Origin of the sequence: Actinomyces denticolens, assembly GCF_002072185.1 — a bacterium.
GTDB lineage: Bacteria > Actinomycetota > Actinomycetes > Actinomycetales > Actinomycetaceae > Actinomyces > Actinomyces denticolens.
The window spans coordinates 1-57,671 of the sequence record NZ_MVIW01000010.1; the positions used below are offsets into that span (position 1 = coordinate 1).

Consider the following 57,671-nt stretch of genomic DNA (forward strand, 5'->3'; position numbering starts at 1 on the left):
GCGGTCACGGCCGCGGGGGACCCGGTGCTGGCCAGCGGCCCGTTCCCCGCCCCGCCGCTCGGCGGGGCGGTGGGCGCGGGCGAGGGGCTCGGGGCCGCGGGGCCCGTCGCACCGGCCGAGGGGGGCGGCGCGACGGAGGGCATGGGCGAGGCGGAGGCGCTGGGCGAGGGCGCTCCCGGCCCCTGGCTGGGCGAGGGGCTCGGCTCGGGCATCGCAGGAGCCTCCAAGCGCCAGCACGTCGCCCCATCCTTGCCACGGACGACGACGCCCTGTCCAGCCTCGTCGAGGACGAGGGGAAGGCCGCTGACCTTGTTGAGCAGCTGCGCGCAGTCGCCGGTGCCGCGCACGTGCCAGCGCGCCAGGCTCGAGGCGTCATCCGCCCCGGCGCCGGCCTCGGGGCGCGCGACGACCGGCAGGTTCCGGGCATACCAGCCATCGGGCCGCTCCTGGGCGAGGTGGGCGCCGTCGGCGGTGATCTCGTAGGTGAGGTCGTCATGCTGGGTGAGGGCCCACCAGGTGCCCTCGGCGGTCTCGGAGGCGGGAACCAGGACGAGTCGGCCTCCCCGGTTGGCCAGGAGACGGCCGTCGGGGGCCACCAGGCGCCGCTTGCCATCGGCCCGGACCACATCGGCGTCATTGACGTAGGTGCGCACGTAGTCGATGTCGAAGGACCTGGGCAGCAGTTCGGGGCGGTGCGGGGAGCGGCTGTGCCCCTCCAGGCTGAGCACCACATGGCGGGACATGCGGGCCAGGGAGCCGAAATCCGCCTCCAGCGCGCCGGTGTCGATATCCGCGTAGAGCACCCGGTCGAGGTAGAGGCGCACGTGCGCGCCTGAGCGCTCGACGCCGTAGAGGTGGAAGTCCGCCGTCAGGTCCACCCCGGCGGAGTGCTTTCCGCCCGAGGGCCGCGCGTCGCGCCGCGTGTGGCCGGAGCCCGTCCAGGGCCACAGGTGGTGCGCCCAGTTGACGTCCGGGTCGGTGGTGGACTCCTGGACATCGATCTCGGGGTTGGGGTCGGCGATGAGCCGGTCCTCGCCGGTCAGGGTGGAGGATTGCAACCAAATGGCTGACAGGATGTTGGCGGTGTCGAGGCAGCGGGCCCGCACCTCGATGTAGGAATTGAGGCCGGGGGTGTCGAAGCGCGACTCCACCGCGCCGAAGGTCATGGGAATGGTCTTACCCCCGACCTGGGAGGGCTCGCGCCTGGCCTCCAGGCGCAGCACGCCATCGGACACGAGGGCGTTGTCCGGGGAGAAGCGACCGGCGTCGGCCGACACCGGGTACCACAGGCCCTTGCGCCAACGGCTCTCATCCAGAGTCGTGAACTCATCGCTGAGGGAGGGGGCCATGACCCATCCGGGCCCAGTGGGGTCGATCCTCGCGCCCTCCGCCCGTGCGGGCGAGGTTGCGAGAACCGTGGCGGCGGGCAGGCCGGCCAGGACGGCCAGGGACATCAGGGCGTGCCGTCTGCTGATCATTTCCATGCTCCTTCGCATGCTCTCCGAGGGGAACGGGGACGGATCGCCAGGCTACAGGGCTGGGCTCCGACGGGGCAGGGGGCGGGAAGCACGAGTGAAACGACTGTTTCTGAGCCGCTGGACGCCCCGCTCGGCTCCTCCTACCGTGATCGCCATCCACAGGGCCGTGCCTCCGCCCCGGCACCGCACGGCCCACCCGTTCCGACCCCATGGCAGACAGATGAGCGACACGACGACGACGTCACTGGGACACGCGAGGCTGCACCTGAGCGGCGATATGCCGGTCCATCTCACCCTGGGCGGCGACCACGCCCCCGCCCGCGCCTGCCCGCTGGTCGAGCTGCACGCACTGGGCAGCGGGCGGGAGTTCGTCGACCACCGCCTGACTCGGGGCGCTGCCGGCGCTGCTCTGCGTCCCGATCCCGATCACGCCGTCGAGGCCCTCCATGGGCCGCCCTGGCCCACTACCCGCGTGACCCAGCGAGACAGCGCCACCGGCCTGCTCGCTCTGACCGACATCGCCCGCCCCACCGAGGCCTCCTGGCGCCTGCGCACCACGCTGCGCAACGAGGGCGCGACCACCATCGCCCTGGCCGCCGTCTCCCTGGTGTCGGCCACCGTGCTGCCCGGCGCCCGGCTGGACGACCTCGACCTGCTCACCGCGCGCTCGGGATGGATGGCCGAGCAGCGGTGGCGCCACCAGCGCCTCGGCGAGGAACTGGTCGACATCGGCACCGCCTCGCACGGCCAGTCGCCCCGCGACACGCTGCGGATCGGCTCGGAGTCCGGGTGGTCCTCGGGGCTGTGGGAGCCGGCCGGCTACATCATCGACCCCGCCACCGGCCAGGCCGTGGGGTGGCAGGTCGAGCACAACGGGGCCTGGACCGTCGAGATCTCACGCCGCGCGGACCGACTCGGTCTGGTCGCCTACGGCCCCACCGACCTCCAGCACGCCTGGCTCCACCGACTGGCGCCCGGCGAGGAGATCACCACCCCATGGGCAGCCCTGGCGTTCTCCGAGGACGGCTGGCAGGGGGCGGCCGCCGAGATGACCCGGTACCGCAGGGCGCTGCGCTCCGCCCTGGCCCCCACCACCGAGGCCGCGCCGGTCGTCTACAACGACTACATGAACACCCTCATGGCCCAGCCCACGCAGGAGCGCCTGGCCACCCTCGTGCCCGCGGCCGCCGCCGCCGGGGCGGAGGTCTACTGCATCGACGACGGATGGCACTCCGATGCCCAGGAGTGGTGGGACGCCGTCGGGCGCTGGGAGCCCTCGACCCGGCGCTTCCCCGATGGGCTCGAGGCCACTCTCGATCTCATCCACGCCCAGGGCATGACCTCGGGCCTGTGGATCGAGCCCCTCGCCGTCGGAGTCAACAGCCCCGTAGCCGAGGAGCTCCCCGACGAGGCCTTCATGCGCCGCGGCGGCGAGCGACTGGTCGAGCAGGGGCGGCTGCGCCTGGACATGCGCCACCCGGCCGCCCGAGAGGCGCTCGACGCGGTCGTGGACAGGATGGTCTCCTACGGGATCGGCTACCTCAAGGTCGACGACAACTACTCGGCGGGCCCGGGCCCCGACGCCGGCGCCGACTCACCGGGAGACGGGCTCATGGAGCACTCCCGCCAGTGGGCCGCCTGGCTCGCCCGGCTGCCCGAGCGCCATCCGGGCCTCATCGTGGAGAACTGCGCCTCGGGCGGCATGACCTCGGACTACGCCCTCCTGGCCCACGCCCGCCTCCAATCAACCTCCGACCTGCAGGATCCGGTGCGCTACCCGCCCATCGCGGCCAACGCCCCCCTGGCCCTCCTCCCCGAGCAGGCGGGCTCCTGGGCCTATCCGCAGCCCGAGATGACCGACGAGGAGATCACCTACACCCTCGTGACCTCCCTGGCCGGCTCCTTCTACCTGTCGGGCCACTTGGACCGCATGAGCCCCCGGCAGATCAGTCTCGTGCGCGCCGCCACCGACCTGGCCAAGGAACTGCGCCCGGCCCTCACCCGCGAGCTGCCCTGGTGGCCATACGACGTCGCCTCCTGGGACCAGGAATGGGTCGTCACCGCCCGCCGCGCCCCCGTCGGCCGCGAGGGCCTGCTGCTCGTGTGGCACCGGCCCCGCCCCGGCCAGGACCGGCCCGGATCGGCCCTCCGCCTGCCGGCCCTGGCCGGCATGCGCCTGACGCGGGTCATGCCGCCCCCCGATCTCGTGGCCGACGAGGGCATCAGCGTCGAGGACGGGGCGGACGGACCCGTCCTGAGGGCCACGTCCACCGCACCGACCGCCCGGGCCTACCTGGTCCGGGACACCACCCACCGCGACGAGGACGTCGCACGATCGGAGAACCGATGAGCACCACCACTTCCTTCCACCGCATCAGCCTCTCCCGGCGCGGCTACCTCGCCACGATGGCCTCCGCGGCCGCCGCCCTGGGCCTGGCCGCCTGCTCCGACCCGGGCACCGGCTCCTCCTCCGGGGCTGCGCCCGCCAGCTGGTCCGGCGCCACGGACAAGCTCGACGGCATCGCCCTGACGGTATGGGCCGCCCAGTCCTCCGCCACGATCCCCGCCGCCGTGACCGAGGCCTTCGCCAAGGCCACCGGCGCCAAGGTCGAGATCGTCACCATCCCCGACCCCTACGAGCAGACCGTCCAGACGAAGGTCGCCACCGGGGACCTGCCCGACCTGGCCATGTGGCAGCCCACGACGTCGGCGCTCACCAGCCTGGGCGCCGCCGAGCGCCTCCAGGTCCTCGACGGCGCCCCCTGGGAGTCCACGACCGCCAAGACCGTCCTGGACGCCGGCGGAACCGTCAACGGCAAGCGCTACGCGGCCTTCGTCTCGGCGCCCTCCGTGATGGGTGTGTGGTACAACAAGAAGGTCTTCGCCGCCAACGCCGTCTCCACGCCCAAGAACTGGGACGAGTTGCTGACCACCGCGCGGGCCCTCAAGGGCGCCGGCGTCACCCCCTTCTTCGAGATGGGCGGGGAGTGGTGGGCCTCCCAGTACGCCGTCCAGGTCCAGCTCGCCGACGCCGCTGAGGACGGCCTGTGGGACCGCGTCAACGAGAACAAGGACGCCTTCACCGGCACGGACATCCAGGGCGCCATCGACGCCTATGCCCAGATGATCGCCGACGGCCTCTACAACGCCGACATCAAGACGGCCACCTTCGACGAGCAGGCCAAGGCCCTGCTGGCCGGCGAGGCCGCCATGGCGATCCACGTCAACAGCCTGCTCGCCAACATGGCCGCGCAGACGGACACGGCCACCCTCAACGAGACGATCGGCTTCTTCCCGATCTCCAAGAAGGGCGCGGTGGCCACCTCCATCCCGGAGCAGACCAACGCCGTCGTCGCCTTCAAGACCGGCGACGATAAGCGCGAGGCCGCCGCTCGCCAGCTCCTGTCCTTCTGGCTGTCGGACGGCTACGCCGATTTCGTGAAGGACCAGAGCGCCGTGTCGATCATCTCCGGCGTCGAGACCCCCTCCACGGTCCCCACCGCGGCCGTCGAGGCCAACGACGCCCTGTCGGCCTCCGTCGGCTCCATGCAGTCCCTGGCCATCGCCAACCCCGACCTCGCCAAGAACCTGGGTGACATGATCGCGGGAACCAAGACCCCCGCGCAGGTCGGTGAGGAGACCCAGGCCCAGTTCGCCCAGCTCGCCAAGGCCATCGGCGCCACGGGCTTCTGATCGGGACGGCAGTCATGGCAGTCATGGAACGAGCACCGCGCCGCGGCCATGCGGGCTCCACGCACCCCTGGGTCTTCGTCTTCCCCGCACTGGCCGTGATCGCGGTGTTCTTCCTGACGCCGACCGTCTACAACTTCGTCTACGCCTTCACCGACTGGTCGAGTTTCAAGAGCGCCATCAACGGCGTGGGCCTGGACAACTTCGCCGACCTCGCCCGCTCCGGCGCGCTGCGCCACGCCCTGATCACCACGCTCATCTACGCGGTCGGGGTCGCTGTCGTCCAGAACCTGTTCGGCCTGGGTCTGGCGCTCCTGCTGGAGCGCGACACCGTCCTGAACAAGATCCTGCGAGTCGTGTTCTTCGTGCCGGTGGTGCTCTCCGCGCTCGCGGCCGGGTACATCTTCAGGGCGCTGCTCAAACCCGACGGCGGCGTCAACCAGGCGCTGTCGGCCCTGGTGGGCCACCCGGTGGAGATCGGCTGGCTCAACTCCACCACCTGGACCCTGGGCGTCGTGATCGTCATCCACGCCTGGAAGTGGATGGGCATGTCGATGCTCATCTACCTCGCCGGCCTCAAGACCATCGACGGCCAGGTCCTCGAGGCGGCCGTCATCGACGGGGCCACCCCCTGGCAGATCCTGACCAGGATCCGGCTGCCGCTCATCGCCCCGGCCATCACCTTCAACGTGACGACGGCGCTGCTGGGGTCGATGAACTCCTTCGACGTCGTCCAGGCCACGACCAACGGCGGCCCGGGCGGGTCCACCGAGCTGCTCAACCTGTTCATCTACCGCACCTTCGGCCAGGGCCTGTACGCGCAGGCCACGACGATGAGCCTCGTGCTCTTCCTGACCGTCGTCGTCCTGGCGATCCCGGTCATCGGGATGCTGCGCCGCCGTGAGAGGAGCATCGCATGAGGCTCTACCGCAGGATCCTCCAGCCCGCCCTGGGCATCGTCCTGGCGCTCGTCGTCGTCGGCGTCCCGCTGTGGACGGTCCTCGTGACCGCGGGCAAGTCGCAGGCCGAGGCGCTGTCCCCGGGCCTGGGCCTGCCCAGCCACTGGGAGCTCGGCGAGAACCTCGGCAGGATCGTCGAGCAGGCGCGAGTGGACACGGCCCTGCTGGGCAGCCTCGTGCTGCTCATCCCCTCGGTGCTCGTCGTCCTGCTCCTGGGATCGATGGCCGCTTGGGTTCTGGCCCGGCGCTCCGGCCGAGGGGCGGCCGTGCTGTACGCGGTGATGATCTCGGGGATCATCCTGCCCCCAGCGATCGTCACGCTCGTCCTGCTCCTGCGCCAGCTGGGACTGGCCGGCACGGCCGTGGGCATGATCGCGACCTACTCGGGCATGTACCTGTCCCTGGTCATCTTCTTCATCACCGGTTTCGTGCGCACAGTGCCGGAGTCCCTGGAGGAGGCGGCCAGGATCGACGGCGCCGGCCCGGTGGGCGTGTTCACGCGCATCATCCTGCCCCTGCTGCGCCCGGTGCTGGCCACTGCCGCGATCCAGGTGAGCCTGTACGTGTGGAACGACGTCTTCTACGCCCTGTTCATCGTGGGTGGGCGCATGGACACCCTGCCACTCAATCTGTTCATGGTGGCCAGCTCGGGAGTTCAGCTCAACAACTGGAACCTCATCTTCGCCTACGTCCTCGTCATGAGCGCGCCCCTGGTGGCCCTCTTCGCGGTCTTCCAGCGGCAGATCATCTCCGGGATCACCTCAGGGGCGGTGAAGTAGGGGTGCGGGTCTCCGTGCGGGGCGGGCACAGGGCCCCGCACGGGCAGCCACGGGGCGCGGGCGGGGGATCGCCCGCGCCCCCTGCGCTCGGAACCAGTCTCGATCGCCACTTCGACCGGTCTCGGCGAGGAGAGTTCTGGGGACGAGTGCGAAGTGGCGAGGTTTGAGGATTGCTCGGGCTCCGGGAAGGGGTGAGTGCGGCGCGAGCTCCACGAGCTGGCCTCTGGCCTGGGCAAACGCAAGTCATGACGGCGTGCCAAAAAAGGAATCCTCAAACCTCGCCATTGAGGACTGCTCCGCGATTCCCGCGCCTGTGCTTGACGTCATCGTGGGAGATGGGGCTGAGCCGGGTCGACGGCCTAACCGAACCACGGCTGTGCAGGCGGTATGGATGCTGGGGATGCTGATTTCATCCGCTCTTCAGTCCAGTAGTTGGGGGCTTCGTCGTGCGGCGCATGTGTTGACACGGGACGATCGGGGCCGGGTCCCTTCTGACGGGAATTTGTATAGATGAAAAATAGACCAATCATGAGCAGGATGATCAAAATCGCAGCCCAAGCGCGCCCCCCGGCTGTTCCCGGAACCGGTCTCGATCGCAACTTCGACCGGTTTCGATGGCGTTTTCGACCGGTCTCGGTGAAAAGGGTGGGGTTCAGGAGGCGGAGGGGGCCTCGACCTGGTTGAAGTCGGAGGACGTGAGCCTGCCCTCGCGCAGCTTGGAGAAGAAGTCCGGCGCGGTCTCGTCCTCGAGCAGCACGGCCGCCCCGATCCCGCCGGGCTCATAGTCGAGGGAGTCGATCGGCGGGGCCCCGGTGAGGCCGTCCGAGGAGGCCGAGCGGAAGCCGAGCACCATCTGCCCGATATCCGTCAGGCCGGTGTCGTCATCGGCGGTGAGCACCTTCGTGCCCGCATCCACCAGCTTGTCCTGGCGCGGCCAGCTGATGAGCGTCTTGGCGGACACGGCCCTGTCGACGACGGCGCTGATCACCGCGCGCTGACGCAGGCCCCGGCCGATGTCCCCCGTGGGATCCGACTTGCGCATGCGCGAGTAGGCCAGGGCCTTCTCTCCGTCGACGTGCTGGCAGGCGCCCTTCGAGGTGTCCCAGACGAGCCCGGAGTCGGGGTCGTCCACGTCGTAGTCGAGGCATACGTCGATGCCGTCGACGGCGTCGACCGTCTCCTTGACCCCGGCCATCCCGACCTCCATGTAATGGTCGATCGTCAGGCCGCTGAGGCCCTCCACGGTCTGGACCAGGAGCTCGGGCCCGCCGTAGGAGTAGGCGGCGTTGATCTTGTCCCCGCCGTAGCCGGGGATCTCCACATACGTGTCGCGCGGCAGAGTGGTCAGCGAGGACTGGCCGTTGTTCTTGTGCAGCAGCATGATCGAGTCCGCGCGGGAGCCCTCCGTGCCATCCTCCGCGATACCGCCGTCGCCGCGGGCGTCCGAGCCCACGATGAGCCAGGTCTCCCCGGCGGTGTCCTTCGCGCCGGACAGGGCGTTCACTCGTCCGAGCTTGTCATCGACCTCGTGGGCCAGCCAGGCCACCCGGCCCACGACGATCCCGAGCACCAGCACGATCACCAGGGCCGTCCAGCCGAGGACCCGGCGCCGACGGCGGCGCCGGGGGGCGCGGCGCCCCGGGTCGATCGGCCCGGGCCCCGAGGGGAAGCCCGGTCGCATCGGGCCGCTCGGGCCCGCGGGGACCGCGCCCGGCGCGGGCTGATCCGGCCAGCCTCCCGTAGAGGGGCCGTAGGACGTGGGGAGGGGATCCGGGTAGCCGGGGACGCCGGCGCCATGGTCCTCATAGCCCTGCCCGGCGGGCGGGTAGCCCGAGGGGAGAGCCTGCGTGGCGTCGGGGGCGGGGCGCTGCGGCGCGGCCCCGAGGGCGCGAGCCGATGATCCGGGCCTGGCATGGCTGCCGCCCGCTCCGCCGGCGGTGCCCGCCCGCGGCGCCGGCGCGGGGCTCTGGCGCGGGACCGCCGTCGGCTCGGGGGATGGGGGCTTCGGACCCGCCTGGTGCCCGCCGAGCACGCTGCGGCGCGCAGGGGCCTCCGGCGCGGGCCGGGGATCCGGCTGCCGGCCCTGCCTCATCGCCCGCGGCGGCAGGGGAGGCCTGGGGGCCCGTCCTCCAGAGCCCGGGGCGACACTGGGAGGAAGATCGTCATTCGACGTCATAGGGCGTGCGCCTCACTTGCACTGGGCGGCGGGGTCGGCGGAGGGGGTCGCGGGAGCGGGCGCCTGGGGGGCGGGGGCGCCACTGGGCTTGTCGGCAACGGCGGGAGCATCGGTCTGCTCGGCGGCATCGGCCGAGGAAGAGCCCGCAGCGGCGTCGGAGGAGCCGGGCGCCGGGGACGCGGTGGAGCCATCCGCCTTGCCGCTCACCGAACCGGTGGGCACGGGGCTGTCCTCCTTGAGCGCCTTCCAGATCGGCTTCGCGTCATCGGTGGCCACCACGCGGTTGGCATCCCACTCGGCGGGCTCGTTGGGCACGGTGAGGAAGGTGATGCGGTCCATGCCGATGGACTGGATCGAACTGGCCAGGCCCTGGAGGTTGGTGAGATCGCCGATCTTCTCGGAGGTGGTCAGCGACCCCAGCGCCGTGCGGGCGAAGGAGTAGAGCTGGTTGGCGTCCGAGAGGATGTTCTTGTTCTGGGCGGTGCGGATCATGGCGGCCATGAGGTTCTGCTGGTGCTGGATGCGGCCGATGTCCGAGCCGTTGCCGTAGCCGTGGCGGGCGCGCGCGTACTTCAGGCCGTCCGGGCCATTGAGGTGCTGGCAGCCCACGGGCAGGTGGAGCTGGGTGTAATCGGGGTCGTCGATCTCCTCGGAGACGTAGAGGTTGACGCCGCCCAGGGCATCGACCATCGTCTCCAGGCCGTGGAAGTCGACGATCATGAACTCGTCGATGTTGACGCCGGTCGCCTTCTCGACGGTGTTGATCGAGCAGGCGGCGCCGATGCCCAGGGCCTTCGAGTCGGTGCCGGTGCCGGCGCCGGTGGCGAAGGCGTTGTTGAACATCGTGTCCGGCTGGGGGTCCGACTCGGTGCCGTCGTAGGTCTTGCACGAGGGGATGTCCACGAGGAGGTCGCGGGGGATGGAGACCACCTCCACCCGGGAGCGGTCCGCCGACACGTGCATGATCATCGCCGTGTCCGAGCGGGCGACGGAGGTGTCCTCGCTGCCGTCGGAGCCGTCGACGTTGTTCGCCCCGCTGCGGGTGTCCGTGCCCAGGACGAGGATGTTGAGGGCGTGGCCGTCGTAGGAGTCGCCGATGGCGTCCGTGCGGGTGGCGGAGCCGTCCAGATAGTCGGAGATGTCGAAGCGCTTGATCTGGCCCTGGAGGTCCATGTAGACGAATCCGGCCGCAGAGGTGACGAACAGGGCGAGTGACAGGAACACCAAGCCGACCCGGCGGGCGGTTCGCCTCCCCAGGTCCTTGATCGAATGCCGTGCGTGTGGCTTCTTGGTGTTGGGCACGTGTCGAGTCTAGAGAATCAGCCAGGCGAGGCCTAGCGTCGTGACGGCGTCGAGACATGATCTTCCTCAGATCTGGATGACTGGCGTCACACCGCCTCGGCAGGACCCCGTCTCGTCTAGGCTCTTCCCGTGACCGATCTCGTCCCCGCGCCCTCCGATCGGCCGGATCCGGCCGATCAGCACCGCCGGCCCGGTGTGTCGCCCGACGCCGCGGCTGATGCCCCGCCCGATCCGGGGGCCGGCCCGCGGGACGCCCGGGTCGGGCGCGCGCGCGTGGTGACCGTCGCCTACAACCCCGGGGATGAGCTCGAGCGCTTCCTCTCCTCCCTCAAGGCCGCCACCTCCCGCGAGATCACCGTCGTCATCGCCGACAACGGCGAGGAGCACGGCGTCGTCGAGGCCCTCGCCGCCGCTCACGGCGCCCGCGTCGTCGGCGACGGCGTCAACCGCGGCTACGGCGGGGGGGCGAACCTCGCCGCCCAGGGGCTGGACGAGGACTGGATCGTCGTGGCCAACCCCGATCTCGTGTGGCGCCCCGGCAGTCTCGATGTCCTCATCGACGCCGCGATCGCCCACCCCGAGGCGGGCGCGCTCGGCCCCCGGCTCCTCAACTCCGATGGGACCGTCTACCCCTCCGGGCGCGCCCTGCCCTCGCTGGCGGCGGGCACCGGGCACGCCCTGCTGGGGAGGGTCTGGCCCTCCAATCCCTTCTCCGCCCGCTACCACGGCGGCAATGAGGATGTCACCCACGCCGTGGGCTGGCTCTCGGGCGCCTGCCTCCTGCTGCCCGCCGGCGTGTGGCGCGAGCTCGGGGGCTTCGACGACGGCTACTTCATGTTCTTCGAGGACGTCGACCTCGGGGCGAGGGTCGGGGCCTCCGGGCGCGTCAACCTCCAGGTGCCCGAGGCGGTCGTCGTCCACGAGCAGGGCGCGAGCTGGAAGGCGCGCCCCGAGCGGATGATCCGCGCCCACCACGCCTCGGCGCGCCGCTACATGCGGGCCTCCCACCCCGCGCCCTGGCAGGCGCCGCTGCGCTGGGCGCTGTCCGCCGGCCTGCGCGCGCGCGAGGAGATCGCCGTGCGCGCCGCTCGGCGCGGCTGAGCCCGGGACCGCTCCCCGGGCCGGGGCGCTCCACCTGCGCCGAGGCCCCGGAGGCGCCCCTCAGAGGCGCTCCCGGCGGGCCTCGGCGGGGGGCTCCGGCGCGGCGTCGATCGCGACCCGGCGCGCCAGCCGGGTGATCTGCCGCTCCAGGGAGGCCTTGCGGCGGAAGGAGGAGTGGACGTTGAGGAGGAAGGCGACGACGAGGGCGTAGAGGAGGAGGTCGGCGCCCCGGCCCACCCCGACGGCGTTGGCGATCTGGGTGGTCAGTCGGGGCAGGCTGATCGCGATCACCGCGAAGAGTACGAAGGTCAGGGTCAGGAGGCGCCGACTGGCCTCGTGCCGCGCGCCTGCCGGGCTGCGCAGCATGGTCCAGCCGATCGCGACGACGGCGATGACGAGGATGGCCTGGATGATGATCTGGTGACTCACTGACTGCTCCTATGGTCTGGCGGCGGGTGCGGTGCGCCGATGCTCGCTCAGCTGAAGAGCAGGTCGACGAGGATGTTGATGGAGTTCCACAGGGACTGGCCCTTGGCCTTGGAGTAGTCGGTGTAGGTGATCGTCACCGGGTGCTCGCGCCAGGGCAGGCCGGTGGCGGCGAGTTGGCGGATGATCTCCGAGGCGTGGGCCATGCGGTCCTGCTGCAGGTTGATCTTCTCGGCGGCGTCGCGCCGCAGCACCCGCAGCCCGTTGTGCGCGTCCGTCATCCGCATCCCCGAGGATCGGGAGGAGGCCTTGGCCGCGAGTCCGAGGATGAGGCGCTTGGCCGGGCCCACGGGGGAGGGGCCCTCGAGGAAGCGGGAGCCGAGGACGAAGCCGAGCCCCTCCTCGCGCGCGGCGGACACCATGGCCCTCGCGTCGTCGGGGGAGTGCTGGCCGTCGGCGTCGAAGGTGACGACGTAGTCCGCGTTCGTCCTCTCCAGGACGTACTCGATGCCGGTCTGGAGTGCGGCGCCCTGGCCCCGGTTGATCGGGTGGCGCACGACGATCGCACCGGCGCGCTCGGCCTGCCGCGCGGAGTCGTCCCTCGATCCGTCGTCGACGGCGACGACGTGGGGGAAGACGGCGCGGGCCGCCTCGATGACGCCGCCAACGACCTGGGCCTCGTTGTACAGCGGGATGACGAGCCAGGCGTCGGTCACCGGGGAGGGGTCCTGCCTGGAGGATGCGGGGGTGCTCACCACGGCATTGTCGCACGCGAGGGCCGATCCGCCCCGAGACGGGACCCCGCGCGCCGATCGCCGCAGGCCCCGGGCACGGGGCGGTAGTATGGGGCAATGGTCGCGGCGCGACCTGGTCCGGCGCCGCGATCCCCAGCGGCCCCTGACCCCCGCACGAACGACGGCGCCTGGCCGGGATCCTCCCGCCGGGCAGCAAGGAGCCGCAATGGCAGTCCGGATCGCCGAGTCAGCCGATGTCTCGGACGAGGCCGTGATCGGCGAGGGGAGCAGCGTCTGGCACCTCGCCCAGATCCGGGAGCGCGCCGTCCTCGGCACCGGCTGCGTCATCGGGCGCGGCGCCTACGTCGGCGAGGGCGTGCGCATGGGGGCCAACTGCAAGGTCCAGAACTACGCGCTCGTCTACGAGCCCGCCAGCCTCGCCGACGGCGTCTTCATCGGGCCCGCCGTCACCCTGACCAACGACCACTTCCCCCGCGCCGTCAACCCCGATGGCAGTCTCAAGTCCGCCTCCGACTGGGAGCCCGTGGGGGTGACCATCGGGGAGGGCGCCTCCATCGGCGCGCGCGCCGTCTGCGTGGCGCCGGTGACGATCGGCGCGTGGGCCACGGTCGCGGCGGGCGCCGTCGTCACCAAGGACGTCCCCCCGCACGCGCTCGTCGCCGGGGTGCCCGCGCGCCGCATCGGCTGGGTCGGCCGCGCCGGCGAGCCCCTCGGGCCCATCGCGCCGGCCGGATCCGGCGCGCCACGGTGGCGCTGCCCCGCCACCGGCACCGTCTACGAAGAGTCCGACACCACGATCCGAGAGGTCTCCCACTGATGGAACGCAGCTTCATCCCCGCCGCCAAGCCGATCATCGGGCCCGAGGAGCGCGAGGCGGCCGGCGCTGTCATCGACTCCGGGATGGTCGTCCAGGGCCCCCAGGTGGCCGCCTTCGAGGAGGAGTTCTCCTCCGCGATGGTCGCCGGCGCCCACTGCGTGGCCGTCAACTCCGGCACCTCCGCCCAGCACGTGGCCACGCTCGCGGCCGGCCTGCCCCAGGGCGCCGAGGTCATCGTCCCCTCCTTCACCTTCGCCGCCACCGCGAACTCCGTGGCCGCCGCCGGCGCCACCCCCGTGTTCGCGGACATCGACCCGGTCACCTTCACCCTGGACCCCGTCGGCGTCGAGGCCGCCATCACCGAGCGCACCGCGGCCATCGAGGTCGTCCACCTCTACGGCCTGCCCGCCGACATGCCCGCCATCCTGGGGATCGCCGAACGGCACGGCCTGGCCGTCTACGAGGACTGCGCCCAGGCGCACGGGGCCGCCATCGACGGCGCGCCCGTGGGCGCCTTCGGCGCCTGGGGCTCCTTCTCCTTCTACCCCACGAAGAACATGACCACCCTGGAGGGGGGCCTCATCTCCACCCGCGACGCCGACCTGGCGCGCACCTGCCGCCTCATCCGCAACCAGGGCATGGAGAAGCAGTACGCCAACGAGGTCATCGGCCTCAACAACCGCATGACCGATGTCAGCGCCGCCGTCGGGCGCGTCCAGCTGGGCAAGGTGGACGCTTGGACCGAGCGGCGCCGCGCCAACGCCGCCGTGCTCGACGCCGGGCTGGCCGGCGTGGGCGGCGTCCTCACCCCGCATGTGCCCGACGGCTACCGCCACGTCTACCACCAGTACACGATCCGCTTCGAGGGCATCGAGGGCGCCGCGCGCGACGAGATCGCCCGCGTCCTGCGCGAGGAGTGGCGGATCGGGACCGGCATCTACTACCCGATCCCCAACCACCGACTGCCCTCCCTGGAGCGCTTCGCCCCCGGCCTGGAGCTTCCCGGCACGGAGAAGGCCGCTCGCGAGTGCCTCTCCCTGCCCGTCCACCCCTCGCTCTCCCCCGAGGACCTCGACCGGATCATCGAGGCCATCGGCGCCGTGGCGAAGGCGGGTGCCTGAGATGGGAGCGCTGCGCGTCGGCCTCATCGGCCTGGGCTCCATGGGCCGCCACCACGCCCGCGTCATCCGCGCCACGCCCGGCATGGAGCTCGTGGCCGTGGCCGATCCGGGCGGCGACCGCTTCGGAGTGGCCGACGGCCTGCCGGTCCTTCCCGATGTCCGCGCCCTCATCGACGCCGGCCTCGACGCCGCCGTGGTCGCCGTGCCCACCGTCCACCACGAGGAGGTGGCTCTCGCCCTGGCGGAGGCCGGCGTGGCCACGATGGTGGAGAAGCCCATCGCCCGCAGCGCCGAGGCGGGCCGCCGCGTGGCCGAGGTCTTCTCCTCGCGCGGGATCGTGGGCGCGGTCGGCTACGTGGAGCGCTGCAACCCGGCGCTGCGGGCTCTGCGCGCCCGCCTCGACGCCGGGGACCTCGGGGAGGTCTACCAGGTCCTCACCCGTCGCCAGGGGCCCTTCCCCGCGCGCATCAGCGACGTCGGCGTCGTCAAGGACCTCGCCACCCATGACATCGACCTGACCGCCTGGGTGGCCGATTCCCGCTACACCTCCATCAGCGCGCACGTGGCCCACCGCTCCGGTCGGGACAACGAGGACATGGTCGTGGGGGTCGGGCGGCTCGCCAATGGCGTCATCGTCAGCCACGTCGTCAACTGGCTCACCCCCTTCAAGGAGCGGGTCACGATCGTCACCGGGGAGAAGGGCGCGTACGTGGCGGACACCCTCACCGGGGATCTCACCTTCTACGCCAACGGCACCGTGACCTCCGCATGGGACCAGGTGGCCGCCTTCCGCGGGGTCAGCGAGGGCGACGTCGTGCGCTACGCCATTGAGAAGCGCGAGCCCCTGGCCCTGGAGCAGGAGCGCTTCCGCGACGCCGTCCTGGCGGGCGCGGGCGCCGCGGGCAACGAGATCGTCACCATGGACGAGGGGGTGGCCACCCTCGAGGTCGTCGAGGCCGTGCTCGCCTCCGCCACCGAGAACCGGACGGTCGACTTGTGACCGCGAGGCGGCTGCGCGGGGGCCTCGCGCTCGGCCTCGCCGGCGCCCTCGCCCTGGCGGTCTGGGACCGCTCCCGTCCCGCCCGGGGGGTCATCATCGCGACCCGCCTGTACGCCCCCGAGGCCGCCGCCGCCGCCCAGCGCCTGCGCGGTCTGGCCCTGGCGCTGGCCGAGCGCGGTGAGCGCGTCACGGTGCTCACCTCCACCCCGCCGGGAATGACGCCCCCCGGGGATGCCGGCATCGAGGTGCGATCCGTCCCGGCGCTCCGGGACGAGTCCGGATACGTGCGCGGCTACGCCCACTACATGAGCGTGGACGCGCCCATGGCCGTTCGGCTCCTGGTCCAGCGGCGTCCCCGGGTCGTCATCGCCGAGCCGCCGCCGACCACGGGCGCGGTCGTGCGGGCCATCTGCGCCCTGCGCGGCATCCCCTACGCCTACTACGCGGCGGATGTGTGGTCCGACGCCTCGGAGTCCATCGGCGCGCCCGCCTGGGTGGTCGAGGCCCTGCGCCTCGTCGAGCGCTTCGCCCTGGCCGGCGCGCGGAGCGTCGTAGCGGTGAGCGACGGCGTGGCGGACCGCGCGCGCGAGCTGGGGGCGCGGCGCGTGGCCCTCGTTCCCAATGGCATTGACACCGAGGTCTTCACCGACGAGGGTCCTCGCCATCCGGACGCGCCCGCGGCACCGTACTTCCTCTACGCGGGAACCGCCTCGGAGTGGCAGGGCGCCGGAGTGTTCATCGACGCCCTGCGCCTGGTCCATCGCAGCCACCCCGAGGCGCGACTGGTCTTCCTCGGCCAGGGGAGCGACTGGGAGAGTCTCATCGCCCGGGCCCAGGGCGACGAGCGGATCGGGTTCAGCGGGCTCGTGCCCCCTGATCAGGCCGCCGCCTGGCTGCGCGGCGCTGCGGCGGCGGTCGTGTCCATCCGGCCCGGCCTGGGCTACGACTTCGCCTACCCCACGAAGATCCTCGCGGCCCTGGCCTGCGGGGCCCCCGTCGTCTACGCGGGCCCCGGCCCGGCGCGCGAGGACCTCGGCGCCCACGGCCTCGGCCACGCCTGCGACCACGAGGTCGGCGCCGTCGCCGAGGCGATGCGCCGGGCCCTCGCGGATGCCGAGGCTCCCGGGCGGGAGCGCGAGGCCGCCTGGCGCCGGGCGTGGGTGGTCGGCAACCGCTCGATGCGCGCGGCGATGGGCCGTGCCGCGGATGAGATCCTTGAGATCTCCTCCTGACAGTGGGGATGCGCCGGTCCGGAACGTGACGGGCTACTACTCGATCCCGGCTCCCGGGTCGTACACCGACGATGTGCGCGAGGACGCCGATTCCGAGGACATCTACGTCCTCCTGGGATCGTCACGCCCCGACTCCGGATGGCGCCGAGACGGCGACCCCGTGGTCTGCTCAACCCGTGCTCGACCCGACGGATACGGGCCGCGCGGAGATCGTCGTCGCCGGGATCGTCGACTATCCGCTGGCCCTCGTCCTCGTGCCGCAGTCCGGGCGCCATGGGACACTTCCCGCCGTGAAGGTTCTCCACATCAACGACGTCGCCCGCATCGGCTCCGCCCTCGTGCGCCAGGCCCGGAGCGAGGGCATGGACTGGGACCTCTACGACACCGCCCGGGCGGACCCCGCCTGGCACCCGGCCACCCGCGCCGCCCGCCGCGCCCTGCGGGGCGGGCTCTGGGCCGTGGGCCTGGCCCGTCGGGCCCGGCGCGCCGACCTGCTCGACGTCCACGGCGGCACCGTGCCCGCGCACACCCGCTGGACCCGCCGCCCCTACGTCCTGCACCTGCACGGCACGGACATCCGCGTCCGGCGCTACGAGCAGGCGTCCGCCGCGCTGGTCGAGCGCTCCGTGAGGGAGGCCCTCGACGTCTACTACACCACCCCCGATCTGGCCGAGCACACCCTCGACCTGAGCCCCGGCGCCACCCTCCAGCCGGTCGTCATCGACCCCGCCGAGCTCCCCGCCATCCCCTCCGACGCCCCCTCCGATACCGCTGGCCCCGGCGGGCCCCGGCCCTTCACCGTGGTCTTCCCCTCCCGGTGGGACGCCGCCAAGGGAGGGGAGGAGCAGGAGCGGGCCGTCGCCGCCCTGCGCCGCGCCTACGGGGATCGGATCATCCTGGAGGGCCTGGATTGGGGGGAGAACGCCCCCCGGATCGCGCGCGAGCACGGCCTCATCCTGCGTCCGAGGATGCCCCATGCGGACTACGTCCGCTGGCTGGCGGGGGCCTCGGCCGCCGTCGGGCAGATGACCGGCTGCATGGGCGTCTCCGAGATCGAGGCCATCGGGGTCGGCGTCACCACCATCATGGCCCTCGACGAGCGCTGGTACGACGGCTCCCACGAGACCACCCGGGACGTGCCGGTCCTCGGCGGCCCGGTGGCGCGGGCCGACTTCGTGGACGCGATCGTCGACGGCGTGGGCCGGGCGATGGACGGCGCGCGGATTACCGGCGGGCGCACCTGGGTCGACGCCAACCACTCGCCCCGGCGAGCCGTGGCCCGCCTCACCGAGCGCTTCGCCCGCCTCGGGGACGCCCCCGCCTGACCCCGCCACCGCGCAGTGGGCCCCATCGCCCCGCCCGAGCCCGCCGGGCGGGAGCGCGGCGTAGGGTGCCGGGAGCACCTCGGGATCAATTCGCGGGAACGAGGCCCGGAGCCCAGCCCCCGTCGAGGAACAGGCGGGTCCACAGCCCGAGCGTGGAGGTCCCCAGGACCATGCGCGCCACCTGCTCACGGCGGGGGATCGGCTCGCTGAACGCCTCGAAGGCCATGGGATGGTCGAGCATGGTCCGCACCGAGCGGTAGCGCGAGAGCGCCCGATCCCCCCGGGTGGCCCGCAGGCCCGCCAGGAGCGCGCGCTTGGGCAGCGCCGGCAGCCGCGTGGCCGCAGGGGCGAAGAGGGCGGTCTCCTGCCCCGTGACCTCGGCGTAGGTCCTCATCGTGAACCCGGCGTACCACTGGCGGGTGGCGGTCAGCCCCTCCGAGCCGCGCAGCCAGACATCCCAGAGCTCGCGGTCGAGCATGGGCAGCGCCCAGTCGTAGCCGAATGCCTCGTAGCCCTTCATCGAGTTGTTGATGTACTTGGCCTGCCGCTCGCGCAGGTTGAACCACTCGATCAGCCGCTGGGCGTCCCTGGGGGCGAGATCAGCGCCCACCCCCAGTTCGCGGGCGGCGCCGAGCACGGCGGCGCGCAGCCCCTCCAGGCGTCGGTAGGCGCGCGGGCGGCCCTGGAGGACGGCGTGGTGCGAGGCGATCGTCGAGAGCACCCGCGCCCGGGCGGGGGAGCCGTCGAGCAGGCTCTCATCATGCATGTTCCCGACGATCGTGTGGCCGGGGAGGAAGACGGCGTCGTCGTCCACGAGCCCCTCGCGGCGCATCCGCTCCAGCGCGTACCAGTCCTGCGGATGGGGCAGGGACGTCGCCCCCCAGGTGCTCGCCCGGAACCGCGCCCCGCCCCACCCCGCCCAATCGCCGGCGATCTCGGCGGGGTCGAGCTCAACGCTGAACCAGGGAAGTCCCAGGGCCTCGGCGACCCGCCGGGATACGGCCGTCTCCCGGGCGCCCGCCTTGCCGTAGGTGAAGGCGGTGATCCTGCCGGCCCCCAGGCGCGTGAGCCAGGCCGCCAGGAGGCGCGAGTCCAGCCCCCCGGACAGCGGCAGCACCAGCTGGCGCTCCCCGACGGCGTCGAGGAGCCTCGACACGGCGGCGTCCATGGCCCCGGCGAAGGCCTCGGCGTACTCCTCGCCGTCGGAGATCGGCGAGGAGGCGAAGCGGTAGTCCTCCCACGCGCGGGACTCCCAGGAGCCATCGGCGCGCAGGAGGGTGGTGGAGGCCGCCGGCGTGGCGTGAACGCCGCTGATGAGAGTGCTCGTCCCCGGGGTGAATCCCAGGTGGAGGAAGGCCTCGGCGGCGCCCCGATCGCGGCGCCAGGCCCCCGCGGGCAGGCGCTCGCGCAGGAGGCGCGGGTCGTCACTGACGATCCAGCGCCCATCCAGGCGGGTGAAGAGCAGGTGGTGGGAGCGGGGGCGATCCGTGGTCAGGCGCAGATCCTCGCCATCGGGCTCGATGAGGGTCCACTGCCCGGTGCGCGAGGCCGGGGCGGTGGCGGGCAGGCCCGATGGGATCGGCCCCTGGCCCCGGAGCGGGCGCCACAGGCGGATGCCGCCCTGGGAGGCCCAGCCGGGGGAGGCGAGGAGGATCTCGGGTGTCGCGCTGCCCGCGCCGGTGCTGTCAGTGCCGCTCACGCGGACATTATCCGCGCGCCCGCGATGAGGCGCCGCCAGGCCGCTGCAACCGGCGATTCATCGTGGGGCGCGCCGTGATTCAATACTCGTCATGAGAGCGGCGATGGCGAGGCGATGGGAGGCCCTCGTCGCGCGCAGCCCGGTCCTCGGCGCCATCCTCACCCTCATGACGGGCACCGCCGCCGCCCAGCTCATCACCCTCGTCCTCCAGATATTCATCGCGCGCGTCTACTCCGACGTCGACAAGGGCCTGCTGGGCATGTACGGGTCGGTCACGGGATTCGTCATCACCTTCGCCGCACTGCGATTCGACCTCGCCATCGTCCTGCCCACCTCCGAGCGCGCCGCGCGGGTCCTCACCAGGCTCGCCACCCGGTGCATCGTCCTGTCCTCCCTGCTGACCTCCCTGACCTGCATCGCCCTGGCGCGAGTCCTGCGCGATCACTACCACCACTCCGGGCCCCTCATGTGGTGGCTCATGGGATCGGGCGTCACCGTGTTCCTCGTCGCCCAGGTCACCAACCTCCAGTACTGGCTCACCCGCCAGGGGAGGTTCGGCGCCATCGCCCGCAACCGCGTGCTCCAGTCCACGGCCGTGGCCGGGTTGCAGCTCGTGTTCGGCCTCGCCCTGCACGGCGGCATCTCCGCCCTCCTGCTGGGCACGATCGTCGGCCAGCTCCTCACCTACGTCGGCCTGCGGCGGCGCGCCCCGGAACTGAGCGAGCCCATCGGCGCGGGCGCGCCGAGCCTGGCCGAGATGGCCTCGCGCTACCGGCGGATGCCGTTGCTCAACGGGCCCAACGCCGTGGTGGACTCCCTGCGCAACAACGGCATCAACCTGCTCATCGGAGCGGTCTCCGTGGCGGCATTGGGCCAGTTCCAGCTCGCCTGGAACATCCTCCAGGTCCCCGTGGCGCTGATCGCGGGCTCGGTCTCCCAGGTCTTCCTCAAGAAGCTCTCCGACGTCGAGCCCGGCGAGATGACCCCGCTCGTCCGCTACGTGCTGCTGCGGGCGCTGCTGGCGGCGACCGTCCCCTTCGCTCTCCTGTACCTCCTCGCGCCCTGGCTCTTCCCACTGGTCTTCGGTGCGACCTGGGTGGATGCGGGCCATTGCGCGCGGGCGCTGACGCCGTGGCTCCTCCTGACCGTGCTGAGCTCACCGGTCTCCAATATCTTCGTCGTCACCGAGACCCAGTCCCGGCTGCTCGCCTTCGCCATCGTCTACTGCGCGGCGCCCCTGGCCTGGCTGTGGCTGAGCCCGTGGCCGTTCATGACGACCCTGACCGTCCTCGGGGCGCTCATGGCCCTCCTCCTGGTGGGCATGATCGCCATGGCGCTGGCGGTCGCGCGCCGCTTCGACCGCGGCCTGACCCCCAGGGCGGAGGAGAGGCCCGTCGCCACGGGCGAGGAGGCGGGCGCCAGCGCCGCGGGGCCCGCCGATGAGGCCGCGGGGAGGGGTCCGGCCCCCGCGTGATCGGACTGCCATCTCCCGCGGGGACCTCGGCGAGCCGTCACATGCGAGAATGCATCGACGGCCCTACTGGCCTGCCCTCTCCCAAGGAGTCGCGTCGTGAGCCAATCCCAGGTTCCTCTCGTCGTCCTGACCGATCAGTACCCATTCGATACCGGTGAGGAGTTCTTCGAGCAGGAGGTCCACTATCTCGCCGAGCAATTCGAGCGGATATGGATCGTCCCCATGCGCGCCACGATCGGCGCGGCCAAGACCCGCAGCCTCCCCCCGGGCGCGACCGCCATCCTCCTGCCCCTGCCATCCTCAGGCGCCTGGAAGCGCCGCGCCCCGCGCCACGCCGCCCGCCTGATCCTCGGCCCGGGCCGGGTGGAATGGGCCGGCGCCCGCGGCAGCGCCACCCGCGCCATCCGCGAGCTCCACTACGCCGTCGACGTCCTGGACCGCTTCGACGCCCTGAGGCGCACGCGCGCCTACCGCGAGGAGCTGGCCGGCCGGCCCCTCATCGCCTACGGCTACTGGCTCCACCACGCCGGCGGCGTCGCGCAGATGCTGCGCGCTCGCCACGACGCCCCGGTCGCAGCGGTCAGCCGCGCCCACGCCTACGACGTCGACGAGGCCGACGCCCCCCAGCGGCACGTGCCCGGGCGGCGCCGTCTCGTGGGCGGGCTCGACGAGATCTACCCGATCTCGCGCTACGCCGAGTCCTTCCTCACGCCCTACGCGCGCGAGGGGAGCGCCGCCCGTATCGAGATCCGCCACCTCGGGGTGCCGCCCATCGAGGGCGACGGCGGGCGGCAGGACCCGCTCCACATCGTCAGCCTGTCCCACCTGGCCCCCTACAAGCGCGTCGATCGCCTCGCCGACGCCGTCGGCGCCATCGCGCTCTCCGGCCGCCCCGTGCGATGGACTCACTTGGGGGAGAGCGATGCCGTCCGCCGCGACGCGCTGCGCGCCCACGCCGCCGAGCGCGCCCCCGGGGCCCGCATCGACCTGCCCGGATACGTCCCCAACGAGCGGGCCCGCGAGATGCTCGCCGTCGAGGGCTATACGGTTCTCGTCAACACATCCAGCGGGGAGGGCGTGCCGGTGTCGATCATGGAGGCGATGGCCGCCGGACTGCCCGTGGTGGCCACGGATGTGGGCGGTACGGCGGAGATCGTGCGCGACGGCGTCAACGGGCGCCTCGTGGGCGCCGATGCCACGGGGGAGGAGATCGCCTCCGCGATCCTCAGCGTCGCCGATGCCGCGCCCCGCGATTACGCGGCTCTGGGCGCAGGCGCCCGGCGGACCTGGGAGGAGGGCTTCGGCGCGCCCGTGCAGTACGCCGGCATGGCCGAGCGCCTGCGCTCCCTGGCCGACGGGCTCCGGGGAGGCGGGGCATGAGCGAGCGCCCGCGGATGATCTTCCACGCCCCCTACCCGATGGAGCCCAACCCGACCGCCGCCTCCCGGCTGCGCCCGCTGCGGATGCGCCAGGCCTTCGAGGAGATCGGCTACGAGGTCATCGACGTCTCCGGGACGGTGACCCAGCGCCGCGCCGCGCTGCGCTCCCTGCGGCGCTCCCTGGCCGGGGGCGAGCGCCCCGACTTCCTCTACTCCGAGAACTCCACTCAGCCGAACCTCCTGGCCACGAGCATCCGCACGGGTGCGGCGCCCCTGCTCGACTACTCGATCATGAGGCTCGCCCGCCGGCACCGCATCCCCGTGGGCGTCTTCTACAGGGACGCCTACTGGCGGGTGCCGGCTCTGCGCGGGCGCGGGGCCTACCGGCGCTGCTCCGACGCCCTCCAGCGCGTCGACCTGGTCGGCTACAGGCGCAACGGGGTCCACTTCTTCCTCCCCTCCGAGCCCATGTCCGCCCTGGTGGGTCTCGGCGCCCGCGACTCCTTCTCCGCCCTGCCCCCCGCCGGGGAGCCCGGGCGCCTCCTGCCCCTGCCGCCGGCCGATGAGGAGCTGCGGCTCATCTACGTCGGCGGCCTCGGGGGCCACTACGACCTCGACTCCTTCCTCACCGCCCTGAGCGCGACGCCGTCGGTCCGACTCGACCTCGTCACCCGGCCCCAGCAGTGGGAGCGGGCCCTGGCGGGTGACGAGCGCCTGCGCTCCCCGGCCATCACCGCCCATCACCTCTCGGCGGGCGAGCTCGAGCCGCTCTACGCCTCCGCCCAGGCCGCCGTCCTGCTCGTCACCCCCACCGACTACTGGGATATCGCCGTGCCGGTCAAGCTCTTCGAATACCTGTCCTACGGGCGCCCGGTCATGGCCACCCGGGGCACCGAGGCCGGGCGCATCATCGAGGCCAACGGCGCCGGATGGGTGGTCGACGACGACCCGCGCGCCATCGGGGACCTCCTCGCCCGCCTGCGCGACCACCCCGAGGAGATCGCCGAGCGGGCCGAGGCCGCCAGGCGCGCGGCCTCCCGGAACACCTGGGCCGACCGCGCCCGCGCCGTCGCCGGGGTCCTCACCGGGAGGAGCCGATGAGCGCGCTCCTCGCCTGGCTGCCATACACCGGGAGGGCGGCGCTGCTGCTCCTCATCCTCTTCGCCCCCGGCATGGCGATCCTGCGCGGCGCCGGCCACCGGCGCCTGTTCGCCCTGGGCGCCGCACCGCCGCTCAGCCTCGGCGTCGTGACCCTCACCGGGATTGTCTGCAGGCACTTCTCCATCCGCTGCCACGGCTGGGCCCTGGGGATCGGCGCGCTCGTCATCGTGGGCCTGGTCATCCTGCTGACCCGCAGGGCCCTGGGCCCGCTGCCCTCCCGCTCGCCCTACGGGCTGGCCCCGCCCCGCCTGTCATCCGGGCGGGCGGTCCTGGCGGCCGCCCTGGGCTCGGCCCTCATCATCGCCGCGCCCATCGCCCTGCAGTGGGACCCCGCCCTGCCCGCCCAGCAGATCGACTCCGTCTTCCACTACAACCTGGCCTGGACCATCGAGCAGACGGGCAACGCCTCGCTCCTGGCCGGAGCCTCCTGGTCCTTCAGCCTGCGGGCGATCCCCGCCTACTACCCGCTCGTCTGGCACGCCGTCGTCGCCGGGGCCGGGCGCGGGGACATCGTGGGCACCACCAACACGCTCGTCCTCCTCGTGCCGCTCATCTGGACGCTGGGCGTCGCGGTCCTGGCCCGTGAGGCCTTCCCCGCCTCGCGGTGGGCCCCGGTGACGGCGCCGCTGGTGGCGACCCTCCTGCCCGCCTACCCCGTCTACATGATCGCGTTCCGGCAGCTGTGGCCCAACGCCCTGGGATGCGCCGTCCTCCCAGCGATCCTCGCGATGCTGCTCAGGGTGGTCAGGCTCCTCGAGCATCAGGAGGAGGTGGGGCGGCGCCGCGTGGTCATCACCCTGGCGATCTTCGCCGTCGCGCTCCTGGGCGCCGTCGCCGCCTATCCCTCGACGCTGTTCGCCTTCTGCCTGACGGGCCTGCCCCTGCTGGGCCGCATCCTCATCGCGCTCGGCCGGGGGATCCGACGCCGGATCGGCCCGCGCGCGATGAGGTACCTGGTGGGGGGCGCCGTCCTCGTGGCCCTGGGCGTGGTGGCGGCGCTCGTCCTCGATCCGGCGGTGCTCGGGCGCCTGGGCCGCTCCTCCTACGCGGGCTTCTCCGGGCTCCTGCTCAGGATGGCCGCGATGACCACCCTGTGGCCCATGGGCGGCGGGAGGGCCCCCTTCCTCCTCACCCTCGCCATCCAGTCGCTCCTCATCCTCACCGGGCTCGTCGTCACGGCGCGCCGACGGGACTGGCGATGGATCGTCCTGGCCTGGGCGGCCCCGATGCTCGTCCTGGCGGCCGCCTACTTCCCCCTGTGGCCCCTCACCGCCCTCACCGGCCTGTGGTACAACGACCCCTACCGGATCATCCCCCTCGTGATCCCCGCGATCGCACTGCTCGGCGCGGCGGCCCTCGACGCGCTGATGGACAGGCTCGCCGCCGCCCGGCACCGCATCGGTGGAAGGCGGACGGCGATCGCTGTGATCTGCACGCTCGTCATCGCCGGGCTCGGCGCCACGCCCGCGCGCCTGCTCGCCGGCAGCTCGGCGTACAGCGCCGCCACGCCGACCCTCGTCGAGGTCCTGAGCACCGACGAGGCGGAGATGATCCGCTCCCTGCCCGGGCGCCTCGACCCCGATCTCATGGTGCTCGGTGATCCGGCGGCGGGTGCCGCGTATGTCCAGGCCCTGGGCGGGCAGCGCTCCGTATTCCCCCACATGACGTTCCGAGGCCTGGACACCGACGCGCTCTACCTCGCGAAGCACTTCTCGCAGATCCGCACGGACCCCCGCGTCTGCGAGATCGTGCGCCACTACGGGATCGGCTACTACTACGCCGACGCCCCCGGCCGCGTCGTCGGCATCGACCCGGTCGAGCGGGCGCCCGGCCTCTACGGCGTCGACGTCTCCGAGGGCTTCGAGGAGGTCGCCGCCGGCGGTGGGGCGACCATCTACCGGATCACCGCATGCGGCCCGGTGAGAACGGACCGCTACCCATGGACCCTGGACTCGGCCGAGGAGCCACTCCTGGACGTCAATCCTCCCCCCACCCCCGAGGCCGAGGAGCCCTGAGCCGGGGTCGTGGGGCGCCGCGCCCTGGGTCCGGTGCCCGCGTCCTCACCCTGCGGGATACCGTCTCATCCCGCGCGTGCGGTCTGGGCCTGCAAATACCGTCTCACCCCGCGCGTGCGGTCTGGGCCTACAAATACCGTCTCGGCCCGGTGCTGCGCCCTCAAACTGCGAGGATGAGGGCGCAGCACCGGGCCGAGACGGTATCTTCGGGGTGAAGCGGTATCTGCGGGCCGAGACGGTATCTTCGGGGTCGGGGATGGTGCGAGCTCAGGGGACTGCGCCCGAGCCGGGATGCGATGAGCGGAGCGCCACTGCGCGGCTCAGGCTCGGGCGGCGAGCTCCGCGGCCACGCGCTCGGCGGCCCGCCCATCCCCGTAGGGGTGCGCCTCCTGGGGCGCGGGCTCGTCGGGCATGGGGCGGCATGCCGCGCGCACGAGACCCGGTCCCGGCTCGACCAGGGCGTTCCAACCCAGCTCCACCGTCTCCACCCACTCGGTGACCGGGCGGACCGTCGTGCAGGGCACTCGCAGGAGGAACGCCTCCTTCTGCAGGCCTCCGGAATCGGTGATGACGCCACGGGCGGCCAGCGCCGAGGCGATGAGCCCGGGGTAGGGCAGGGGCGGATGGACCCTCAGGCTCCCGCGATCCGCCAGGGCGATCCCGTGCTCGGAGCATTTGGCCACGAGCCTCGGGTGGGCCAGTAGGACCACGGGATGGCCCAGGTTCGCGAGCGAGTCGAGGATGGCGCCGAGTCGCTCGGCGTCGTCGGTGTTCTCCGCGCGGTGAATGGTCGCCAGGGAGTACGAGCCCGGCTCCAGGCACATGCCGGCCACGATGGGCGAGGGCGATCCCGCGACCCTGTCGCGCACATCCATGAGCACGTCGGTCATGACATCGCCGACCACCACGGTCCGGGCCGCCAGCCCCTCGTCGGCCAGGTGCCGCGCCCCCACGGCCGTCGGGGTCAGCAGGAGGTCCGCCGCGTGGTCGGTGAGGATGCGGTTGATCTCCTCGGGCATGCGGCGGTCGAAGGAGCGCAGGCCCGCCTCCAGGTGCGCGACCGGCACGCGGAGCTTGACGGCGGACAGGGCGCCGGCCAGCGTGGAGTTCGTATCCCCGTAGACCAGCACCCACTGCGGCGCGCGCGCGGTGATGACCCCGTCCATCGCTGCGAGCATCGCCCCGGTCTGCGCCCCATGGGTTCCCGAGCCGATGCCCAGGTGCTCATCGGGGGCCGAGATCCCCAGGTCGGAGAAGAAGACATCGGAGAGGAGCGGGTCGTAGTGCTGGCCGGTGTGGACGATGATGTGGTCGATGCCCGCGGCTCGGAGGGCCCGATCGATCGGGGCGAGCTTGACGAACTGGGGCCGCGCCCCGACGACCGACATGACCCTGAGCGGGGGCCGTGATGGAGCCGAGGCCCCGGGAGCGGGGGAGGGGCGGGAGGGTTGGGGGGTGTCCGGTCGGCTCATCGCTGGGAGTCCTCCTCGGGAGCCGGCGCCTCGGGGCCCGGCGCCGCTGCTGGTGATCCTGTCAGTTCCGAGACGATCGCGCGGATCGTCCCCTTGTCACGCTCGAAGCTGAGCGCGCGCGCCGCCGCGTGCGAAGCGCGCTTGTAGCCGACCACGTCCTGAACCGTGAGGGCCATCAGCGTGGCCGTGATATCGGCGGCCTCATTGGTCCGGGAGTGGACGCCCAGTCCGTACTCGTCCACGAGCCGCACCATCTCCGCAGTGGGGCCCACCGCGATCGCCAGCCTCGCTTGGACGTAGTCGAAGATCTTGTTGGGCAGGGTCAGGCGCGCGTTCGTGTTGAAGGGCGGGATCCAGAAGACGCCGACGTCGTAGGCGTTGAGCACGCGGGGCAGATCGCCCGGGGCCACCGGGGCGGGGAAGGCGATCCGCTCGCAGCCGGCGGCGCGGTCCTTGAGCCGGTCGAGGTAGGCGCCCCGGTCACCGCCGGGCACGAGGAACAGGTCGAGGGTGAAGCGGTCATCGCAGGCCTTGACGGCGTCGATCATCGCCTCGATGGCGCGCCCGGGCACGGCCCCGCCGGAGTGGACGAGCCGGATGCGGCCGTCGGGGGCCGGCTCGCTGGGGCTCAGGTCCGCGAAGGCCGCGGCGTTGCGCACCAGGCGCGGCGCGACGCCGTAGCGCCGCTCGTACAAGCCGGCGATCTCGCCGCCCACAGTGGTCACCGCCGCGCAGCGCGGGAGGTAGGCGCGGCAGATGTGGTCCATGAGAGGCGCGACCAGGAGTCGCCAGCTCGTCACGTGCGTGCGCTCCTCCGGGGCCCACTCGTGCATGTCGGCCCACACCGGCGCGCCATCGGCGATGGCGAAGGCCGTGGGGATCGAGCGGGCGTCATTGGCCACCACCATGTCGAAGCGCCCGAGCCCGGCCTCGCGCACCAGCCGCAGGGCGGCCCTCGCGGCCGGCGCCGCCGTCTCACTCGCCCGCAGGCGGCGCAGCGCCAGGCGCACCACGCCCAGGGGCGTCTGGGGGAGGGAGGGGGCGGAGTCGGGGATGCGCAGGTGCCCTGCCACCTGGGGCGATGTGGGGCCGTACCCCACGGAGGTTACTTCGCCGACCTCGCAGAGCGCCTGGATCTCCCGGAGCACGCGGGCGTCGCGATGGATCGGGGAGAACGACAGGACGAGGATGCGCGGGGGGCGCGATGGGCGCTGTGGCACCTCGCCATCCTACGTGAGAGGGGGTTCCCGCGCTCAGGAGTGGCTCTCGGCCCGTCGCCCGACGTCCCGGGACCGCCTGCCGGCAGTGGCGCGGGGAGGCCGTACCATACGGTGAGAGCCGCCGCCCGGCATGGAAGGATCATCATGCGCATCGCCGTCGTCGCCCTGGGGAAGATCGGGCTGCCCCTGGCCGCCCAGTACGCCGAGAAGGGCCACGAGGTCATCGGCGTCGACGTCAACCCCGCCACCGTCGAGGCCGTCAACGCCGGGCGCGAGCCCTTCCCCGGCGAGGCCCACCTGGCGGACAGGCTCGCCGCACTGAGCCCCGCCACCGGCAACGGCGCCCTGCGGGCCACCACCGACTACGCCGAGGCCATCCCCGGCGCCGAGGCGGTCGTGCTGGTCGTGCCGCTCTTCGTCGACGACGTCACCTGGGAGCCCGATTTCACGCTCATGGACGCGGCCACCGCCTCGCTCGCCGAGCACCTGAGCCCCGGCACCCTCGTCTCGTACGAGACCACCCTGCCCGTGGGCACCCTGCGCGGGCGCTGGAAGCCCATGATCGAGAGGATCTCCGGCCTGGTGGAGGGCGACGGCGAGCGCGGCTTCCACCTCGTCTTCAGCCCCGAGCGGGTCCTCACCGGCCGGGTCTTCGCCGACCTGCGCCGCTACCCCAAGCTCGTGGGCGGGCTCACCGAGGCCGGCACCCGCGCCGGCATCGCCTTCTACGAGCAGGTCCTCGACTTCGACGAGCGCGCCGATCTGCCGCGCCCCAACGGCGTGTGGGACATGGGCGGCGCCGAGGCCGCCGAGATGGCCAAGCTCGCCGAGACCACCTACCGGGACGTCAACATCGGCCTGGCCAACCAGTTCGCCGTCTACGCCGACAAGTGCGGCTTCGACGTCCAGCGCGTCATCGAGGCCTGCAACTCCCAGCCCTACTCCCACATCCACCGCCCCGGCATCGCGGTGGGCGGGCACTGCATCCCCGTCTACCCGCGGCTCTACCTGTCCACCGACCCCGACGCCTCCGTCGTGCGCACCGCGCGGGCCTTCAACGCCACCATGCCCGAGTACGTCGTCACCCGCGCCGAGGAGGTCCTCGGGGACCTGGCGGGCCTGCGCGTCGCGGTGCTCGGCGCCTCCTACCGGGGCGGCGTCAAGGAGACCGCCTTCTCCGGGGTCTTCCCCACCGTGGAGGCACTGCGGGCCCGCGGTGCCGACGTGAGCGTCCACGACCCCATGTACTCCGACGATGAGCTCGCCGCCTTCGGCTGGACCCCCTACCACCTCGGCGAGGAGGTCGACGCCGCCATCGTCCAGGCCGACCACGCCGAGTACGCCGGGCTCACCCCCGCCGACCTGCCCGGCATCCGCCTCCTGCTCGACGGGCGGCGCGCCACCGACGCCGAGAAGTGGACGGGCACGCCCCGTCTGACCATCGGCGGGGGCCAGCGCCTGGGCTGAGCCCGGTGCCGCTCGTACGAGCCCGGGCCGGGGCCGGGCACCAGGGTTGGCCGGGGCGGGGGAAGCGCGCGTGCTGACACTCGTCCTCGGCGCGCTCTTCGGGGCGACCGTCCTCCTGGCACCCGGCTGGGCAGTCGCCCGGTCGGCCGGGGTCGGCAGGCTGCCCGCCTTCGCCCTCGCCCCGGCGGTCAGCGCCGCGATCATCTCCGTGGCGCAGATGCTCACCAGCGCCCTGTCACTGCACTGGATGGCCTGGGGGCCGCCCGTCGTCATCGGCCTCATGGCGCTCCTCGGCCTCCCCGCGCGCGTGCTGCGGCGCAAGGGATGGATCCGTATCGGCCCCACCCTTGCGGGCTCCACGAGGCTGCGGGCCGATGAGCTCGCCTGGCTGCTCGGCGGTGCCGCCTGCGCCGGGGCGGTGGCGATGGCCGCGGCGATGGCCGCGCCCAAGGCCTCCTGGCCCGCCCAGGCCTACGACGTCACCTTCCACGTCAACGCCATCACCGTCATGAGGGAGATCGGCGATGCCTCCCCCTTCGGCGGACTATGGCCGATATACCAGGGCTACCGCGCCTTCTACCCCACGCTCTGGCACGCGATCTCCGTCTTCATCCCCGGCAGCGCCATCCAGGCCACCAACGCCCTGCTCCTGGGATGCGCCGTCCTGGTCTGGCCGGCGGCTCTGACGGGCATGCTCACGGCGCTGCGCCGGACCCTCGGCGAGGGCTGGGCCAGGGCCACCGGCCTGACCGTCGCGCTGGCCTCGACCACCGTCGCGTTGCCGGTGCTCATGACCTCTCTGACGGTATGGCCCTACGTCCTGTCCGTCATCGCCCTGCCCGGGGTCCTCGCCGTCCTGGGCACCGCGCTGCGCGACATCCTCGACCGGACCTGCACCCCCGGGATCAGCCTGGGCGTGCTCGTCGTCATCGGGGGCGGCACGGTGCTCGCCCATGGCGCGGGCGCCTTCAACGTGCTGGTGGTCAGCCTGCCCTTCGTCATCGCGGTGATGAGCCACGTCATCCGCCTGGGAGGTCGGGGACGGCGCATCGTGCTGCGCGTCCTCCCCCTGCTCACCGCAGCGGCCCTGCTCGGCGGGTGGGTGATGGGCGAGCAGGTGTTCTCGGTGCTCTCCTACGAGCGGCCCGCGGGAGGCTGGGACGGGATCCTCGATGCGCTCAGGAGGATCATCCTCGACGCCCCGCAGTACGGCATCGTGCCCCCCATCGCCTGGATCCCCGCGGGGGCGCTGTTTACCGCCCTCGCGGTCGTGGGCGCGTGGCAGGCCCGCCATGACGCCTCCCTGCGCCCCTGGGTCGCGCTGTGGCTCATGGCCGCGGTGATCGTCCTGCTCACTTCGGGACCCGCCTGGCCGGGGCGCCAGATCGGCTCGCCCTGGTACCTCCAGGAGGCGCGGATCATGCCATTGGTGACCATCCCCGCGATGCTCCTCGCCGCGCGTGGTATCAGCGGCCTGCTCGCCGTCGAGCCGGCGCGCCCGCCACGACGGCGCGGCGGGGACCGGCCGCGGAGCGCCGCGCTCGCCGCCGTCGTCCTGATGGCCGTGGCCTGCCGGGTTCCGCTGCTGCACACCCTGGTCGCCTCGGTCTGGGACCCGCACCGGATTCAGCACGGCACGCTGGCCACTGTCGATGAACTTGTCCTGTTGGAGAGGTCCAGGAGCGTCCTCCCCGACGACGCGGTGGTCCTGGGCGCCCCCGCCCGGGGCGCGGGCTACGTGTGGCCCATGACCGGCATCCACGGGGTCTACATGTCCCGCAGCGAGCCCTACCACCCCTCCGACATGGGCAGCGTTGCCCGCCTATGGCCCGGCTTCGGCGTCGATGAGACGACGACGGCCCTGGTCTGCTCGCGCTTGGACAGCCTGGGCGTCGAGTACTTCCTCGCCCAGGAGGACCCGACGGCCGCCGGCGCCGAGTACGGCGCCGCCAGGGCATGGTGGGACGCGCCGCTCATCCGTCCGCCCGCGCGGGGGGTCGAGCTCGTCGACTCCGAGGGGGACGCCACCCTGTGGCGCATCACCGGTTGCGGCTGAGTTGCGATGGGCTCCTAGACGCGCGATCCGCGCCCCACGCCCCGCCCCCGGCGCCCCGGCCGTCTATGATCGGCGGGTCAGTCCCCGGAACACGGCGAGGGAGGCCCAGTGGACTGGAACGCCTTGGTCCTCCTCGCGGTCGCGCTCACCGCGCTCATCGTCGCGCCTGGAGCCATCCTTCTGCGCGCCCTGGGAGCACCGCCGATCGTGGCCCTGGCCGCCGGCCCCGCGATCACTCTCATGATCGTCGTACTGGCGGGGATCGGACTGGAGTCCGTCGGGATCGGGTGGGGGACCGGATCATACGGCGCTCTGGGCGCGGCGGTGCTCGCCTCCTCCCTGGCCGCCCGGGTCCTACGCCGCCGGCTGGCCGTCCGTCGGGAAGCGCCCTCGCACGATGAACCCGCCCCCACGATTCTCCGGGCCATCCGGGCCATCCGGGTCATCCGGGCCGTCGCCGGCTCCCGCCTCCCCCTGTCCCCCGGCGCGCCCAAGACCTTGCTCCTCGCCGTCGCCGCGATCCTGGCCGCCCTGCCCGCCGGCCTCATCCACGCGCTCGCTCTGACCCGCCAGATGGGGGATCCGGACACCGTTCACCAGAACATGGACTCCGTGCTCCACATGAACCTCATCGAGGAGATCCACCGCACGGGCAACGCCTCCATCCTCACGGCCTCCCGAGCCATCAACGGGGCCATCTACCCCGACGGCTTCCACTCCATCGCCGTCGTCCTGCGCCCCTGGGCGAATTCCTCGCAGATCCTCAACGCATCCCTCCTCGCCGTCGGCGCGATCCTCCTGCCCATGACCACAGTGCTGCTCGCGCGCGCCATGGGCCTGCGCTGGTGGGCGGCCAGCCTTGCGGCCCTCCTGGGCACCGCCACGATGTGGGTCCCGGCGTACATGGTGTTCTTCAACGCGCTCATGGCCGCCGCCCTGGCGACGGTCGCGCTCCTGGGGGCCATCGCCGCCCTCCTGGCCCTGCCGGGGCGCGGCCGCCGCCACCTGGTCGCGCTCGCGGCGCTGGCGGCCGCCTGCCTCGTGGGGGTCGGCGCAGCTCACCCCGGAGGAGCGCAGGCGCTGCTCATCATCCTGTGCGCGCTCGGCGCGGCCCGTCTCTCTCGCGCGGCTCTGACGGCGGCCAGGGACGGCCGGAGGCGGGATGGCCTCCTGCGCCTCGCCTCGGCACTGGCCTGTCTGATGCCCGTCGGGATCATGCCATTCATCCCCGCGCTGCGGACGATGTCGGGGTTCCCCGGAGAGGGCCGCACCATCGGAACGACGGCCTCCATGAGCCTCCTCCTGGCGCCCCTGGAGGGGCAGGCCATGTCCGGCTGGCTGGGGGCGCTCGGCGGCCTGGCCGTGGCCGGGGCGATCCTCCTGGCACTCAGTGGACGGTGGGCGCCGGTGACGGTGTGGGGAACGCTCGTGGCGCTCGCGCTGACGACGGCCTCGGCCAGCCCCGCCCTGGGCGCCCTCACAGGCGCCTGGTGGCGCGACCTCCTGCGCATCCTGGCGATCCTCGTGCTCATCGACGGCATCCTCGCCGCGGGCTGCCTCCAGGAGCTGGCCCTGCTAGCCCGTCGGGCGTGGGCTGCCCGGATGGGCCCCTCGCTCTCCTACCGGGGCAGGGTCCTGCGCGCGCCGCACGCGGCCACCGCCCTCGCCGTCTGCGCGGCCCTGGGCATGAGCATCCCCGCCAGCCGCGTGGGCACCGAGGCCTCGGAGAACTGGTCCTACTACGCCTACCAGTGGTTCACGCACCACGTCTGGCTCAACGCCGGTGAGGCCGAGGAGCTCCAGGGCGAGGACCGGGATGCCTTCGCCGGGACGGTGGTCTACGGGTGCCCGGAGACAGGTGCGACCTACGTCGCCGCCCTCACCGACGGCACCTCCTTCTACCGGCACTACGGGGCCCCCATCAACTGGCAGCAGCAGTACCTGGCGCAGAACTTCTCGAAGATCCGCACCGATGCCCGGGTATGCGGCATCATCAGGGCCCAGGGCGGCATCCCCATGTACTACGAGCAGCCGGATCTGCCCCCGGAGGCCTTCGCCCTCTACCCCGGCTTCCGCCATGTCGACACATCGAAGGGTTTCGTGAAGGTGGCCGACATCGACGGCGCCCGACTGTGGCGCATCACCGCCTGCGACCAGAAGGGAACGACTCCATGAGCGGCTCTCGGCGCCCCCGTCCCGCAGTCGGGATCGGGCCCACCGCGATCCGCGTCGTCGTCCTGCCGCTGGCCGGGATCGCGGCACTCGCGCTGATGATCCAGCTCGGCGGCGGAGTCGGCCCCTCGTGGGCGGCCGCCCCGCCGATCGCGGTGGCGGCCCTCGGCGGACTCATCATCCCGGGCTGGTCGATCGCCCAGGCCTGGGGGTTGCGCGGCGTGACGGCACTGGGCGCCGCGCCCGCGATCACCGCGGGGATCCTCACCGTGGGCAGCACGCTGGCCCAGCCCCTCGGGATCCCATGGGACCGCGCCCACCTGCTCATCGGCCCCGTCGGCTGGCTATGGGCCGCGTGCGCGGCGGCCGGCCTGCTCGCGCGACGCGCGCCCCTGGCCCCCGGTACCGCCGGCCGGCCGTCCGGCTCGGCCCACCTCGACACCCGGGGCCGGGCCGCGCTGTGCGCGGGACTGGGGCTGGCCGCGCTCATGACCGCAGTGCCGGTGATCCGCTCGACCGGGGCCCTCGACTCCCCGATGCAGGCCTCGGACTCCATCTACCACCTGTCCGCCACCGCCTTCGTACGCCTGACGGGGGACGCGAGCTCGCTCGGCGGCACCTGGCCGCTCTACGACGGTCAGCGCATCTACTACCCCATGGTCTGGCATGCCATCGCCGCGCTCCTGCCCGGCGGGGTCATCGAGGGCTCCAACACTCTCGTGGTGGTGCTCTCGTCGGCCATCTGGCCACTGAGCATGGCGGCCCTCCTGCGCGAGACCCTCAGGCGCGCGGGCCCCGAGGACGACCGCGGCGCAGGTGTGCTCCTGGGACTGGGGACCGCGCTGTCCGGCTCAGTGGTCTCCGTCCTCCTCCTCCTCACCAGCGTGTGGCCCTACGCGCTGTCCGTATGCCTCCTGCCCGGATGCCTCGCTCTGGTGACACGCGTCTGCGGGAGCGGTGCCCTGGACGATCGACCGCGTGCACATGCCCTCGCGCCGGCGGTCCTGGGCGCTCTCGGCGTCATCGGCGCGCACGGCGCGGCCGCCTTCAACCTCATCGTGCTCGCCGGGCCGCTCGTGGCGCACGGCCTGTGGGGCCCGGTGTCCGCCGCCTGGCGCCGCGGCGGGCGGGGGAGAGGGGCCCTGATCGCCGCCGCCACCGCAGGCGGGCTCCTGGTGGCCGGGGCCGGCTGGCGGGTGCGCGGCTCGCTGGTGGACGTGTTCTCCTACCGGCGTCCTCCCAGCAACCTCGCGGAGACCGTCTACGCGCTCGCCACCGATCACCCCCTGCTCGCCCGCTTCTCCCCGTACATCCCGGGCAACGCCCTGGTGCTCGCTCTGGCGCTCACCGCCGTCATCGGAGCGTGGAGGGGCGCCCGGGGAAGCGATGCCCAGCAGGTGCGGCTGTGGTCCATCGGCACTGGGGCGGCGGCGCTCATCCTGCTCCTCGCCGCAGGGCCCCAGTGGCCCCTGCGCGTTCTGGCCGGGCCGTGGTACACCCAGCGGGCCCGCATCATCGTCCTCGTGACGATCGGGCTTCTCGTGCTCGCCACGCTCGGCACCCGCAACCTCATCTGCGCCTGGCGCCCGCTCACCGGATGGCGCGGGCGGCTGGCATCGACCCCGCAGCGCATGGCGCTGACCGTGCTCGCGATCTCACTCGTCCTCGCCCCCGCCTGGAGGTGGGGCCTGAAAGCGGAGATCATGGAGGCGGTCCACGATCCAGAGCGCATCTCCTACGGCACGATGCTCTCCGACGCCGAGCTGACCATGATCCGCCGCGCTCCCCAGGAGCTCGGCGGGGACGCGCTCGTCATAGGCAACCCGTCCAACGGCAGCGCCTACTTGTGGAGCGCGGCCGGTGTGCGCACGGTTTACCCCACGCGGCTCCTGCCGATCAGCCCGGAGCTGGAGTGGCTGGGGGAGCACCTCGACCAGCTCGGCTCCGATCCCGAGGTGTGCCGGATCCTCAACGAGCGCGGGGTGACGCACTACTACTCCGACGACGCCCGCCCCGACGGCGCCACCGGGGGCGGCCGCCAGCCGCTGTGGGGCCGGCGGATGGACCAGGTGCCCCACGAGCACTTGGAGCGGGTCGACTCCGCGCCGTCGGGCGCCGGGTCCACGGCGACGCTCTGGCGCATCACCGCCTGCGGCTGACGCCCGTCGCCGCCGTCACTGACCCTGGGCGGCGTACTTGGCCTCGACCTCCGCCTTGAGCGGCGGAAGGCTGTGTGCGAAAATCGCACACATGGAGACTGTTAAGGACTTCACTCAGCTCGGGGAGCAGATCCGGCGGATCCGCCAGGGCCGAGGCCTCGATCAGGGGCAGCTCGCCGCCAAGTGCCGTCTGGAGCGCACCGCCCTGTCCCGTGCGGAGTCCGGTGAGCGCAAGGTCTCGGCGCTCGAGCTGACGAGGATCGCCGAGGCGCTCGACGTGGACCTCATCGACCTCATGTCACGTCCCGCTCCGGACGTCCGGGCGGCGCGTCGGCCAGTAGAGGAGGCTACAACGCGCGGTGAACGTGAGGAGGTCCAGGCGGAGATCGACCTCGACCGTGCGTGGAGGGACCTGCGCCAGCTGCGGGAGGCGGGGCTCATCGAGCCGGTGCCGCTGGCCTTCGGCGGCTCCGGCCTCGGTTCCCGCGAGGAGGCCCAGGACCTCGCCCGTCGCGCGCGCGAGCACCTTGAGGCGGGGGATGGGTTCCTGGGCGACATGACCGATGTTGCCTCCCGACTGGGCCTGTGGGCCCGGACGACGAGGGCGCAGATCGACGGCAGGTCCCTGACCCCGGAGTCGGGTCTCGGCGTCGCGGTCGTCGGGGAGGGGCTTGAGCCCGGACGCCGGCGGGCGACGCTCGCACACGAGATCGGCCACCACCTTGCGGGTGATACCTACGAGGCCTCGGGCCACTACGCGGCACCGCGAGAGGCGGAGGCCCGGATCGACGCCTTCGCCGCCGAGTTCCTCCTTCCCGAGGCCGTGGTGCGCCGAGCCTGGGACGAGAACCCCTCGCGGGACGCGCTGGTGCGCATGGCCGGTGAGTACCGGGTCTCGTGGTCCCTGCTGGTGAGGGTCGCGCAGGGAGCCGGCCTCGACCTGGCGTCGATCGACACCGCGACAACCCCCGTCGATGCGGACTTCTACCGCGTCCTCGGGGCCCGACCCCAGGAGGACATCGTGCCGCCGGGTCTGCCACGGGCATGGATCCGGGCCTGCGCCCGGGCCGTTGAACGTCAACTCATCACACCCCGGCGCGCGGCGGAGATGACGCTCGGTGTGCTGTCATCGTGAGTACTGAGAAGGACGCGTCGCCGAGTAGGGAGGTCTTCGTCTGGGACACGACGGGGCCGCTGCACGCGGCGAGGTGCGGGCATATCGACTGGCTGCTCGACGCCGCGGGTCGTGGACGTCGGCGCGTGCTGAGGTGGCCTTTTGATGTAGGCGGGAATACCAGGTGGTTCGCGCAGAACGAGGCCGAGTTGCGAGGCTGACCGTTGTGCCTCTGCGAGTGCGGCCGGGGCGGTGCTCAGGGCGCCTGCGGCTGATCAGGGGGGAGTGGCCCGGGACTGACGTGGGCTTGTGCCACCGGACTGGCCCGACTGGGCGCCTGACGCTGTGAGGGTGGGCTCCCCGAGAAGGGGAGCCCACCCTCACGGGTTGGGGCGGTTGCGCGTCCTACCGGGGTCTCACTGACCCTGGGCGGCGTACTTGGCCTCGACCTCCGCCTTGAGCGGGCGCCACCAGGCCTCGTTGTCGCGGTACCAGTCGATGGTGGCCGCCAGGCCGGAGCGGAAGTCCGTGAACTTGGGCGCCCAGCCGAGCTCGGTCACCAGCTTGGTGTTGTCGATGGCGTAGCGCATGTCGTGGCCGGGGCGGTCGTTGACGTGCTCGTAGTCGTCGGTCTCGAAGCCCATCAGCTCCAGGATCAACTCGACGACCTCCTTGTTGTTCTTCTCGCCGTCGGCGCCGATGAGGTAGGTCTCGCCGATGACGCCCTTCTCGATGATGTCCCAGACGGCGTCGTTGTGGTCCAGGACGTGGATCCAATCGCGCACGTTCTCGCCGGCGCCGTAGAGCCTGGGGCGCACGCCGTCGATGAGGTTGGTGATCTGGCGGGGGATGAACTTCTCGATGTGCTGGTACGGCCCGTAGTTGTTCGAGCAGTTGGAGATCGTGGCCTCGATGCCGAAGGAGCGCACCCAGGCGCGCACGAGCAGGTCCGATCCCGCCTTCGACGACGAGTACGGGGAGGAGGGGTTGTAGGGCGTCTCCGGGGTGAACTTGGCCGGGTCGTCGAGCTCCAGGTCGCCGTAGACCTCGTCGGTGGAGACGTGGTGGAAGCGCGTCCCGTGGCGGCGAACGGCCTCCAGGAGGGTGAAGGTGCCCACCAGGTTGGTGCGGATGAAGGGGGAGGGGTCGTTGAGGGAGTTGTCGTTGTGCGACTCCGCGGCGAAGTGGACGACGACGTCCGCGTCCGCCACCAGTGGGTCCACCGTGTCCATGTCGGCGATATCGCCGACGACGAGCTCGACGCGGTCCGCCACATCCGCCAGGGAGCCCTTGTTCCCCGCGTAGGTGAGCTTGTCGAGGACGACGACGCGCGCGTCGGGGTAGCGGGAGAGGGTCTGGTGGACGAAATTGGCGCCGATGAAGCCGGCGCCACCGGTGATGAGGACGTTCATGAGGGACTCCGTGGTCGACACTGCTCGGCCAGCAGGCAAGAGGATGCGATGCCGTGAGAACGCCGAGTTCTTCCGCCCGCCATCATGCCACAGGCCCCGGGCGCGGCGCTTGGCGGGGCGGGGCCCGCGGCCCGTGGGGCGGGCGAGCGGTGCGCAGGCCGTCGGAGACGCGGAGGCGTCGTGGAACATTGCATTTCGATGAGCATCGCCAGGCTCACAGTGAAGAGGGGCACTGGGGGCGGGTAGGGTGTCGAGCTGATCCCAATAGTCTCATCCGCCCCAATCGTCACATCGGCACTATTGCGCCGGTGGCGCGACACGAGAGGACCCCATGCTCAGCCGCCGCTCCTTCGGGATGATGTCCACCCTGCCCCTGATCGCCCTCGGCCTCGCCAGTGAGTCCGCGGCGTCCACTGCGCCCGCGGCGGCCCGGACCCGCCCCCTCTCCCTTCCCACCGACGGCGCCCCCGCGAAGGTGCTGGAGCTGACCTCCGGCGATGGAGCCCTCAGTCCTCTCGCCCGGGCGGGCCTCAAGGCCTCGCCCGCCGCCACCTCCGCCGCCACCAGTGCGCCCGCCGCCTCCGGAGCCGGCATCGGAACGACCGGCCTCCCCCTGGCCGCTGCGGACCCGTCCTCCGGCGTCGACCCCGAGCGCGACGCCGCCATCCTGACCGAGCCGCTCGTCGTCGACGGCTTCGTGGTGGCCGGCTTCACCTGGAACGGCGGGGGCCTGCCCGACGGCGCGAGCGCCTACCTGCGCGTGCGCGAGGGCGGCGAGTGGTCCACCTGGCACCTCCTGGAGGTCGAGGGGGCCGAGGGCCGGGACTCGGGCCCCTCCCGACCCGTCGGCACCGAGCCCTTCGTCACCGGTGGCGCGGATGCGGTCCAGGCCGCCCTCGTCGTCGATGGCTCCCAGTCCATCCCCGCGGGCCTGCGCCTCCACCTCGTCCCCGACGCCCCCAGCGGCACCGAGGAGACCGTCGGGGCCTCCGGGCTCGAGTCCGTCACCGCGCCCGCCACCGCCGTGGACCGGGCCGCCACGGCCCGCCAGGCCGCCGACGCCGGCACCGTCGAGGCCCCCGTGCCCGTCGGGACGGGCACCGGGGGCGCCGGGGCGGGGGCCGCGCTGGCCGGCCTCGCCGGCGCGATCGCCGTGGACGGCCTTCCCTTCGCCGTCACCCCGCGCTCGGCCTGGGGGGCCTCCTCCAGCTCCGACTGGGAGGTGGAGTACGCCACGGCCAGGCACGTCGTCGTCCACCACACGGCGGGGACCAACAACTACACAGCCGCCCAGTCCATGGGCATCATCCAGGGCATCTACCACTACCACTCGGTCACGCTGGGCTGGGGGGACATCGGCTACAACTTCCTGGTCGACAAGTACGGCACCGTCTACGAGGGCCGCCTGGGCACCCTCGACTCCGCTCCCGGGACGATGTCCGTGGGCGGTCACGCCTACGGCGCCAACACCGGGACCATGGGCATCTCCATGATGGGCGACTACTCCGCCGTGGCCCCCACGCAGGCCCAGCTCGACCGCGTCGGGCGGATCGCCGGGTGGTTCCTCTCGCGCGGCGGGGTGACGGATGCGAGCGGCTGGGCGGACTTCACCATCCGCTCCTCCGAGAAGTACGTCGCCGGGCAGGTCGTCTCCCTGCCCCGCATCCTCGCCCACCGCGACGTCGGCCGCACCAGCTGCCCCGGCAACGTCGGCTACTCCCGCATGGACCAGATCCGCTCCATCGCCGCCTCCCAGATGGGCGCCCCGGCCCCCAGTCCCGGATGGGTGCGGGCCGGAAGCGCCTGGTACTACTACTCAGACGATTTGGAGCTCGTCACCGGCTGGCTCGAGCTGGGCTCCACCTGGTACTACCTCTCGCCCGGCTCCGGCCGCATGGCCACCGGTTGGATGTGGGACGGCAAGGCCTGGTACTACCTCGACCCCTCCAGCGGCGCCATGGCCACCGGCTGGAAGAAGGACGGCGGCCGCTGGTACTACCTGCACCCCACCGGCGCCATGCTCATGGGCTGGCAGAAGGTCGGCCCCGACTGGTACTACCTCGACCCCTCCAACGGCGCCATGGCCACCGGCTGGCGATTCATCAACGGGGGCTGGTACTACCTGGCGGAGGACTGGGGAGGCATGGCCACCGGCTGGCACCGCATCGGCGGCAGTTGGTACTACCTGCGCCCCGATGCCGGGTTCATGGTCACCGGCACGCAGAGCATCGACGGCACGACCTACCGCTTCGCGCCCTCCGGCGCCTGGATCGCCTGACCGCGCCCGCCGTAGCCGGATGCACAGGCCGGATTGCCCGCGCGGCAATCGCCCTGGTCTAAACTGAGGCACCGAGTCGCCTTCTCCCAGGGCGGCGGATTGTCACCCGGACCCGGATGAGTGAGGCCATGGCGGAGCATATCGACGTGAGGGCGCCCCTGACCCTCGGCCAGCAGGCGAGCCTCATCAACGCCTTCGGGCAGAGGGACCTCAAGGCCAAGTTCAACGGCACGCTGCTGGGATGGGTGTGGTCCCTCGTGGTCCCCCTGGCCACGCTGGGCATCTACGCCGTCATCTTCGGCGGCCTGTTCAGGATGCAGGCCCCCACCGTCGAGAACCGCACTGGCGGGATCGCGCTGTTCGCCCTGTGGCTCTTCGCCGGCCTGACCGTCTGGGGCTACTTCCAGAACTCGATCAACGCCGGCATCAACGGGCTCCTGTCCTCCGGCGGTCTGCTCCAGAAGGTCTACTTCCCCGCCTACGCGCCCGTGCTCGGCGCGGGTCTGGCCGTCGGCATCCAGAGCGCCATCGAGGTGGGCCTCCTCCTCGTGGTCCTGGCCCTCCTGGGCTTCCTGAACTGGTCGTGGCTGCTGATCCCGGCGCTCTTCGCGCTCGTCGTCGTCTTCGTCCAGGCGATCTCCGTCATCCTGTCCATCGGCAACGTCTACATGCGGGACCTGGCCCAGCTGGTCGGCGTCATCCTCCAGCTCATGTTCTACGCCACGCCGATCATCTACAACGTGGACATCGTCCCGCTGGAGCAGTGGGGCATCCCCCTGCGCTTCCTCGTCAGCCACATGCCGATCGCCGAGTACATCGAGCTCTTCCGCTCCCTGGCCTACTCCAGCCAGGTGGGCGCCTGGACGCACTGGGCCGCCTGCCTGGGGTGGGCCCTGCTGGCCTACGCCGGAGCACGCCTGGTGGTCCGCAAGTGGGGCGCCGATCTGGGGGAGATGATCTGAGATGAGGGCTGACATGATCGGGGCGGCCTCCGCGCCCACCGCTCCCGGGGACTCCGGGCCGGAGGAATACGCCATCGTCGTCGACCACGTCTCGAAGAGCTTCGAGATGCAAGCCGATCGCCGCTCCACCTTCAAGGAGCGCTTCGTGCGCGGGCGCGCCACCTCCGAGCAGCGCGTCTTCCACGCCCTGGACGACGTCTCCTTCAAGATCCGCAGGGGCACCACCTTCGGGCTCGTCGGCCACAACGGCTCGGGCAAGTCCACGATGCTCAAGCTCCTGGCCGGCGTCTACCGCCCCACGAGCGGCACCGTCACCGTCTCGGACAGCGTCGACGCCCTCCTCGAGCTCGGCGCCGGCTTCCACGGCGAGCTCACCGGCCGCGAGAACATCTTCCTCAACGGCGCCATCCTGGGGCGCAGCCGCAAGCAGATCGAGTCCACCATCGACTGGATCATCGACTTCGCCGACATCGGCGCCTTCATCGATCAGCCCGTCAAGGTCTACTCCTCGGGAATGACCGTGCGCCTGGGCTTCGCCGTCGCCGTGGCGATCCGGCCCAAGATCCTCATCGTCGACGAGATCATCGCCGTCGGCGACGAGGAGTTCCAGCGCAAGTGCTTCGAGTACATGCGCGACCTGCGCGACCACGGCACCACCATCGCGCTGGTCACCCACTCGCTGTCCCTGGCCAAGGAGATGTGCGACGAGGTCGTCTGGCTCGACCACGGCCGCGTCAAGATGATCGGCCCCGCCGACGAGGGCGTCTCGGCCTACATCGCCGCCGTCAACGCCAAGGAGGCGGAGAAGCGCGCCGCCGAGCAGACCGATGCCGAGCGGGAGGCGGACAAGGACTTCCGGCTCAACCAGGGCTCGGGGGAGTGCCGCATGACCGGCGTCGAGATCCTCGACGGCGAGGGCAACAAGGTCCCCTTCCTCACCACCGGCAAACCCGCCACCCTGCGCGTCCACGTCCACGCCCGCAAGGACCTGCACGACGTCGAACTCGGCCTGGCCTTCATCACCGACGGCGGGGTCATGATCTCCGGTCCCAACTCCCGCCATGCCGGGCACCTCTACAACTTGAGTGCGGGCGAGGACGGCTTCGTCGACTACGCGATGGACCCCGTGGTCCTCCACCCCGGCCGCCTGTGGCTGACCACCTGCTTCCTGCGCGATGGCGCCACCTACGATTACTCCGACCGCCAGACCGAGCTCCTCATCCACGAGGGCAGGGTCATTGACGAGCCGGGCCTGATCACCATGCCCGAGGGGCGCTGGAGCCCCGCCCTGAGCGTCGATGCGACGGGGGCGCCCCGGGCCGAGCACTCCGAGCCCTTGAACGAGGAGGACCGATGACCGCCAGTCAGGATGACGAGATCCGCCGCCTGCGGGCCGCCCTGCGCCACGCGCACGCCGAGGCCGGGGAGCTTCACGCTGAGATCCAGCGCCTGGAGAAGGAGCAGCGCATCATGCAGCGCAAGCTCGACGGCGCCTGGGAGCAGCTCAGCGACATCCGCCACTCCACGTCCTGGCACCTCACCGCCCCGGTCAGGCTCGTCAAGTCGGCCGTCCGCATGAGGCTGCCCCGGTGAGCCGCCTCCTGGGGCGGCTCCAGCGCGCCCAGCGCAGCCGGGCCCTCCACGAGGGCCCGCGCGTCGTCGACGTCACCCGGGGCCGGATCCGCGTCGAGCGCGGGGAGAGGAGCACCGTCGACGCCGCCGAGCGCGTCGCCGTCGTCGCCCAGTACTCCGCCACCCCGGACCAGCCGCTCTCCCTGAGCCGCTACCTGGCCGCGCTGGACGCCTCCGACTACGCCACCGTCGTCGTGTCGACCTGCGAGAGCCCCGAGCCCCTCGAGTTCCCGCACGGCATCCCCGAGCGGACCATCATCATCCGCCGTCCCAACCTCGGCTACGACTTCGGCTCCTGGACCACCGGGCTGGGCTGGATCCCGGGCGTGCGCTCCAAGCCCGTCGTCCTGCTGACCAACGACTCCATGCTCGGGCCCTTCGCCCCCATCGACGGCCTCCTGGAGTGGGCGGCCGAGCCCCCGGGCCCCGACATCCGCTGCCTGACGACCTCCCACCAGTTCGGCAGGCACATGCAGAGTTACTTCCTGTCCTTCCGGGGAGGGATCCTCGCCGAGCCGGCCTGGGTGCGCTTCTTCGACGGCATCCGCGTCCAGCCGACGAAGGAGGACGTCGTCATGGCCTATGAGCTGGGCCTGTCCAGGCTCGCCTTCTCCGAGGCCTACTCCATCGACGAGTGGGTGACCGGTCCCGATATCGGGGCCGGCTATGAGAACCCCACGATCCGCGCCTGGCAGGGGATCATCACCTCGGGCGCCCCCTTCCTCAAGCGCACGATCCTGACCCATCCGGATCTGACCGCTGAGGCGGCCGCCAGCGCCGAGTACCTGCAGCGCCTGTACAACATCGATATCCACCAGTGGTGAGCAAGAGGCACGAGACATGACCCGCATCTCCAAGCACGGCGCCGCCCGCCGCGCCACCTACTTCGCGGCCCGCGGACGCAACGCCGCCGCCAACCTCATCGCCACCGGCTCGGTGCGCGGCTACCGGCCCAAGCACCCCGCGGACTTCGCCGCTTTCGTCGACCGCCTCGGCGGGCGCCAGGACTCCGGCTTCCCGGACAAGTGGCGCGTGGATCCCGCCTTCCGCGTCGAGTCGCCGGCCCGCATCGCCGTCGTCATCCACTGCTTCTACCCCGAGCTCATGGACGAGCTCTTCACGCACCTGCGCCTCATGCCGGTCGACTTCGACCTGTTCATCACCAACGCCTCCGGCAGGGGGATCCGGGTCCCGGACGACCTGCCCCACCTGGGGACCAGCGTCGTCGTCGAGGTGGACAATCACGGCCGCGACATCCTGCCGACCGTCAACCTGGTCAACTCCGGGATCCTCGACCCCTACGACCTCATCCTCAAGATGCACACCAAGCGCAGCCCCTGGCGCGAGGAGCACGCCGAGCTCGCCGGCAGCGGCGAGACCTGGAAGCAGCAGTTCCTGGACGACCTCGCGGGCTCGCGGGAGACGATCGAGGGCATCCTCGCCGCCTTCGCCGCCGATCCCGCCCTGGGCGTGCTCACCGCCACCGACTCCATCGTCGGCAAGCAGTTCTGGGGAGGGGACCAGCGCATCGTGGAGCAGCTCCTGCGGCGCCTCGAGCTGAGGATCGATCCCGACGAGCTCGAGTTCGCCTCCGGTTCCATGTACTGGTGCCGCGGCCTGGTGCTCCAGGGCCTGCGCGCCCTCAACCTCCAGGCGGCCGACTTCGACCCCGAGGCCGGCCAGGTGGACGGCACCACCGCGCACGCCGTCGAGAGGATCGTCGGCATCGTCACCAAGGAGGCCGGGCTGCGCACCGTGGAGCCCGAGTCGATCCAGGAGCTCCTCGCCGCCCCGGGCACCGACCGGCAGGGCTGGCGCCGCTTCGACCGCGACGCCGAGCGCGTCCCGGCCGCCACCGTCATCCCCTTCTACCTGCCCCAGTTCCACGACTCCCCGCAGAACAACGTGTGGTGGGGCAAGGGCTTCACCGAGTGGTCCAACGTCGTGGGCGCCGTGCCCGCGTGGCGCGGCCACTACCAGCCCAAGCAGCCCACGGAGCTGGGCTACTACGACCTGGAGATGGACTCCGTGCGCGCCGCCCAGGCCGAACTGGCCGGTGCCCACGGTCTGGCCGGCTTCATGTACTACTACTACTGGTTCTCCGGTGAGCGGATCCTCAACCGCCCCATCGAGAAGCTGCGGGCCTCGGACCTCGATTTCCCGTACTGCATCATGTGGGCCAACGAGAACTGGACGCGCCGCTGGGACGGCCGCAGCCAGGACATCCTCATCGGCCAGGACTACGACAAGGTCCCCGCCGAGGACTTCATCGACGACGTCATGGAGTTCCTCCTCGACCCCCGCTACATGCGCGTGGACGGCAAGGCGCTCATCGCCGTCTACCGACCCGCCCAGATGGAGAACTTCTCGCAGGTCGTGGCCGCCTGGCGCGAGCGCGCCCGGGCCGCGGGCGTCGGCGAGCTCCACGTCATCGCCGTGTCCGTGGCCAAGGAGTTCGACGGCGTCGGCGAGGACTACCGCGCCAATGGGCTCGACGGCACCCTGGAGTTCGCCCCCCACAACCTGCCGTGGATCGCCGGCCCGGCTCTCGACGTCGGCCTGGACAAGCGCTGGCGCGGCAACTTCATGAGCTACCAGGCCACCCTCAAGGCCTCCCTGCGCAACGCGGTGCGCCTGACGGAGCACGAGTACCCCGGCGCCATGGTCACCTTCGACAACACCGCCCGCCGGCAGTGGAAGGCGGACGCCTGGTACGGCTCCAACCCCTACAGCTTCCACCGCTGGGTGGCGGGCCTCATCCGGGCCGTCGCCGGGCGGGAGGAGGCCGACCGCCTGGTGTTCATCAACGCCTGGAACGAGTGGGCCGAGTCCGCCGTCCTGGAGCCCACCACGCGCTACGGGCGCACCTACCTCCTGGCCCTGCGTCAGGCCATCTGGAGCTGAGGCGCTGAGCCCCGCGGACCGGTCTCGGTGGCGTTTTCGACCGGTTTCGATGGCGTTTTCGACCGGTCTCGCGGGGATCAGCGGTCGGGGTGGCGGGAGGCGTAGGGGCCCAGGCGGCGGCGCAGACCATCGGCCAGGCCCCGTCGCAGCATCCGGTGGCGCTCGGCGCGCCGATCCGGCAGGGCGGCATTGAACAGCGCGTACTTCGCCGCCCAGTAGGAGTAGCGGACGCGCCAGCGCGCCGGCAGCGGCGAGCCGCGGCCCACCAGCGCGAGCGTGTTGCGCAGGATGTAGTAGTTGCGGATCGGGGCGTGCATGTGGATCGGCTGCTCACGCCCCGGCAGGCGCACCACCTCGTCGCCCAGCGAGTGGGCGAGCCGGGCCGCCGGCACCGCGACCAGCCGCCATCCCGCGCGCCGGGCCCGCACCCCCCACTCCAGGTCCACATGATCGATGAACAGGTCCTCGCGCATCGGCCCGATCTCCTCCAGGGCGCTCATGCGCACGAGGCAGCCCGAGGCGATGAGGAAGGCGACATCCAGCCTCGGCCGGGACAACTCGGCCCTGGTGGCGCGCTTGGGGCTCCAGCCCCGGTCCACGTAGACGAGCTCATCGGCGCCCTCGCGCTCCTCGGTCGGCAGCGGCCCGACGGCGGCGATCCGCGCATCCTCCCCGATCGCCTCGAGCAGCTGGGCCACCATGGTCGGCGAGGGGATCGAGTCCTGGTCCGACAGCAGCACGTACCGGGCGCCCTGATCCCGGGCAGCGGCGATGCCCCGGTTCTGCGCGGCGGCGATCCCGAGGTTCTCGCCCAACTCGATGAGCCTGGCGCCATGGGCCGCGCAGGCCTCGCGCGCCCGCTCCAGCCCAGGAGCGGCTGATCCGTTATCAACCACGACAACGGCTTCGCACTGGGGGGTGAGCGCCTCCAGGAGGCCGCCCAGGGGGCCGGGCTCATAGGTGACGACGACGGCGATGGTCGTCGTGGCGCTGTTCACGGGACTGATCCCGGGCTCGTTCATGGGCTCTCCCAAGGCGGTCCGCGTGGCGCGGGGGTGGACCTGGCGGTGCCACTCTAATGCGCTGCTGCCGCGCCCCGGGCCCGGGCTGGTAGCGGCGATCACGGTGCCCGCCGCCCCGTGCGGAGGATAGACTCGGTCCGATCCCAATCAGTGCCCGGTACGTGCTGGGCGCAACGAGGAACGAGGACTACCAGCCCATGACCACCACTGCGAAGCCCCTCGGTGTCGAGACCACCCCCATCCCCGGCTTCCTTCGGATCGATCTGACCGTGCATGGGGACAACCGGGGCTGGTTCAAGGAGAACTGGCAGCGCGAGAAGATGGTGGCGCTCGGCCTGCCCGACTTCGGCCCGGTGCAGAACAACATCTCCTTCAACGACGAGGCCGGGGTGACCCGCGGCATCCACGCGGAGCCCTGGGACAAGTACGTCTCCGTGGCCACCGGGCGCGTCTTCGGCGCCTGGGTGGACCTGCGCGAGGGCCCCAGCTTCGGGACCGTCTACACCTGTGAGATCGACCCCTCTGTCGCCGTCTTCGTGCCCCGCGGGGTGGGCAACGCCTATCAGACCCTCGAGCCGAACACGGCCTACACCTATCTCGTCAACGATCACTGGTCGCCCGACGCCCAGTACACCTTCCTCAACCTCGCCGACGAGACCGTCGCCGTGCCCTGGCCCATCCCCCTCGACGACGCCGTCCTGTCCGACAAGGACAGGGCCCACCCGCGCCTGGCCGACGTCACCCCCTTCCCCGCCGTCGACCAGTCCGCCGCCCCGGGGCGCCGGGTGCTCGTCACCGGCGCCAACGGCCAGCTCGGCCGCGAGCTCATGAGCCGGCTCGCCGACGCCGGCTATGCGGCCACCGGCGTGGACCTGCCCGAGTTCGACATCTCCGACGCCGCCGCCATGGACGCGCTCGACTGGTCCGCCTACGACATCATCATCAACGCCGCCGCGTGGACGAACGTCGACGGCGCCGAGACCCCCGAGGGCCGGCCCGCCGCCTGGCGCGCCAACGCCACCGGACCGGCCAACCTCGCCCGCGCCGCCACCGGGCACGGCCTCGTCCTCGTCCACATCTCGAGCGAGTACACCTTCGACGGCGCCACCGAGCCCCACACCGAGGATGAGCCCCCCAGCCCGTTGGGCGTGTACGGGCAGTCCAAGGCCGGCGGGGACGCCGCCGTCGTCGCCGTCCCGAGTCACTACCTCGTGCGCACCAGCTGGGTGGTGGGTGATGGGAAGAACTTCGTGCGCACCATGGCCTCGCTGGCCGAGCGCGGCATCGCCCCCAAGGTGGTCGACGATCAGACCGGCCGCCTCACCTTCACCACGGACCTGGCCGCCGGCATCATCCACCTGCTGTCCTCCTCCGCCCCCTACGGCACCTACAACCTCTCCGGCGAGGGGCCCGTGGTCTCCTGGGCGGACGTGGCCAAGCGCGTCTACGAGCGCCTCGGCCATGACCCCGCGGAGGTCACTCCCATCACCACCGAGGAGTACTTCGCGGGCCAGGACGTCGCCCCCCGGCCCCTGAAGTCAGCTCTGGACCTCACCCGGATCAAGGCCACCGGCTTCACCCCCGGCGACTCGATGGAGCGCCTCGACGCCTACATCGCGGGCCTATGAGGCACGGCACCATGAGGGACCGCGAGGACTCCCCTCCCTCAGCCGCTGCGGCCGCCCAGCCCAGTGAAGCCCTCGACCTCCCCGATTCCCCCGAGCGGAGCGGCTCCCCGGCGGCCGCGCCCGCCCGCGGGCGCCTCGCCTGGATGGACCGGCCCCTCACCCGCTGGATCCTCGGCGCCCTCATGGCCCTCAGCGTGCTCGGCACCGGCCTCGGCTGGGCGCTGGCCTCACCGGTCGGCGGCTCCCCGGACGACGACTACCACCTGGGCTCCATCTGGTGCCCCCCGCCCGTGGAATCCTCGGGCTGCGGGACCAAGGTCATTAACAATGAGGTCCAGGTCTACGTCCCCGAGACCGTCTCGCAGCGGACCTCCTGCTTCGCCTACCCCGACGGCGACGGGACGATGCGCTGCAAGGGCGCCCTGTCCGACGACGAGTACACGTACTCGCGCCGCTACGACGCGGGCAACTACCCGGGCGGCTACTACTGGTTCCACCACCTGTTCGTCAGCGACGACGTCACCGGCTCCGTGCTCATCATGCGCGGGGTCAACATCCTCATCGCGATGGTGCTGCTCGGCTCCATCGGCTGCCTCCTGCCGTCGCGCTACAGGGAGAGCCTCGTCCTGGCCGTCCTCGTGGGGTGGATGCCCATGGGGCTCTACTTCGTGGCCTCGAACAACCCCACCTCCTGGGCCGTATCGGGCACCCTGGCGTACGCCGCGGCCCTCTTCGGCGCGCTGCGCGTGGAGGGGAGGCGCCGCTGGGCGCTCCTCGGGCTCGCGGCGATCGGAGTGCTCCTCTCGTGCTCCGCGCGCGGGGATTCGGCCTTCTTCGTGCTCGTCATCTCTCTCGCCGTGCTCGTCGGCGCCCCATGGACGAGGAGGATCCTCCCGGAGGCCTGCCTCGCCCTGGTCGCCAGCGCCATCGGCGTGTGGATCATGCGATCCACCGGCCAGGCCAGCGCGCTCGGCTCCGTCTCCTCCCCGGAGGAGACCGCCCCCTTGATGAAGCGCCTGAACTCCCTGGTCACCTCCCTTCCCGAGTACTTCGCGGGGTTCTACGGGCAGCGCTGGGGCGCGGGCTGGTTCGACGTCCCCCTCGACGGCGCCCCGTCGAGCATCGCCATCGGCCTGGCCGCCGTCTGCCTTTTCGTCGGCTCCCGGAGAGTGGGGTGGCGCAAGGCGCTGAGCACCCTCATCGTCTTCGGCGCCATCGCCGGGATCCCCCTGGTCATCTCCCTGCAGGCCGGCTACTCGAGGGTCTACCAGTACCAGCCCCGCTACATGCTGCCGCTCCTGGCGATCCTGCTCTTCCTCTGGCTCGCGATGTCGGTCAAGGGCAGGCACGTGGCCGGCATGCAGGTCTGGTTCATCGGGATCAGCTCGGTGATCGTCAACGCCTACGCGCTGCGGCGGGTCATGGAGCGCTACACGCATGGGCGCCTCGACCTCGACCACCCCGTCTACAGCCTCGATCTCTTCCTGCGATGGTGGTGGTCCGACTTCCCGCTCACCCCGGAGTACACCTGGCGGACGCTCGTCCTCGTCTACGCCGTCGCCATCGCCTCGATGTCCCTCCTGGTGTGGCGCCGCCCCGCGCGGGCCATCGCCGAGCCGCCCGCCCCCGCGATCGCCCCGCCCGCCGCCGGCCGGGCCGAGCCGGAGCGCCAGGAGCCGGCCGAGGCGTTCGTGAGCCGGAGGTCGCCGGGGCGGCACGCGCGCGTCCAGGCTGACCAGCAGGAGACCACGGCCCCGGGGGGCCCCGCCGCCCCCGCCGCCGACGCCGAGGGCTCCCATGAGCGCTGAGCGCCGACACGACCTCCTCGTCATCATCCCTGCCTGGAATGAGGAGATCGCCCTGCCGGGAGTGATCGCCGAGGTCCAGTCGAAACTCGGCGGCATCGCCGATATCGTCGTCGTCTCGGACGGCTCGACGGATCGCACGGCCGCGCTCGCCCGCAGCGCCGGGGTGACGGTCCTCGATCTGCCCATCAACCTGGGGGTCGGCGGCGCCATGCGGGCCGGCTTCGTCTACGCCGCGCGCTACGGCTACTCCCATGCGGTTCAGCTCGACGCCGATGGCCAGCACGATCCCTCGGAGATCCCCGTGATGCTCGAATGCGCGAGCGCCACGGGGGCGGACCTCGTCATCGGCGCGCGCTTCGCGGGCAAGGGCGACTACTCGGTGCGCGGTCCCCGCCATTGGGCGATGAAGACGCTCTCCGCGATCCTCTCCCGCGTCAGCGGGACCCGCCTGACGGACACCACCAGCGGCTTCAAGCTCTACAACAGCCGGGCCCTGGCGGTCTTCTCCCACGACTATCCCGCAGAGTACCTGGGCGACACCATCGAGGCGCTCGTCGTCGCCAAGCGATCCGGTCTGAGGGTCCGCCAGGTCGCCGTGCGGATGCGCCCCCGCGCGGGCGGCGAGCCCTCCCACAACCCGCTCAAGGCCGCGCGCTTCCTCCTGCGGGCCTTCCTCGCCCTGGGGATCGCGCTCAGCCGTCCCAACCGGGCCGCCCCCAACGCCGTCCCCCCATCGGAGGACCAGGAGGGACAACGATGAGCTCCACCTACATCCTCGGCATCATCTTCGCGATGATCGTGCTGGTCTCCATCTTCCTGCGCATGCGCAACTCCGGGATGAAGGAGGCGTACTCGACGTGGTGGATCATCATCTCCATCGGGTGCGTCGTCTTCGCCCTCATCCCCGGCGGCCTGCGCGCGGTGTCCAGCCGGCTGGGCGTCGAGGTGCCGCTCAACCTGGGCTTCTTCGTCGCGGGGATCATCCTCCTGCTGCTCTCCCTGCGCTTCAGCGTGGACCTGTCCCATAACGCCGAGGATCGGCGGCGCCTCGCCGAGGAGATCGCCATCCTGCGCGCCGAGGTCGACAGGCTCACCGCCCGGATCGATGAGGCGGGGATCGCCGCGCCGGCCCCGGGCGCCGGGAGCACTGCGCCCACGAGCCCCGCGGACGGCGAGGGGCCGGACTCTCAGGCCCGGTGATCGCGCAGGACCTCGGCGAGGATATCCGCGTACTGGCGTGAGCGCACGGGCCAGGTCCACTGCTCGATGAGACCGGCGGGGGCCGGGGCCGGTGGGGCGGCGAGCATCGTCGCCAGGGCATCGGTGAGGCTCTCGGCGCTGCGCTCCCCCGTGATCACGACGGGAGCCCCCTCATCGGCCAGGATCCGGGCGCCGGGAACCTCATAGGTCACCACGCGGCCGCTCTCGGCGATCGCCTCCAGCAGCGTGGTCTGGAAGCCCTCGGAGAGCACTGTCGGGTTGACGAGGGTTGCCCCGGCCAGCGCCCGGCGCACCTGGCTGGGCGGCACGCGGCCCGGGATCGACACGGTGTCATCGATGCCCAGCTCGCGGGCCATCGCCCGGGCCGCCTCCAGCTCGGCGCCCGCGCCCAGCAGCTCGCCGTCGACGTCGATGCCGCGCCCGCGCAGGGCGGCGACGGAGGACAGGAAGGCGTCCCAGCCCTTGCCGGCCACGACCCTCCCGACGAACACGAGGTGGCCCGGCCTGTCCGCGGGCGCGGGACGGGGCTCGGGCGCGGGGATGGCGTTGTGGAAGACCTCGGCGCCGACCCCGCCCAGGCGCTCGACGAAGGCGGCCGACTGCGCGGAGATCGCCAGTACTCGATCGGCGTGGCGCAGCACGTAGCGGCCCATCGTCAGGTCGACCGCCCGCGAGCCCGCGAAGATGATGGGGGAGGGGGTGGCCACGAATCCCGAGCCGTGCTCGGTGTGGATCACCGGGAGCCCGGCCATGCGCGCCGCTCGCAATCCGACGAGGCTCATGGGGAAGAAGCGCGTGTGCGTGCCCACGATGTCGATCCGGTTCTCGCGCAGGAACCGGGCGATGCGCCTCGTCGTGCCCACGCGCGGGAAGCTGATGACCTCCGCGATGGGGAGGTAGCCGCGCCCCGTGAGGACCCGCACGCCGTCGTCATCGCGGAGCCCGGGGCTCTCCGAGAGGGTGAGCACCCACACCTCGTGCCCCAGATCGCGCAGGCCCTGGGCCAAGGAGGAGACGTGGTTCTCGAGGCCGCCCAGGTGGGGCGGGTAGGTGTTGATGACCAGGGCGAGTCTCATGCGGGCTTCCATCGGTGGGACACGGGCGGCGAAGGTATGCCTTAGAAGGAATGCTCTCACACGCGGGGCCATCGATGGTGCAGCTCCGGGGCGGGTGCGCCCGGGCGGCCCCGGGGGCGGGGAGGGAGCGGGTAGCATCGGCGGCGCGCCCACCTCCGCGACCGGGGCGCCCGCCCCGCTCGATCCCCGCATGATCCGGCGTCCGCGATGAGAAAGGCCAGCGATGGAATCGCTCTCACAAGAGGAGATCAAGAAGATCGAGCTCGACGTCCTGCGCGAGCTGGATCGCGTGTGCGCGGAGCACGGCCTCACCTACTTCCTGGCCTACGGCACCCTCATCGGCGCGCTGCGCCATGAGGGCTTCATCCCCTGGGACGACGACATCGACGTCGTCATGCCCCGCGACGACTACGAGGCCCTCTTCCGCCTGTGCCGCGCGGGCGCCCTCGCGGATCGCTACAAGCTGGTCTCCTACCGCGACCGCACATCGATCTACCCCTTCTTCAAGCTCGTGGACACCCGCACGCGCGCCGAGGAGACCTTCATCGACGAGGAGCGGGCCCTGGGCCTGTGGGTCGACATCTTCCCCCTGGAGCGCGTGAGGCTGTCCGACCCGCGCATGCGCCGAGTGCGCGCCAAGGCCGCCCGGCTCGTCCGGTGGCGCTCGCTCGCCGCCACCGATCCCCGGTACGCCACCTCCGGCGCCGCCAAGCTCGTCAAGCGCGTCATCCACCCGGCCACCCGCCGCCTCGACCCCTATCGGATCGCCGCCAAGGCCGATGCCCTGGCCCGGGGGGCGAATGTCAAGGATGCCTCCGCCCAGGACGATGACATCCGCTACGTCCTGCTCGTGGACGACCACATGGATAGGAACACCCTGGAGCCCCGGTCGCTCTTCCCCGCGGCCCGCGCGGTCTTCGAGGACGAGACGTACCCCGTGCCCGCCGAGGCGGCGCAGGTGCTCACCGACTACTACGGCGACTGGGAGCGCATCCCGCCCGCCGAGGAGCGCCCGCCCGCGCACCTGCGCGCCGTCACCTGGGCGGAGGAGGCCGGCAGTGACGCCTGAGATCCCGAGGAGCCCTGAGAGCGCCGAGACCCGCGCGCGCACCGCCCCCCGGGCCGCGCCCAGGACCGTCTGCGTCTTCACCCCCACCTATGAGCGCGCCTACATCCTGCCCGTCCTCTACGACAGCCTCGTGGCGCAGACCTCCCACGACTTCGTGTGGATGATCGTCGACGACGGCTCCACCGACGGCACCGAGGAGCTCGTCGCCTCCTGGATCGAGCGCGGCGAGATCGAGATCGACTACGTCAAGACCGCCAACGGCGGCAAGCCCCGGGCCATCAACCTCGGTGTGGAGCGAACCACCAGCCCGCTGTTCTTCGTCGTCGACTCCGACGACTGGCTGCTGCCCGGCGCCATCGAGCACGTGCTGACCACCTGGGCGACCATCGAGGGCCAGGACCGCTACGCCGGGATCGTCGCGCTGCGCGGCACCGATGAACGCACCCCCATGGACACGTGGATGCCCGAGGGCGCGCGAGACGTGAAGTACTGGGACCTCTTCGAGACGATGGGATTCCGGGGGGACACCTCCCTCATCCATCGCACCGAGGTCCTGCGGGACTACCCCTACGACGTCGCCCCCGGGGAGATCTTCATCGCCGAGACCTCGGTCTACTACCGGCTCGACGAGCGCTACGTCATGCTGGCCGATAACACGATTCTCACGATCTGCCACTACCTGCCCGACGGACTCACCCACAATTTCGCGGCCAACGCCAAGCGGAACCCCATCGGCTACTGGAAGCACAAGCGCTACTGCGCCGAGCGCTCCACCACGCTCAAGGGCGTCGTCCGCGAGACGCTCCTGTACCTTGTGGGCTGCCGCCTGGCCGGGCAGTCCGGCGCCCTGCGCATGGCGCCCAACAAGCCAGTGGCCCTGGCCTGCTACCTGCCCGCACTGGTGGCCAGGTACACGCTGTTCAAGTAGGAGAACGATGGCACAGCCCGAGGCCCTGTCCCTCCGGACGAACATGTTGTGGAGCTCGGTGGGCTCGATCACCCGACTCGTCTGCAACTACCTCGTGGGGGTCGCCGTCGTGCGCCTCTCGCACGGCTTCGACGCCGCGGGCGCGCTCGCGCTCGTCATGGCGATCGCGAACCTCATCAACCCCTTCGCCGACTACCGCCTGCGCACGATCCAGGTCACCGATACCAAGGGCGAGCGGAGCGCCGGGGAGTACGTGGGCCTGCGAGTGCTGACCACCGCCCTGGCCTTCCTCATCGGCATCGTCTACTCCCTGGTCACGGCCTCGTTCGATGCCCTGCCGCTCATCGCCATGTACCTGGTCTACTCCCTGGCGACGAACTTCATCGAAGTCCTCCACGCCATCGATCAGCGGCATCGCCGGATGGACTACATCGGCAAGTCCTACATCCTCCAGGGCGTGACCACCCTGGCGGGCTTCTGCGTGGTCCTGTGGCTGGCGAACTCCCTCATGGCGGCCGTCGTCGCCATGGCGGTGGTGACCATCCTCGTGGGCGTCGTCTACGACGTGCCGCGCTCGGCCCAATTCGAGCGCCTGCGCCCCGTCATCGACCTCCGCCCCGCCATGTCCCTGCTGGTCACCCTCTTCCCCCTCGTCATCGCCCAGGTCTGCAGCTCCTCCGTCCTGACGCTGCCCCGCCAGTACCTGGAGTCCTCCGTCGGGAGCGAGGCGCTGGGGATCTACAACTCCGTGGCCTCGCCCGTCGTCATCGTGCAGATGGGCGCCGTCTACGTCTACAGCCCCCTCATGGGGGAGTTCGCGGACCGCTTCCATTCCGACAAGCGCTCGGCCCTGACCCTCCTGTGGCGGACCATCGGCGGGATCCTCGTGGTCACCGCCGTCGCGGCGGCCCTGCTGCTGCTGCTGGGCGATCCGGTGCTGCGGCTCATCTTCGGGGACAAGATCATCGGGCACACGGACCTGCTGCTGCCCGCGATCGTGTGCACGGTCATGACGGCCTTCGCCTGGTTCATGAACGACCTGCTCATCGCCGTGCGCGACCTCAAGGCGAGCTTCCTGGGCAATGCCATCGCGGCGCTGGCCTCCCTGGTCTCGATGAAGGTGCTCGTGGACGCCTTCGGGATGAACGGGGTCAGCTGGGTAGGCGTGCTGTCATACTCCCTCGCCGTCGCCCTGCTGGCCCTGTTCCTGGCCCGCGACTACCGCCGGCTCGGCTCGGAGCGGGGCGGGTCGCCGGCTCAGTCCTCGGCGTCGTCGGCGAAGTCGTGATCCCCGAAGTCCACCAGTGAGGGCTTGTGGTTGACCCGCTCGGAGACCGGCGGGATCGCCATGTAGTCGCCGTAGCCCCGGGTCAGCACCGCGTCGTAGGCGCGGGGCATCCGGATCGTCATCCCCTCGAAGGGCAGGGAGATGGTGGGAAGCAGCTCGTCGCGGCGGATGGACCAGCGCCTGGGGTCCTGGGTCGAGAAGTCGCCCAGCCACACCGAGTCCTCGCCCTCGTGGGAGCGCGCGGAGCGGTCCCAGCGCTTGTACAGGGCGCGCGGTGAGACCCGGGCGGCCCGCAGCCCCCAGTGGACGGCGCGCAGGACGAGCCCGGCCGCCTGCCTCGCGGGCGCGGGCAGTGGGACCTCGGCGGTGGGCGTCCCGCGCAGGTACATGAGCCGCCCCCACACCCAGGTCCGCCGCGCCATCCGCTTGAAGGCGCGCTCGTCGTCGGGAAGGACGTCCAGGGGGAAGATATCGACCCCGATGGGCACCCGGTAGGCGCGGTTGCGCGCGATCTCGGGGATGAAGGCGGTCCCGGCCAGGCCCAGCACGCCGAAGGTCTTGGGGTAGTCCGGGGAGTTGCGGGAGCTGAGCAGCACGAAACCGGGGTCGATGACGCGATCGGCCTCGGCCAGGAGACGCTCGTAGTCCGGGCGCGGCATGACGACGTCGACGTCGTCGTCCCAGGGGATGAAGCCCTGGTGGCGGGCGGCGCCGATCGCAGTGCCCCCGTAGGCCGCGTACTCCAGTCCCAGCTCGGTGCAGACGCGGTCGAGCTCGGCCAGCGCGCGCGCGGTGGCCCTTTGGACGCGCTTGAGGAGGGCGGGGTCGTCGTAGCCGGTGGCGCTCATGGGCACATCCTCTCCCGTGGGGGCGCCGACCGGGAAGCCGCGGCGC

At 71.9% G+C, this 57,671-nt stretch carries 44 protein-coding genes; 32 read left to right on the plus strand and 12 right to left on the minus strand.

Annotated elements, in window-relative coordinates:
• Nucleotides 1-1,478, minus strand: a 1,478-nt coding sequence (locus tag B1H55_RS04075; protein ID WP_080461597.1) for a glycoside hydrolase family 16 protein, incomplete at its 3' end; no start/stop codon positions are given.
• A 220-nt stretch (nucleotides 1,479-1,698) separates the two neighbouring features.
• On the opposite strand from B1H55_RS04075, the gene B1H55_RS04080 reads away from it, so the two are divergent.
• From B1H55_RS04080 to B1H55_RS04100, 4 genes are read left to right on the plus strand one after another with little or no spacing between them, the layout of a single operon-like run.
• Nucleotides 1,699-3,828 carry a glycoside hydrolase family 36 protein gene (locus tag B1H55_RS04080; protein WP_197702455.1) on the plus strand — a complete coding sequence of 710 codons (2,130 nt, stop codon included), beginning with the start codon at nucleotides 1,699-1,701 and terminating at the stop codon, nucleotides 3,826-3,828.
• Nucleotides 3,825-5,171, plus strand: coding sequence for an ABC transporter substrate-binding protein (locus B1H55_RS04090; protein ID WP_167370543.1), 1,347 nt, complete (start codon nucleotides 3,825-3,827; stop codon nucleotides 5,169-5,171). The genes B1H55_RS04080 and B1H55_RS04090 overlap by 4 nt, the downstream gene beginning before the upstream one ends.
• Before the next feature lie 23 nt (nucleotides 5,172-5,194).
• Entirely contained in the window at nucleotides 5,195-6,088 is an 894-nt protein-coding gene (locus B1H55_RS04095; protein WP_197702454.1) for a carbohydrate ABC transporter permease, read from the plus strand.
• Nucleotides 6,085-6,906, plus strand: a complete 822-nt coding sequence (locus B1H55_RS04100; protein WP_080461598.1) for a carbohydrate ABC transporter permease — start codon at nucleotides 6,085-6,087, stop codon at nucleotides 6,904-6,906. Before B1H55_RS04095 ends, B1H55_RS04100 begins: the two co-directional genes overlap by 4 nt.
• Before the next feature lie 652 nt (nucleotides 6,907-7,558).
• On the opposite strand, the gene B1H55_RS04105 is transcribed toward B1H55_RS04100, so the two are convergent.
• Nucleotides 7,559-9,082 (minus strand): LCP family protein, encoded by a 1,524-nt coding sequence (locus tag B1H55_RS04105; protein ID WP_240494177.1) that lies wholly within the window; start codon nucleotides 9,080-9,082, stop codon nucleotides 7,559-7,561.
• Between the two features lie 12 nt (nucleotides 9,083-9,094).
• Nucleotides 9,095-10,384: an LCP family protein gene (locus tag B1H55_RS04110; protein WP_073451026.1), complete on the minus strand. Its 1,290-nt coding sequence runs from the start codon at nucleotides 10,382-10,384 to the stop codon at nucleotides 9,095-9,097.
• 129 nt (nucleotides 10,385-10,513) lie between these two features.
• Here B1H55_RS04110 and B1H55_RS04115 point away from each other — a divergent pair, with 129 nt between their 5' ends.
• Entirely contained in the window at nucleotides 10,514-11,485 is a 972-nt protein-coding gene (locus tag B1H55_RS04115) for a glycosyltransferase family 2 protein (RefSeq protein ID WP_077240212.1), read from the plus strand.
• Between the two features lie 60 nt (nucleotides 11,486-11,545).
• Here the strand turns inward: B1H55_RS04115 and B1H55_RS04120 are convergent, their stop codons facing one another.
• Together B1H55_RS04120 and B1H55_RS04125 are read right to left on the minus strand one after the other, a co-directional pair.
• A complete protein-coding gene (locus B1H55_RS04120) occupies nucleotides 11,546-11,914 on the minus strand; it encodes a DUF2304 domain-containing protein (RefSeq protein ID WP_073451027.1) in 369 nt (122 codons plus the stop codon).
• Between the two features lie 47 nt (nucleotides 11,915-11,961).
• Complete coding sequence (locus tag B1H55_RS04125; protein WP_073451028.1) at nucleotides 11,962-12,669, minus strand: glycosyltransferase family 2 protein; 708 nt, start codon at nucleotides 12,667-12,669, stop codon at nucleotides 11,962-11,964.
• Between the two features lie 202 nt (nucleotides 12,670-12,871).
• Between B1H55_RS04125 and B1H55_RS04130 the strand changes: the two genes are divergently transcribed.
• The 5 genes from B1H55_RS04130 (at nucleotide 12,872) to B1H55_RS04150 (ending at nucleotide 18,161) form a co-directional block, all read left to right on the plus strand.
• Nucleotides 12,872-13,483 (plus strand): acyltransferase, encoded by a 612-nt coding sequence (locus B1H55_RS04130; RefSeq protein WP_073451029.1) that lies wholly within the window; start codon nucleotides 12,872-12,874, stop codon nucleotides 13,481-13,483.
• Nucleotides 13,483-14,604 carry a DegT/DnrJ/EryC1/StrS family aminotransferase gene (locus B1H55_RS04135; RefSeq protein ID WP_077240213.1) on the plus strand — a complete coding sequence of 374 codons (1,122 nt, stop codon included), beginning with the start codon at nucleotides 13,483-13,485 and terminating at the stop codon, nucleotides 14,602-14,604. The genes B1H55_RS04130 and B1H55_RS04135 overlap by 1 nt, the downstream gene beginning before the upstream one ends.
• A gap of 1 nt (nucleotide 14,605) precedes the next feature.
• Entirely contained in the window at nucleotides 14,606-15,604 is a 999-nt protein-coding gene (locus B1H55_RS04140; RefSeq protein WP_077240214.1) for a Gfo/Idh/MocA family protein, read from the plus strand.
• Nucleotides 15,601-16,836 (plus strand): glycosyltransferase family 4 protein, encoded by a 1,236-nt coding sequence (locus tag B1H55_RS04145; protein ID WP_167370544.1) that lies wholly within the window; start codon nucleotides 15,601-15,603, stop codon nucleotides 16,834-16,836. The genes B1H55_RS04140 and B1H55_RS04145 overlap by 4 nt, the downstream gene beginning before the upstream one ends.
• A gap of 176 nt (nucleotides 16,837-17,012) precedes the next feature.
• Nucleotides 17,013-18,161, plus strand: a complete 1,149-nt coding sequence (locus B1H55_RS04150) for a glycosyltransferase family protein (RefSeq protein ID WP_077240215.1) — start codon at nucleotides 17,013-17,015, stop codon at nucleotides 18,159-18,161.
• A gap of 85 nt (nucleotides 18,162-18,246) precedes the next feature.
• On the opposite strand, the gene B1H55_RS04155 is transcribed toward B1H55_RS04150, so the two are convergent.
• The gene (locus tag B1H55_RS04155) at nucleotides 18,247-19,860 is read right to left on the minus strand and encodes an asparagine synthase C-terminal domain-containing protein (protein WP_080461599.1); all 1,614 of its coding nucleotides are present in this window, start codon (nucleotides 19,858-19,860) and stop codon (nucleotides 18,247-18,249) included.
• Nucleotides 19,861-19,951: 91 nt separating this feature from the next.
• Between B1H55_RS04155 and B1H55_RS04160 the strand changes: the two genes are divergently transcribed.
• The 4 genes from B1H55_RS04160 to B1H55_RS04175 all read left to right on the plus strand — a co-directional run bounded on the left by B1H55_RS04160 (nucleotide 19,952) and on the right by B1H55_RS04175 (nucleotide 25,889).
• A complete protein-coding gene (locus tag B1H55_RS04160; RefSeq protein WP_240494178.1) occupies nucleotides 19,952-21,334 on the plus strand; it encodes a lipopolysaccharide biosynthesis protein in 1,383 nt (460 codons plus the stop codon).
• 96 nt (nucleotides 21,335-21,430) lie between these two features.
• Nucleotides 21,431-22,714, plus strand: a complete 1,284-nt coding sequence (locus B1H55_RS04165; RefSeq protein ID WP_073451034.1) for a glycosyltransferase — start codon at nucleotides 21,431-21,433, stop codon at nucleotides 22,712-22,714.
• Nucleotides 22,711-23,814: a glycosyltransferase family protein gene (locus tag B1H55_RS04170; RefSeq protein ID WP_231952611.1), complete on the plus strand. Its 1,104-nt coding sequence runs from the start codon at nucleotides 22,711-22,713 to the stop codon at nucleotides 23,812-23,814. The genes B1H55_RS04165 and B1H55_RS04170 overlap by 4 nt, the downstream gene beginning before the upstream one ends.
• Nucleotides 23,811-25,889 (plus strand): DUF6541 family protein, encoded by a 2,079-nt coding sequence (locus tag B1H55_RS04175; protein ID WP_080461601.1) that lies wholly within the window; start codon nucleotides 23,811-23,813, stop codon nucleotides 25,887-25,889. Before B1H55_RS04170 ends, B1H55_RS04175 begins: the two co-directional genes overlap by 4 nt.
• A 320-nt stretch (nucleotides 25,890-26,209) precedes the next feature.
• Here the strand turns inward: B1H55_RS04175 and wecB are convergent, their stop codons facing one another.
• Nucleotides 26,210-27,277: a non-hydrolyzing UDP-N-acetylglucosamine 2-epimerase gene (wecB, locus tag B1H55_RS04180; protein WP_073451037.1), complete on the minus strand. Its 1,068-nt coding sequence runs from the start codon at nucleotides 27,275-27,277 to the stop codon at nucleotides 26,210-26,212.
• Nucleotides 27,278-27,357: 80 nt separating this feature from the next.
• A complete protein-coding gene (locus B1H55_RS04185) occupies nucleotides 27,358-28,581 on the minus strand; it encodes a glycosyltransferase family protein (RefSeq protein WP_077240219.1) in 1,224 nt (407 codons plus the stop codon).
• Nucleotides 28,582-28,725: 144 nt separating this feature from the next.
• Here B1H55_RS04185 and B1H55_RS04190 point away from each other — a divergent pair, with 144 nt between their 5' ends.
• The 5 genes from B1H55_RS04190 to B1H55_RS04210 all read left to right on the plus strand — a co-directional run bounded on the left by B1H55_RS04190 (nucleotide 28,726) and on the right by B1H55_RS04210 (nucleotide 37,570).
• Nucleotides 28,726-30,048: a nucleotide sugar dehydrogenase gene (locus B1H55_RS04190; protein ID WP_077240220.1), complete on the plus strand. Its 1,323-nt coding sequence runs from the start codon at nucleotides 28,726-28,728 to the stop codon at nucleotides 30,046-30,048.
• Between the two features lie 70 nt (nucleotides 30,049-30,118).
• Nucleotides 30,119-32,104, plus strand: coding sequence for a DUF6541 family protein (locus B1H55_RS12495; protein WP_077240221.1), 1,986 nt, complete (start codon nucleotides 30,119-30,121; stop codon nucleotides 32,102-32,104).
• A 108-nt stretch (nucleotides 32,105-32,212) separates the two neighbouring features.
• Nucleotides 32,213-34,279 carry a DUF6541 family protein gene (locus tag B1H55_RS04200; protein ID WP_077240222.1) on the plus strand — a complete coding sequence of 689 codons (2,067 nt, stop codon included), beginning with the start codon at nucleotides 32,213-32,215 and terminating at the stop codon, nucleotides 34,277-34,279.
• Nucleotides 34,276-36,435: a DUF6541 family protein gene (locus tag B1H55_RS04205; protein ID WP_077240223.1), complete on the plus strand. Its 2,160-nt coding sequence runs from the start codon at nucleotides 34,276-34,278 to the stop codon at nucleotides 36,433-36,435. Before B1H55_RS04200 ends, B1H55_RS04205 begins: the two co-directional genes overlap by 4 nt.
• A 91-nt stretch (nucleotides 36,436-36,526) precedes the next feature.
• On the plus strand, nucleotides 36,527-37,570 hold the full coding sequence (locus tag B1H55_RS04210) for a helix-turn-helix domain-containing protein (protein ID WP_077240224.1): 1,044 nt from the start codon (nucleotides 36,527-36,529) through the stop codon (nucleotides 37,568-37,570).
• A gap of 395 nt (nucleotides 37,571-37,965) precedes the next feature.
• On the opposite strand, the gene rfbB is transcribed toward B1H55_RS04210, so the two are convergent.
• Complete coding sequence (rfbB, locus tag B1H55_RS04215) at nucleotides 37,966-38,961, minus strand: dTDP-glucose 4,6-dehydratase (RefSeq protein WP_073451044.1); 996 nt, start codon at nucleotides 38,959-38,961, stop codon at nucleotides 37,966-37,968.
• A gap of 331 nt (nucleotides 38,962-39,292) precedes the next feature.
• Here rfbB and B1H55_RS04220 point away from each other — a divergent pair, with 331 nt between their 5' ends.
• The 6 genes from B1H55_RS04220 to B1H55_RS04245 all read left to right on the plus strand — a co-directional run bounded on the left by B1H55_RS04220 (nucleotide 39,293) and on the right by B1H55_RS04245 (nucleotide 46,737).
• On the plus strand, nucleotides 39,293-41,239 hold the full coding sequence (locus B1H55_RS04220) for an N-acetylmuramoyl-L-alanine amidase (protein ID WP_077240225.1): 1,947 nt from the start codon (nucleotides 39,293-39,295) through the stop codon (nucleotides 41,237-41,239).
• 128 nt (nucleotides 41,240-41,367) lie between these two features.
• Nucleotides 41,368-42,201 (plus strand): ABC transporter permease, encoded by an 834-nt coding sequence (locus tag B1H55_RS04225; RefSeq protein WP_073451046.1) that lies wholly within the window; start codon nucleotides 41,368-41,370, stop codon nucleotides 42,199-42,201.
• Between the two features lies 1 nt (nucleotide 42,202).
• The gene (locus B1H55_RS04230; protein ID WP_073451047.1) at nucleotides 42,203-43,558 is read left to right on the plus strand and encodes an ABC transporter ATP-binding protein; all 1,356 of its coding nucleotides are present in this window, start codon (nucleotides 42,203-42,205) and stop codon (nucleotides 43,556-43,558) included.
• Nucleotides 43,555-43,794 carry a methyltransferase gene (locus tag B1H55_RS04235; RefSeq protein WP_073451048.1) on the plus strand — a complete coding sequence of 80 codons (240 nt, stop codon included), beginning with the start codon at nucleotides 43,555-43,557 and terminating at the stop codon, nucleotides 43,792-43,794. Before B1H55_RS04230 ends, B1H55_RS04235 begins: the two co-directional genes overlap by 4 nt.
• Nucleotides 43,791-44,657 carry a rhamnan synthesis F family protein gene (locus B1H55_RS04240; RefSeq protein ID WP_073451049.1) on the plus strand — a complete coding sequence of 289 codons (867 nt, stop codon included), beginning with the start codon at nucleotides 43,791-43,793 and terminating at the stop codon, nucleotides 44,655-44,657. The genes B1H55_RS04235 and B1H55_RS04240 overlap by 4 nt, the downstream gene beginning before the upstream one ends.
• A gap of 16 nt (nucleotides 44,658-44,673) precedes the next feature.
• Nucleotides 44,674-46,737, plus strand: a complete 2,064-nt coding sequence (locus B1H55_RS04245; RefSeq protein ID WP_172575583.1) for a glycoside hydrolase family 99-like domain-containing protein — start codon at nucleotides 44,674-44,676, stop codon at nucleotides 46,735-46,737.
• Between the two features lie 77 nt (nucleotides 46,738-46,814).
• Here B1H55_RS04245 and B1H55_RS04250 read toward each other — a convergent pair whose 3' ends face one another.
• Nucleotides 46,815-47,759 (minus strand): glycosyltransferase family 2 protein, encoded by a 945-nt coding sequence (locus tag B1H55_RS04250; RefSeq protein ID WP_077240226.1) that lies wholly within the window; start codon nucleotides 47,757-47,759, stop codon nucleotides 46,815-46,817.
• 197 nt (nucleotides 47,760-47,956) lie between these two features.
• Between B1H55_RS04250 and B1H55_RS04255 the strand changes: the two genes are divergently transcribed.
• The 4 genes from B1H55_RS04255 to B1H55_RS04270 are packed head-to-tail and all read left to right on the plus strand — an operon-like array spanning nucleotide 47,957 to nucleotide 52,395.
• Complete coding sequence (locus B1H55_RS04255) at nucleotides 47,957-49,387, plus strand: sugar nucleotide-binding protein (RefSeq protein ID WP_077240253.1); 1,431 nt, start codon at nucleotides 47,957-47,959, stop codon at nucleotides 49,385-49,387.
• An 11-nt stretch (nucleotides 49,388-49,398) separates the two neighbouring features.
• A complete protein-coding gene (locus B1H55_RS04260) occupies nucleotides 49,399-51,195 on the plus strand; it encodes a DUF2142 domain-containing protein (RefSeq protein ID WP_158083321.1) in 1,797 nt (598 codons plus the stop codon).
• Complete coding sequence (locus B1H55_RS04265) at nucleotides 51,185-51,955, plus strand: glycosyltransferase family 2 protein (protein WP_077240228.1); 771 nt, start codon at nucleotides 51,185-51,187, stop codon at nucleotides 51,953-51,955. The genes B1H55_RS04260 and B1H55_RS04265 overlap by 11 nt, the downstream gene beginning before the upstream one ends.
• Entirely contained in the window at nucleotides 51,952-52,395 is a 444-nt protein-coding gene (locus B1H55_RS04270; protein WP_073451053.1) for a DUF2304 domain-containing protein, read from the plus strand. The genes B1H55_RS04265 and B1H55_RS04270 overlap by 4 nt, the downstream gene beginning before the upstream one ends.
• Here the strand turns inward: B1H55_RS04270 and B1H55_RS04275 are convergent.
• On the minus strand, nucleotides 52,383-53,492 hold the full coding sequence (locus B1H55_RS04275) for a glycosyltransferase family 4 protein (RefSeq protein WP_073451054.1): 1,110 nt from the start codon (nucleotides 53,490-53,492) through the stop codon (nucleotides 52,383-52,385). The genes B1H55_RS04270 and B1H55_RS04275 overlap by 13 nt on opposite strands.
• Before the next feature lie 223 nt (nucleotides 53,493-53,715).
• Here B1H55_RS04275 and B1H55_RS04280 point away from each other — a divergent pair, with 223 nt between their 5' ends.
• From B1H55_RS04280 to B1H55_RS04290, 3 genes are read left to right on the plus strand one after another with little or no spacing between them, the layout of a single operon-like run.
• Nucleotides 53,716-54,561, plus strand: a complete 846-nt coding sequence (locus B1H55_RS04280; protein WP_077240229.1) for a LicD family protein — start codon at nucleotides 53,716-53,718, stop codon at nucleotides 54,559-54,561.
• Nucleotides 54,551-55,489, plus strand: a complete 939-nt coding sequence (locus tag B1H55_RS04285) for a glycosyltransferase family A protein (RefSeq protein ID WP_231952609.1) — start codon at nucleotides 54,551-54,553, stop codon at nucleotides 55,487-55,489. Before B1H55_RS04280 ends, B1H55_RS04285 begins: the two co-directional genes overlap by 11 nt.
• Nucleotides 55,490-55,496: 7 nt before the next feature.
• Complete coding sequence (locus B1H55_RS04290; RefSeq protein WP_077240230.1) at nucleotides 55,497-56,777, plus strand: lipopolysaccharide biosynthesis protein; 1,281 nt, start codon at nucleotides 55,497-55,499, stop codon at nucleotides 56,775-56,777.
• On the opposite strand, the gene B1H55_RS04295 is transcribed toward B1H55_RS04290, so the two are convergent.
• On the minus strand, nucleotides 56,747-57,625 hold the full coding sequence (locus B1H55_RS04295; RefSeq protein WP_077240231.1) for a LicD family protein: 879 nt from the start codon (nucleotides 57,623-57,625) through the stop codon (nucleotides 56,747-56,749). The two genes, B1H55_RS04290 and B1H55_RS04295, sit on opposite strands and share 31 nt — an antisense overlap.
• Nucleotides 57,626-57,671: the final 46 nt, after the last annotated feature.

Bases quoted from the DNA above. Each gene is read 5' to 3' on its own strand.
- B1H55_RS04080 (WP_197702455.1), top strand. From the start codon at position 1,699: ATGAGCGACACGACGACGACGTCACTGGGACACGCGAGGCTGCACCTG.
- B1H55_RS04090 (WP_167370543.1), top strand. From the start codon at position 3,825: ATGAGCACCACCACTTCCTTCCACCGCATCAGCCTCTCCCGGCGCGGC.
- B1H55_RS04095 (WP_197702454.1), top strand. From the start codon at position 5,195: ATGGAACGAGCACCGCGCCGCGGCCATGCGGGCTCCACGCACCCCTGG.
- B1H55_RS04100 (WP_080461598.1), top strand. From the start codon at position 6,085: ATGAGGCTCTACCGCAGGATCCTCCAGCCCGCCCTGGGCATCGTCCTG.
- B1H55_RS04105 (WP_240494177.1), bottom strand. From the start codon at position 9,082: ATGACGTCGAATGACGATCTTCCTCCCAGTGTCGCCCCGGGCTCTGGA.
- B1H55_RS04130 (WP_073451029.1), top strand. From the start codon at position 12,872: ATGGCAGTCCGGATCGCCGAGTCAGCCGATGTCTCGGACGAGGCCGTG.
- B1H55_RS04135 (WP_077240213.1), top strand. From the start codon at position 13,483: ATGGAACGCAGCTTCATCCCCGCCGCCAAGCCGATCATCGGGCCCGAG.
- B1H55_RS04140 (WP_077240214.1), top strand. From the start codon at position 14,606: ATGGGAGCGCTGCGCGTCGGCCTCATCGGCCTGGGCTCCATGGGCCGC.
- B1H55_RS04160 (WP_240494178.1), top strand. From the start codon at position 19,952: ATGAGAGCGGCGATGGCGAGGCGATGGGAGGCCCTCGTCGCGCGCAGC.
- B1H55_RS04170 (WP_231952611.1), top strand. From the start codon at position 22,711: ATGAGCGAGCGCCCGCGGATGATCTTCCACGCCCCCTACCCGATGGAG.
- B1H55_RS04175 (WP_080461601.1), top strand. From the start codon at position 23,811: ATGAGCGCGCTCCTCGCCTGGCTGCCATACACCGGGAGGGCGGCGCTG.
- wecB (WP_073451037.1), bottom strand. From the start codon at position 27,277: ATGTCGGTCGTCGGGGCGCGGCCCCAGTTCGTCAAGCTCGCCCCGATC.
- B1H55_RS04190 (WP_077240220.1), top strand. From the start codon at position 28,726: ATGCGCATCGCCGTCGTCGCCCTGGGGAAGATCGGGCTGCCCCTGGCC.
- B1H55_RS04205 (WP_077240223.1), top strand. From the start codon at position 34,276: ATGAGCGGCTCTCGGCGCCCCCGTCCCGCAGTCGGGATCGGGCCCACC.
- B1H55_RS04210 (WP_077240224.1), top strand. From the start codon at position 36,527: ATGGAGACTGTTAAGGACTTCACTCAGCTCGGGGAGCAGATCCGGCGG.
- rfbB (WP_073451044.1), bottom strand. From the start codon at position 38,961: ATGAACGTCCTCATCACCGGTGGCGCCGGCTTCATCGGCGCCAATTTC.
- B1H55_RS04220 (WP_077240225.1), top strand. From the start codon at position 39,293: ATGCTCAGCCGCCGCTCCTTCGGGATGATGTCCACCCTGCCCCTGATC.
- B1H55_RS04225 (WP_073451046.1), top strand. From the start codon at position 41,368: ATGGCGGAGCATATCGACGTGAGGGCGCCCCTGACCCTCGGCCAGCAG.
- B1H55_RS04230 (WP_073451047.1), top strand. From the start codon at position 42,203: ATGAGGGCTGACATGATCGGGGCGGCCTCCGCGCCCACCGCTCCCGGG.
- B1H55_RS04235 (WP_073451048.1), top strand. From the start codon at position 43,555: ATGACCGCCAGTCAGGATGACGAGATCCGCCGCCTGCGGGCCGCCCTG.
- B1H55_RS04245 (WP_172575583.1), top strand. From the start codon at position 44,674: ATGACCCGCATCTCCAAGCACGGCGCCGCCCGCCGCGCCACCTACTTC.
- B1H55_RS04250 (WP_077240226.1), bottom strand. From the start codon at position 47,759: ATGAACGAGCCCGGGATCAGTCCCGTGAACAGCGCCACGACGACCATC.
- B1H55_RS04255 (WP_077240253.1), top strand. From the start codon at position 47,957: ATGACCACCACTGCGAAGCCCCTCGGTGTCGAGACCACCCCCATCCCC.
- B1H55_RS04260 (WP_158083321.1), top strand. From the start codon at position 49,399: ATGAGGGACCGCGAGGACTCCCCTCCCTCAGCCGCTGCGGCCGCCCAG.
- B1H55_RS04265 (WP_077240228.1), top strand. From the start codon at position 51,185: ATGAGCGCTGAGCGCCGACACGACCTCCTCGTCATCATCCCTGCCTGG.
- B1H55_RS04270 (WP_073451053.1), top strand. From the start codon at position 51,952: ATGAGCTCCACCTACATCCTCGGCATCATCTTCGCGATGATCGTGCTG.
- B1H55_RS04275 (WP_073451054.1), bottom strand. From the start codon at position 53,492: ATGAGACTCGCCCTGGTCATCAACACCTACCCGCCCCACCTGGGCGGC.
- B1H55_RS04280 (WP_077240229.1), top strand. From the start codon at position 53,716: ATGGAATCGCTCTCACAAGAGGAGATCAAGAAGATCGAGCTCGACGTC.
- B1H55_RS04290 (WP_077240230.1), top strand. From the start codon at position 55,497: ATGGCACAGCCCGAGGCCCTGTCCCTCCGGACGAACATGTTGTGGAGC.
- B1H55_RS04295 (WP_077240231.1), bottom strand. From the start codon at position 57,625: ATGAGCGCCACCGGCTACGACGACCCCGCCCTCCTCAAGCGCGTCCAA.